The organism is Actinacidiphila cocklensis (genome assembly GCF_907177275.1).
Lineage (GTDB): Bacteria > Actinomycetota > Actinomycetes > Streptomycetales > Streptomycetaceae > Actinacidiphila > Actinacidiphila cocklensis.
The window spans coordinates 173,015-228,810 of the sequence record NZ_CAJSLV010000125.1 but is presented as its reverse complement, the minus strand read 5'-3'; the positions used below and the strand labels follow the sequence as shown (position 1 = coordinate 228,810).

The window sequence follows — 55,796 nt, the reverse complement described above, 5'->3', positions numbered from 1 at the left end:
CCGCAACTGGCGGGTCTACGCGGACCCGGCCGGGCACCCCTTCTGCCTCTGCGCCTGCTGAGACCGGTCAGCCGGCGGGCTGCACCATGACCGAAGGACCCCGCTTCACCCGGAGCACGACCGCCGCGGACTCCGCGTCGCGCAGCACCCGCACCGCGTTGTGCCAGGTCAGCTTGGCGAGGTCGGCATCCGACCAGCCGCGGCGCAGCAGCTCGGCGATCAGGTTCGGGTAGCCGGCCACGTCGGTCAGGCCGTCGGGCGTGAAGGCCGTGCCGTCGTAGTCGCCGCCGATACCGACGTGGTCGACGCCGGCCACCTCCCGCATGTGGTCGAGATGGTCGGCGACGGTCGCCGCGGTGGCGGCCGGGCGCGGGTGCTCCGCCTCGTACGCGCGCTGCACGGCCATCCCCGCGGGCGTGGTGTCCAGCGGGTGCAGGCCGTGCGCGCGCATGTTGGCGTCGGCCGCGGCGGTCCACTCGATGGCCGCCGGCAGGATGAACTTCGGGACGAAGGTGGCCATGGCCACGCCGCCGTTGGCGGGCAGCTGGGCGAGCACGTCGTCGGGGATGTTGCGCACGTGGTCGCAGACCGCGCGGGCCGAGGAGTGCGAGAAGAGCACCGGCGCCTCGGCCACCCGCAGGGCGGCGCGCATGGTGTCGGCGGAGACGTGCGAGAGGTCCACCAGCATGCCGAGCCGGTTCATCTCCCTGACGACCTCCTCGCCGAAGGCGGTCAGGCCGCCCGCGGCGGGCTCGTCGGTGGCCGAGTCCGCCCACGGGGTGTTGGTGTTGTGGGTGAGCGTCATGTAGCGCACACCGAGGGCGTGGAAGGCCCGCAGGACGGCCAGCGATCCGTCGATGCTGTGGCCGCCCTCGGCGCCCATCAGCGAGGCGATACGGCCTCTGCCGCGGGCTTCCTCGAGGTCGTCGGCGGTCAGCGCCAGCGCGAGGTCGTCCGGGTAGCGCTCGGTCATCCGGTGGACGACGTCGATCTGCTCCAGGGTCGCGGTGACCGCGTCGGCGCCGGACAGCTCCACCGACACGTAGACCGACCAGAACTGCCCGCCGACGCCGCCGGACCGCAGCCGCGGGATGTCGGTGTGCAGGCGGTCGCTCTGGTCGGCCGCGATGTCGAGCCGGTCGAGGTCGTAGGAGACCTGCTCGCGCAGCGCCCACGGCAGGTCGTTGTGCCCGTCGACGACGGGGTGGGCGGCGAGCAGGTCACGGGCGCGCGCGAGGAAGTCCATGCAGGCCAGCCTATGCGGCGGCGTGCACCGCAGAGGTGCGGACGGCGACGCCGCAGTACATTGCGACGCCGCCGTACATTGCCGAGCAGCGCGGGGCCTACTGGGCGAAGCCGAAGCCCGCCGCGCCGGTGACCTTGGCGCGCAGCCGCCGGCCCTTCTCCGTGGCCTGCTCGTTCAGCGACGCCTGGAAGTCCCGCATCCGCGCCTGCAGCTCCACGTCGTGCGCGGCCAGGATGCGGACCGCGAGCAGCCCCGCGTTGCGCGCCCCCGCCACCGAGACGGTGGCGACCGGCACACCGGCCGGCATCTGCACGATGGACAGCAGCGAGTCCATCCCGTCGAGGTACTTCAGCGGCACCGGTACCCCGATGACCGGCAGCGGGGTGACGGAGGCGAGCATGCCCGGCAGATGCGCGGCGCCGCCCGCGCCCGCGATGATCGCCTTGAGCCCGCGGTCGGCGGCCTGCTCGCCGTAGGCGATCATCTCGTGCGCCATGCGGTGCGCGGAGACGACGTCGACCTCGAAGGGGACGTCGAACTCCTGCAGCGCGTGGGCCGCGGCCTCCATCACCGGCCAGTCGGAGTCGGAGCCCATGACGATGCCGACCACGGCTGCGGTCGGCTCCCGCGCTTCACTCATCGATCGTCCCTCGCAGATAGTCGGCCGCGTGACGGGCGCGCTCGCGCACGTCGGGCAGGTCGTCGCCGTAGGTGGTGACATGGCCGACCTTGCGGCCGGGCTTCACGTCCTTGCCGTACATGTGGATCTTCAGCCCGGGGTCGCGGGCCATGCAGTGCAGGTAGCCGGCGTACATGTCGGGGTAGTCGCCGCCGAGCACGTTGGCCATCACCGTCCAGGGGGCGCGTGGCCGCGGGTCGCCGAGCGGCAGGTCGAGGACCGCGCGCAGGTGGTTGGCGAACTGCGAGGTGGCGGCGCCGTCCATCGTCCAGTGGCCGCTGTTGTGCGGGCGCATCGCCAGCTCGTTGACCAGGATGCGGCCGTCGGCGGTCTCGAACAGCTCGACGGCGAGGTGGCCGACCACGCCCAGCTCGGCGGCCACCGTCAGCGCGAGGCGCTGCGCCTGCGCGGAGAGCGCCTCGGACAGTCCGGGCGCGGGCGCGATCATCGTGTCGCACACCCCGTCGACCTGCACGGACTCCACCACCGGATAGGCCACCGCCTGGCCGTGCGGCGAGCGCACGACGTTGGCCGCCAGCTCCCGCACGAAGTCGACCTTCTCCTCGGCGAGCACAGGCACGCCGGCGCGGAAGGCGTCGGCCGCGTCCGCCTCGGCCCTGACGAACCACACGCCCTTGCCGTCGTAGCCGCCGCGCACGGTCTTCAGGACCAGCGGGTACCCCGCGGTCTCCGCGGCGAACCGGGTGACGTCCGCCGGGTCGGCGACGATCCGGTTGCGCGGGCAGGGGACGCCGATCTCGGCGAGCTTGGCCCGCATGACGCCCTTGTCCTGCGCGTGCACCAGGGCGTCGGGGCCCGGGCGCACCGCGACGCCGTCCGCCTCCAGGGCGCGCAGGTGCTCGGTCGGCACATGCTCGTGGTCGAAGGTGATCACGTCGCAGCCCTGTGCGAAGGCCCGCAGGGTGTCGAGATCGCGGTAGTCGCCGACGGTGACGTCCGCGGCGACCTGCGCGGCCGAGTCCTGTGCGGTGTCGCTGAGAATCCTGAACCTGATGCCGAGCGGGATGCCGGCCTCGTGGGTCATACGGGCGAGCTGGCCGCCGCCGACCATGCCGACTACAGGGAATGTCACGTTGTTTCCTGCCGGTGGTGCACGGGGGCGGGTCCCCCGCTGATGGCCCTACCAGGGTATAGGCCGCACGACCGCCCGAACGCCGGACGTCTCCACGGTGATCTCCCGGGGGCGGTTAGCATGAGGGACACCAAACCCTCGCCGGCGCCCCGCGCCACCGACCCACGATCCACGACCCCCCACAGACAGGGCCACGATGACCGGATTCACCGCCCTGCGCGGCAAGCTGGCCCTGATGTACCGCGAGATCGCGAAGTTCGGTGCGGTGGGCGGCGCCGGGGTCCTGGTCAACATCGGTGTCTTCAACCTGGTCCGGCACAACACCGGGCTGCAGACGGTACGCGCCAGCGTGCTGGCGACGCTGGTGTCCATCGCGTTCAACTACGTGGGGTTCCGCTACTTCACCTACCGGGACCGCGACAAGGCCGGCCGCACCAAGGAGCTGGGGCTCTTCCTGCTCTTCAGCTGCATCGGCCTGGTGATCGAGAACGGCGTGCTGTTCGTGGCCACGTACGGCTTCGACTGGGACAGCCAGCTGCAGAGCAACGTCTTCAAGTTCCTCGGCATCGGCATCGCGACGCTTTTCCGCTTCTGGTCCTACCGCACCTGGGTCTTCCGGGCGATCCCCGCGCGGGACGCGGTGGAGCAGGCCGAGTCGTTCCTGGCCGCCGACGACGGCGCGGACGCGGACGCCGCCGGCTCTGCCGAGGACCGTCGCAGGCGGCGGACGGCCGACGCCGACCGGCGCGGCTGACCACCAGCTCGCTCAGCTCACTCCGCTCGCTCAGCTGACGATGTCCTCGCGGGGCGGCGGCGGCTGCATCTCGCGGGCGAGGAAGAGCGCGAAGACCGGCGGGTGCTGCTGGAGCAGTTCCAGCCGCCCGCCGTCGGCCTCGGCGAGGTCGCGGGCGAGCGCCAGGCCCAGGCCGGTGGAGTTGCGGCCGCTGACCGTCCGCTCGAAGACCCGCGCACCCAGGTCGGGCGGCACCCCGCGGCCCTCGTCCGTCACCTCGACCACCGCCTGGTTGCCGGTCACCCGGGTGCGCAGGCCGACGGTGCCAGAGCCGTGCATCAGCGAGTTCTCGATCAGCGTGGCCAGCACTTGGGCGACCGCGCCCGGGGTGCCCACCGCCCGCAGCGCGGGGGTCCCGGAGCGCACGATGGCCCGCTTCTCGTTCTGATACGCCGGGCGCCACTCCTCGACCTGCTGCTTGATCACCTCGTCGAGGTCGAAGTAGACCGCGGAGCCGGTCCGCGGGTCGCGCGCGTTGGTCAGCAGCCGCTGCACCACGTCGGTCAGCCGCTCGACCTGGCCGAGCGCGATCGTCGCCTCCTCCTTGACCGTCTCCTGGTCGTCGGTGGCCACGATCTCCTCCAGCCGCATCGACAGCGCGGTCAGCGGGGTCCGCAGCTGGTGCGAGGCGTCGGAGGCGAGCCTGCGCTCCGCGGTGAGCATCCGCCCGATCCGCTCGGCGCTGGCGTCCAGAACGTCGGCGATCCGGTCCAGCTCGGGCACCCCGTAGCGGCGGTGCCGGGGGCGCGGGTCGCCGGAGCCGAGGCGCTCGGCGGTCGCGGCGAGGTCGCTGAGCGGGCTGGCCAGCCGCTTGGCCTGGCGTACGGCGAGGCCGACCGCGGCCAGCACGGCGAGCAGCGCGACGGCGAGGATCACCAGCAGATTGCGGCCGATCTCCTCGCTGACCGTGGAGCGCGGCTGCTCCACGGTGACGGACTCGCCGTGGTCGCCGCGCTGGGTGGAGGTGATGACCTTGCCCTTGGGAGGGCTGCCGAGGGTGACCTGCGGACGGCCCGGCACCCGCACCACGGCGTAGCGGTCGGCGGCGATCTGCCGGTCGAGCCCCTTGGCGTCGATGCTCTCACCGGCCAGGATGCGGTTCTCCACGATCCCGACCAGCCGCACCGCCTCGGACTCGACGCCGTCGCGCGCGCTGCTCTCGATGGTCCTGGTCTCCACGAAGACCAGGGACAGCCCGAAGACGGCGATGACGACGAGCACCACGGCCAGCGTGGAGGAGATCAGACGGCGGCGCACGGCGGTGGCGGGTCAGTTCTTCTCGAACCGGAAACCGACTCCGCGCACCGTGGAGATGTACCGCGGGTTGGCCGCGTCGTCGCCCAGCTTCTTGCGCAGCCAGGAGATGTGCATGTCCAGGGTCTTGGTGGACGACCACCAGGTGGTGTCCCACACCTCGCGCATCAGCTGCTCGCGGGTGACGACCCGGCCGGCGTCCCGTACCAGCACCCGCAGGAGGTCGAACTCCTTCGCGGTGAGCTGCAGTTCGTCGTCGCCCATCCAGGCGCGGTGCGACTCGACGTCGATCCGCACCCCGTGGGTGGACGGCTGCGCGGGCTCCGTGGTGCCGCGCCGCAGCAGGGCGCGGACCCGGGCCAGCAGTTCGGCCAGCCGGAAGGGCTTGGTCACGTAGTCGTCCGCGCCGGCGTCCAGGCCGACGACCGTGTCGACCTCGTCCGCGCGGGCGGTCAGCACCAGCACGGGGAAGGTGTGGCCCTCGGTGCGGATACGCCGGCACACGTCGAGGCCGTCCATCCCGGGCAGGCCCAGGTCGAGCACCACCAGGTCGACGGAACCCAGCAGCGCCGCCTCCAGCGCGGTGGGTCCGTCCTCGCGCACCTCGACCTCGTAGCCCTCGCGGCGCAGTGCGCGCGCGAGCGGTTCCGAGATGGATGCGTCGTCCTCGGCCAGAAGTACGCGGGTCATGGGCTTGATGGTAGTCCGGACCCCCGGGGTGCGAGGTGGTGGTACACCGCTGTCCGTTCACGCCCCCCGCGGCGGCCCCGCCGCAGCCCCGTGGCACCGGTGCGGCGGCCGCCGCACCGGCCGCCGGCGGTCAGGACAGCGGCCACGGGCGGGCGGTGGCGCCCAGCCTGTTCCAGGCGTTGATCACGGTGATCGCCCAGATCAGCTCGGCCAGTTCCCTGTCGTCGAACTGCGCGGCGGCGCGGGCGAAGACGTCGTCGCCGACGTGCCCGTCGGTGAGCCGGGTGACGGCCTCGGTCAGTTCGAGCGCCGCCCGCTCGCGTGCGGTGAAGAACGGCGTCTCGCGCCACACCGGCAGGGCGTAGAGGCGGCGTTCGCTCTCGCCGCCATCGCGGGCGTCCCGCGCGTGGGTGTCGACGCAGTAGGCGCAGCCGTTCAGCTGCGAGGCGCGGGCGCGGACCAGTTCGAGCAGCGGGGCTTCGAGGCTGACGTCCCGGGCGGCGGCGTCCAGCGCGTTCATGGCGCGGTTGACGTGCGGGACGAGGGTGTCCACGGCGAGGCGGACGGCGGGGACGACGAGGTCCTGGGCGGGGGCTGCGGGGGTGGTGACGGCGGTGGTCTCAGTGCTGGTCTCAGTGCTCATGCCAGTGAATCTACGGGCCGGGTGGATCGTGGGTAAGGTCCACTTTCATGGATGATTCCTGGCCCACTTCCGCGGACGGCGAGCACCGGGAGACCGGTGTGGACCTGCATCTCGACCTGCCGCCCGGCAGCTCCCACGGCCGCAGGGCAGGCCTTGAGCGGGCGCTGCGGGACGCCGTGCGCGACGGCCGGCTCGCCCCGGGCAGCCGGCTGCCGTCCAGCCGCAGGCTGGCCGCCGAGACCGGGCTGTCCCGCGGCACGGTCAAGGCCGCCTACGACCAGCTCACCGCCGAGGGCTACCTGACCGCCCGCCAGGGCTCGGGCACGGTGGTCGCCGCCCGCCCGCAGGGGCCGTCGTCCGCGGTACCCGGCAAGCCTGCCGGTACCCGGCCGCCACGCCACGACCTGCGGCCCGGCAGCCCCGACGTCACGTCTTTCCCCACCTCCGCCTGGCTGCGCGCCACCCGCCGCGCGCTGGCCGCCGTCCCGTCGGCGGCCTACGACTACGGCGACCCGCGCGGCAGCGTGGAACTGCGGTCGGCGCTGGCCGAATACCTCGGCAGGACCCGCGGGGTGGTCGCGGAGCCGGACCGGATCGTGGTCGTGTCCGGCTACGTGCAGGGCCTGGCGCTGCTGACGGGGGTGCTGGGCGGCTCGGGAGCCGGTCCTGACGGGCGCGGCGGACCCGTGGTCGGCATGGAGGACCCGGGGCTGCCCTTCCACCGCGAGGTGGTGCGGCGGGCCGGCGGCCGGGTCGTGCCCGTACCGGTCGACGAGCGGGGCGCGGGCGCGGACCTGCCGCGGATGGACGCGGTGGTGGTCACCCCGGCCCACCAGTACCCGACCGGCGTCACCCTCCACCCGGCCCGCCGCCACGCGCTGACCGCCTGGGCGCGGGCGAGCGGCGGCCTGGTGGTCGAGGACGACTACGACGGCGAGTTCCGCTACGACAGGCAGCCGGTGGGTGCCCTGCAGGGCACCGCGCCCGACCATGTCGTCTACCTCGGCACCGCGTCCAAGACGCTGGGTCCCGCGCTGCGGCTCGGCTGGATGGTGCTGCCGCCGCACCTGGTGCGACCGATCGCCGAGGCGAAGCTCTACAGCGACCACCACACCGGCACCGTGGGCCAGTTGACGCTCGCCGGGCTGATCGCCGACCACGCCTACGACCGGCACGTGCGCGCCGCCCGGCTGCGCTATCGGCGGCGCCGCGACCTGCTGGTCGACCGGCTGGCCGGCGCCGCGGTGGGCACCGGCGTGCGGGTGCGGGGCATCGCGGCCGGGCTGCACGCACTGGTGGGCCTGCCGCAGGGCGGCCCGGACGAGGCGGCGGTGCTGCGCCGGGCGGCCGCCGAGGACCTCGCCGTCGGCACCCTGGGCGCGCACTGGCACACCGCGGACGCCACCGGCCGTCCCCAGGGCCTGATCGTCGGCTACGGCACCCCGGGCGAGGGCGCCTACCCCGCGGCCCTCGCCGCGCTGGGTCGGGTGCTGCGCCCGTGAGCGGACCGGCCAGCGGACGGGCGAAGGCGCGGCATATTGCAGCGGACACGCGTGCGTACCGGGAAAGGCTCCGTGCATTGCCGCGTGCCCGGGGGCGTACCGCTGATCAGGAGGGTGCCGCCAGCTCTGCCCAGACCGTCTTGCCCGGCTGGTCGCCGCTGCGGATGACGCCCCAATCCAGGCACAGGCGCTGGACTATGAACATGCCGTGGCCGCCGGGGCGCCCGGCGCGGTGCGGGGTGCGGGGTGCGGGTTCACCGCCGCCGCCGTCGACCACTTCCAGGCGCAGCGACTTGGGGCTGCGGCGCAGCAGCAGTTCCTCGGGGCCACCGGCGTGCAGGCAGGCGTTGGTGACCAGTTCCGACACCACGAGCAGTACGTCCTCCGCTGCGGCCCTGCGGTCGTCGGTCGCAGCCGGCAACCAGCCCCAGTCGTGCAGCGCTTGGCGGGTGAAGTCCCTGGCCCGCGGCACTATGCCGCTCTCGCCGGTGAGCCGGAGCCGTCGCGTGAACTCCGCCTCACGGGATTCCGCCTCCGGCGCACCGGCGGAACCGCCTGTTCCCGGGCCACGGTCATCCGCGGCGGAGGGCCGGGTGGTGCTCATCTAGGCCTCACCTCACGGATGTACGACTGCGTCCGACCTACTTCTGCCCGAAGGATCTCCCGGAACACGTCCGGGCGACCACGAAACCCCGGGTGCCGCACGGCACCTTCCGCACCTTCTGCCCCCGTCCACATCCAGCTACTCCCGGAGTGCCTGGTCAAGTGAGTCGTGCACGGTGAAGACCGCCTCCGCGCCGGTGATCTCCAGCACCCGGGCGACGGTCGGCCGCATGGCGGCGAGGTGGACGGCGCCGCCCTCCGCCTCGGCACGCAGCCGCGCGCTCAGAAGGACGTTGAGACCCGTCGAGTCGCAGAACTCCAGCCGCGAGCAGTCGATCACGAGCCGGGTCGCGCCGGCGTCCATCGCCTCGCCGAGCGGCTCGCTCAACAGATCCGCGGTGTGATGGTCGAGCTCTCCCGCCGGAGTGAAAACCGCGGTCCGGCCATGCTGCTCGACCTCGACATGCAACCGGCCCAGACCGGCGGTGTCGACCGCTTCGCGGTCCATTCGCACTCCTTCGCCCTTCGTGACGACGCGATTCACGACCCTAACCGTTTCGCAGGTGCGGCGGTAGTCGTACCTGCGGCAGGAGAATGCGGGCGGACAGGGGCGTTCTCACACACGATGACGACATATACGCGGTGTGTGAACGAGCATTCGCGGCAAAACTCCCATGCCGTCCTCAGAACTTGCGACGCCCCCGCCAACAGGCGTAGGGGTGGAGATACGGCATAGGCACAGCCGACCGCCGCAATGAGAGGGAGGACCATATGGCACCCCGGCTCGGCCTGGATCACGACAACCATGTGCTGGAGCAGTTCGAGGCGCTTGAGGGGCTTCCGGAGATTCCCCCCTACGACGAGATCGGGCCGGTCGACGCACGTGCCCTGTCCAAGACCCTCTTCGCCCGCCTGCACGGGCTCGAGGAGGGCACCGGGGAGTACGCATACGTCCGCAACACGCTGGTCGAGCTCAACCTGGCCCTGGTGAAGTTCGCCGCGTCCCGGTTCCGCACCCGCAGCGAGCCGATGGAGGACATCATCCAGGTCGGCACGATCGGCCTGATCAAGGCGATCGACCGGTTCGAGCTGAGCCGCGGGGTCGAGTTCCCGACCTTCGCGATGCCGACGATCGTCGGTGAGATCAAGCGCTTCTTCCGCGACACCAGCTGGTCGGTGCGGGTGCCGCGGCGGCTGCAGGAGCTGCGGCTGGACCTGGCGAAGGCCGGCGACGAGCTGGCGCAGCAGCTGGACCGCACGCCGACCGTGCGCGAGCTGGCCGCGCGGCTGGACCTGCCGGAGGACGAGGTCATCGAGGGCATGGCGGCGAGCAACGCCTACACGGCCAGCTCGCTGGACGCCCAGCCCGCCGAGGACGACCCGGAGGGCGCCCTCGCGGACCGGATCGGCTACGAGGACCACGACCTCGAAGGCGTCGAGTACGTCGAGTCGCTCAAGCCCCTGATCGCCGGGCTGCCGCAGCGCGACCGGGCCATCCTGTCGCTGCGCTTCGTCGGCAACCTGACGCAGGCCGAGATCGGCGACGAGCTGGGCATCTCGCAGATGCACGTGTCGCGGCTGCTCACCAGGACGCTGTCACGGCTGCGCCGCGGGCTGCTGGTCGAGGAGTAGGCCGCTGTCCCTGCGCCACTCGCGCAGTACGCCGTCCTTCCACACCGCCGCCGCCAGGGGCACACCAGGGCGGTAGGCCAGGTGAACGTGGCTGGGCGCGTCGAGCAGCAGCAGGTCGGCGCGGGCGCCGGGGGCGATCCGGCCGATGTCCTGGCGGCGCAGGGCGCGCGCACCGCCGTGGGTGGCGGCGTGCACCGCTTCGTCGGGGGTCATGCCCATGTCGCGGACGGCGACGGCGACGCAGAACGGCATGGACGTGGTGAAGGACGAGCCGGGGTTGCAGTCGGTGGACAGCGCGACCGCGGCACCCGCGTCGAGCAGCCTGCGGGCGTCGGGGTAGCGGGCGCGGGTGGAGAACTCCGCGCCGGGCAGCAGCGTCGCCACGGTGGTGTCCGCGGCGCTCGCGAGCGCGTCGACGTCGGCGTCGGTCAGGTGGGTGCAGTGGTCGGCCGATGCGGCGCCCAGCTCGACGGCGAGCTGGACGCCGGGGCCGTGGCCGAGCTGGTTGGCGTGCACCCGCGGGGTCAGGCCGCGGGACATGCCCGCGGTGAGGACGGCGCGGGCCTGGTCGCCGTCGAAGGCGCCGCGTTCGCAGAAGACGTCGACCCAGCGCGCGTGCGGGGCGCAGGCGTCCAGCATCGCGCCGGTGACCAGGGCGACGTATCCCGCCGGGTCGCCGGCGAACTCGGGGGCGACGACGTGGGCGCCGAGGTAGGTGACCTCGTCGGTGTGCCGGGCGGCGATCTCCAGGGCGCGGGCCTCGTCGTGCACGGTGAGGCCGTAACCCGACTTGGTCTCCTGGGTGGTGGTGCCCTGCCGGAGCGCCTCGCCGAGGAAGCGGGTGAGGGTGGCGGCGATGTCCGCGTCGGTGGCGGCGCGGGTGGCGGCGACCGTGGTGCGGATGCCGCCCGCGGTGTACGGACGGCCGGACATCCTGGCGGCGAACTCGGCGCCGCGGTCGCCGGCGAAGAGCAGGTGGGAGTGGGAGTCGACGAAGCCGGGCAGCAGCGCGCGGCCGCCGGCGTCGAGGCGGTTGTCAGTGGCGGGTGCTTTCCTGGCATCACCGACCCAGGCGACGCGGTCGCCGTCGATGACGACGGCCGCGGCGCCGGGGATCAGCCCGAGGGGGTCGCGGCTGCCGCCGCCGGTTGCGGAGAGGGAGGGGTCGTTGGTGACCAGGCTGCCGATGTTGGTGATGACCGTGCTGGTCGCCTTGCCGGTCGCCTTGGCGGTCGTCGTCATCGCTCGTGCTTTCACTGGCCGGTACGGGGAGGACCGCTGGGGGGAGGTGCGGTCCTGGCGGGATCCCGCGGCCGTGGCCGGCCGCGGGGACGGGTCGGGGGTGCGGGTCAGCCGCGGAGGGCGCCGATCGCCTCGGCCAGCGCGGCCGGCACGTCCTGGACCAGCTGGTGCCGCCCGTCGCGGACGATGTGCCGGCCCGCCACCACGGTGTGCCGTACGTCGGCCGCGGTCGCCGCGAATACCGCGGTCTCGCCGGCCAGCCGGGGCGGCGGCCCCGCGGTCCTTACGGAGTCCAGCGCGACCGTGGTGAAGTCGGCGAGCGCGCCCGCCTCCAGCCGGCCCGCGTCGGGCCACCCGAGGCTCGCGTGGCCGTCCTCGGTGGCCGCACGCAGCAGCTGGGCCGCGGTCCAGTGGCCGCGGGTCCTGGCCCGCAGCCGCTCGTTCAGCTCCACCGCGCGCGCCTCCTCGAAGAGGTCGATCACGGCGTGGCTGTCGCTGCCCAGGCTCATCGGGCTGCCGGCGCGGCGCAGTTGCGGCGCGGGGCCGATGCCGTCGGCCAGGTCCCGTTCGGTGGTGGGGCACATGCACACGGTGCTGCCGCCGGCGCCGAGCAGGGCGATGTCGCCCGCGGTGAGGTGGGTGGCGTGCACGGCTGTCGTGTTGCGCCGCCAGAAGCCGGAGTCGGCCAGCAGCCGGGTCGGGGTGCGGCCGTGCAGCGCGAGGCAGGCGTCGTTCTCCGCGGTCTGCTCCGACAGGTGGACGTGGGTGGGCACCTCGGCGGTGCGCTCGGCGAAGGCCCGGAAGCCGTCGCGGTCGGAGAAGGCCCGTACCGAGTGCACGGCCGCGCCGACCTTCGCGTGGCCCTCGCCCTTGAGCTTGGACCAGCGGTCGTACCAGCGGTCGGCGGTGCCGTCGCCGAAGCGCAGCTGCGGCCCCTCCAGCGGGCGGTAGCCGGTGCGGGTGAAGCCGCCGTGCAGATAGGCGGTGTCCAGCAGCGTGATCCGGATGCCCGCCTCGCCGGCGGCGGCGATCAGGGCCTCGCCCATGGCGTTGGGATTGTCGTAGGGCGTGCCGTCGCCCTGGTGGTGCAGGTAGTGGAATTCGCCGACGCAGGTGATGCCGGCCAGCGCCATCTCGGCGTAGACGGCGCGGGCGAGAGTGAAGTAGCTGTCGGGCTCCAGCGCCCGCGCCACGTCGTACATGACGTCGCGCCAGCTCCAGAAGGACGTCGGCGCCGACAGGGCGCCTGGCGCCCGCCCGGCTCCGGCGCGCGAACCGGCGCCGGCTCCGGCTCCTGCGCCGATCTGCGCGGTGCCGCGCAGCGCCCGGTGGAATGCGTGGCTGTGGGCGTTGGCCAGGCCGGGCAGGGTCAGGCCGCGCAGCACCTCCGCGCCGGCGGGCGGGCGTTCGACTCCGGTGCGGACCTCGGCGATCCGGTCGTCGACCACGGTCAGGGCGATGCCGGGCTCGGGGTGTGTGCCGAGCCAGGCGTGTTCCAGCCAGTACGTCACCTGCACGCGAGACCTTCCAATACGTCGGCGAGCGCGGACACTCCGGCGAGACAGTCCTCCTCGGCCGCGCTTTCAGCCGGGGAGTGCGAGACGCCGGTCGGGTTGCGTACGAACAGCATGGCGGTCGGGACGGCCGCGGAGAGGATTCCGGCGTCGTGTCCCGCGCCGGTCGGCAGCACGGGGACCGGCACACCCGCTCCGAGCAGGGCCGCAAGCCGGTCACGCAGGTCGTGGGCGAACTCCACCACCGGGGTGAACGACTCGCGCACCACGCTCACCTCGACGCCGTCCCGGGCGCCGCGCTCCCTGGCCGCCTGCTCGATCGCGGCCACGACGCCGTCGAGCGTCTCCTCGTCCGCGGCCCGCGAGTCCAGCCAGCCGCGGACCTGCGAGGCGATGGCGTTGACGCCGTTCGGCTCCACCGCGACCTTGCCGAAGGTCGCCAGCGCGCCGGCCAGGCGGGCCTTCTTCCTGGCGGCGAGGACCGTGGTGGCGTAGGTCAGCATCGGGTCGCGGCGGTCCTCGATGCGGGTGGTGCCCGCGTGGTTGGCCTCACCGCGGAAGTCGAAGCGCCAGCGGCCGTGCGGCCAGATCGCCGAGGCGACGCCCACCGGCCGGTCCAGCAGGTCGAGCGCACGGCCCTGCTCGACGTGCAGCTCGACGAAGGCGCCGACGCGGGCCAGCCGTTCGGGGTCGGGGCCGATCGCGTCCGGGTCCTGCCCGGCCTTCTCCATGGCCTGCGCGAGGCTGACGCCGTCGGCGTCGACCAGCTTCCTGGCGTCCTGCGGGGCGAGGCCGCCCGCGGTCAGCCGGGACCCGACGCAGGCCAGTCCGAAGCGGGCGCCCTCCTCGTCCACGAAGTTGACGACGGCCAGCGGCCGCCGCGGCCGGGCGCCGCGGGCGCGCAGGTCGTCGAGGGCGGCGAAGGACGACACGACGCCGAGCGGCCCGTCGAAGGCGCCGCCGTCGGGGACGGAGTCCAGGTGGGAGCCGGTGACGACGGCGTCGCCCGCCGCGGGATCGCCCAGCCAGGCCCACTGGTTGCCGTTGCGGTCCGTCTCGTAGGCCAGTCCGCGGTCCTCTGCCTGGGCGCGGAACCACGCCCGGCAGTCCGCGTCCGCCGGCGTCCAGGCGTAGCGCCGGTAACCGCCGGAGCCGGTGTGCCGGCCGATCACGGCCAGCTCCCGCCACATCGCGGTGAACTCGGCGCCCGCGGCGGTGGACGTCACGAGGACTCCCGCATCGGGACCCGGACGTCGCGCTCGGCGGCGATCTCGGCGGCCCGGTCGTATCCGGCGTCGACATGGCGGATCACACCCATGCCCGGGTCGTTGGTGAGCACCCGGCGGATCTTCTCGGCCGCGAGGGCGGTGCCGTCGGCGACGGTGACCTGCCCGGCGTGGATGCTGCGGCCGATGCCGACGCCACCGCCGTGGTGGATCGACACCCAGGACGCGCCGGAGGCGACGTTGACCATGGCGTTGAGCAGCGGCCAGTCGGCGATGGCGTCGGAGCCGTCGAGCATGGCCTCGGTCTCGCGGTACGGGGAGGCGACCGAGCCGCAGTCGAGGTGGTCGCGGCCGATCACGAGGGGCGCCTTGAGCGTGCCGTCGGCGACCATCTCGTTGAAGCGCTCGCCCGCCCGATCGCGCTCCCCGTAGCCGAGCCAGCAGATACGGGCCGGCAGGCCCTGGAAGTGGACGCGCTCGCCGGCCAGCCTGATCCAGCGGGCCAGCGACTCGTTCTCCGGGAAGAGGTCGAGGATGGCCCGGTCGGTGCGGTGGATGTCGGCGGGGTCGCCGGACAGCGCGGCCCAGCGGAAGGGGCCCTTGCCCTCGCAGAACAGCGGGCGGATGTAGGCGGGGACGAAGCCGGGGAAGGCGAAGGCGCGCTCGTAGCCGGCGAGCTGGGCCTCGCCGCGGATGGAGTTGCCGTAGTCGAAGACCTCGGCGCCCGCGTCCTGGAAGCCGACCATCGCCTCGACGTGGCGGGCCATCGACTCGCGGGCGCGCTGGGTGAACTCGGCGGGCTTGGCAGCGGCGTAGTCGGCCATGTCGGCGTGCTCGACGCCGAGCGGGAGGTACGCCAGCGGGTCGTGGGCCGACGTCTGGTCGGTGACGATGTCGATGGGGGCCTGCATGGCCAGCAGCTGCGGGACCAGCTCGGCTGCGTTGCCGAGGATGCCGATGGACAGCGGGCGGCGGGCGTCGCGGGCCTCGGTCGCCAGCTGCAGCGCGTGGTCGAGGGAGTCGGCGCGCACATCGAGGTAGCGGTGCTCGATCCGGCGCTCGATGGCCCGCGGGTCGACGTCGACGCACAGCGCCACGCCGCCGTTCATGGTGACGGCGAGCGGCTGGGCGCCGCCCATGCCGCCCAGGCCCGCGGTGAGGGTGATGGTGCCGGCGAGGGAGCCGCCGAAACGCTTGGCGGCGACCGCGGCGAAGGTCTCGTAGGTGCCCTGCAGGATGCCCTGGGTGCCGATGTAGATCCAGGAACCCGCGGTCATCTGGCCGTACATCGTCAGGCCGAGTGCTTCGAGGCGGCGGAACTCCTCCCAGGTGGCCCAGTCGCCGACCAGGTTGGAGTTGGCGATCAGCACGCGGGGCGCCCACTCGTGGGTCTGCATGACGCCGACCGGGCGGCCGGACTGGACCAGCATCGTCTCGTCCTGCTTCAGGCCGCGCAGGGTGCGGACCATCGCGTCGAAGGAGTTCCAGTCGCGGGCGGCCTTGCCGGTGCCGCCGTAGACGACGAGTTTGTCGGGGTGCTCGGCCACCTCGGGGTCGAGGTTGTTCTGCAGCATGCGCAGCGCGGCTTCCTGCTGCCAGCCCAGGGTGCTCAGTTCCGTACCGCGCGGCGCGCGTACCGGCCTCGGTCCCGTCATCGGTGCGGCCTCCTCGTCATGGCATTGAATATTCACATCCTGACTAGATGAATAGCTCTAGTCAACAAGGCCCGCGCCCCTGCCGCCGGGGCGGTACGGGGCGACTGCGGTAGCGGTGCGGCGGGGCGGGATGGTGGGATGGCGTCCATGACGGACGAGGCGGCGGTACGCCGGCAGGACGCGCTGCGCTCAGCAGTGGACATCGGCCTGGTCAGCGAGGCAGAACCGGTCGTGGGACTGCTGGACGTCGCCGGCATCCGGCAGGCGGCGACCTCCCTGCGCGCGGCCTTCGCCACCCCCGGGGTCGCCGTCGAGCACACCTTCGCTGTGAAGGCCGCCTCCCTGGTGCCCGTCCTCGCGCTGCTCGGGCAGTACGGGCTCGGCGCCGAGGTGGCCAGCCCCGGTGAACTGGCCCTGGCCCGCGCCGCCGGCATCCCGCCGGAACGCACCGTGCTCGACTCCCCCGCCAAGACCACCGCGGAGCTGCGCGAGGCGCTGGCCCTCGGTATCGCGGTCAACGCCGACAACCCGCAGGAGATCGCCAGGATCGACGCCCTGCTGGCCGCGGGACCCTCCGCCTCCCCGATCGGGCTGCGGGTCAACCCGCAGGTCGGCGGCGGCAGCATCGACGCGATGAGCACCGCGACCGCCACCTCGAAGTTCGGTGTGGCGCTGCGCGACCCGGGCGCCGAGGAATGGGTGCTGCGCACCTACGCCGAGCGGCCCTGGCTGAACCGCCTGCACACCCACACCGGCTCCCAGGGTGTACCGCTACCGCTGATGGCCGCCGGCGTCCGGGCCGCCTATGACCTGGCGGAACGCATCAACGCAGCCGCGGGGCGCCGCCAGGTCACCGTCCTGGACATCGGCGGCGGCCTGCCCGTCAACTTCGGCTCGGACGCCATCACCCCGACCTTCGGCGACTACGCCGACCTGCTGCGCGCCGAGGTCCCCGGCCTCTTCGACGGGCGCTACGGCATCGTCACCGAGTTCGGCCGCGCCCTGCTCGCCAAGCACGGCACGATCCTGGCCCGGGTCGAGTACGCCAAGTCCGCCGGCGGGCGGGCGATCGCCGTCACCCACGCCGGTGCGCAGGTCGCCACCCGCACCGTCTTCGCCCCTGAGGCCTGGCCGCTGCGGGTCCTCGCCCTGGACCCCGCGGGCCGGCCCAAGGGAGGCGACCCGGTGGTCCAGGACGTCGCGGGACCCTGCTGCTTCGCCGGCGACCTCGTGGCCCGCGGCCGCGAACTGCCGCGGCTGGACTCCGGCGACCATGTCGCGCTGCTGGACACCGGCGCCTACTACTTCTCGACGCACTTCGCCTACAACTCGCTGCCCCGCCCGGCCGTCTGGGCCTACACCGCCGTGCCCGGCGCGGCCCCCGTCTTCGCCCCGGTCCGCCCGGCCCAGTCCACGGCCGACCTGCTGGCCGAGAGCGGCGCGGGCCTGCCCCCGCTCACCCCGTAGGCCCCCGGGTCGCGCATCCCGGGCCGGCGGCTCAGCCCCTGCGGCGGGCGCCGCCGGGCGCCGCGTCGCCGGCGGCTATGCCGGTGAGCTGGTAGGCGGCGGGGTCGCCGTCGGGGCGCACCCACAGCAGTGCGTCCTTGCCGCGCTCTATCCGGGCCAGCCGCAGCGACCTGGCGAGCAGCCCTGCGCCGATACCGCCCAGGAGCATGCCGCCCGCGCAGGGCAGCGCCGCCGAGGACGCGGCCGCGACGACGAAGGCCGCGGCCAGCCACCACCGCCGCCGCTGCGCCCAGGCCCGGGCGGTCACCTTGCGGTCCTGCAGGAAGACCGACTTCGCCGCCCTGGTCGCCGCCTCGGCCCGGGCGGTGTGCCGGCCGCCGCGTATCAGGAAGGCGGCCACCGCCGCGATGACGAAGAGCGCGGCACCGGCCATGACACCGATCCGCCGCCCGGTCGGGCTGAAGGTCACCGCCGTCCCCGGCACCGCCGCGACGACGCCCAGCCACCACAGCCAGGTCCCCGCCGTCCGTACCGCCACCGCCACCCGCGCCAATGTGTAGGCCTCGCGCACCATCGCGCCTCCTCCTCCGCCGCCGTGTCCACGCGCACGGCATCGCCTGACAGGTGCTCGGGAGGTTACTTCGGAATTCTCAGATTTTCGTTAAGACGTACGCAATCCGCCGGCCCCCGTTCAGCTGCCGGCGCCCGCCGTCAGCCGGCGCCGGTCGTGAGCTGCGGTCAGCCGCCGTGAGCCGCCGTTACTCCACGAAGACCCCGCGCGCCGCGGCCTGCGCGTCGAACTCCTCCAGCCGCGCCTGCGCCTCGGGCAGTTCGTCGCACATCGACTCCAGCAGCACCCGCCCGAGCAGCATCGGCGCGCACGCGGTGTCGAACGCCAGGCCCGTCCCGACCGCGGCCTGCAGCAGCAGGTCGCTGTGCGCGGCGACCGGCGCGAACGCGCTGTCAGCCACGGTGACCACGGTCAGCCCCGCCTCCCGCGCGAGGACCAGCGCGTCGATCACCTCCCGCGGATGCCGGGGCAGTGCGAAGCACAGCAGCGCGCTCGCCCCCGCCCGTGCCGCCGCGTCGATCCGGTCGGCGAGCATCGTGCCGCCCTCGTCCAGCAGCCGCACGTCCGGGTGCACCTTGGCCGCGAAGTACGCGAAGCCGCGGGCCTGCGCCCCGGCCGCCCGCAGCCCGAGCACCGGCAGCGGCACCGAGCCGGCGAGCACCGCACCGGCCCGGGCGACCGGCCCCGGATCGGCGAGCAGCGCCGCGAGATGCCGCAGGTTCTCGATCTCGGCGTGCACCGCTTGCTGGTACTCGTTGCAGCCCGCCACGTCCGGCGCCGCCGACACCGGCGCCACCTCGCGCAGATGCCTGCGCAGCGCCGGATAGCCGTCGAAGCCGAGCGCCACCGCGAAGCGGGTCACGGACGGCTGGCTGACGCCCGCGAGTTCGGCCACCTCCACGCTGGACAGGAAGGGCGCGTCGGCGGCCCTGCGCACCAGGCAGTGCGCGATCCTGCGCTGGGTGGGGGTCAGCCGGTGCGCCTCGAAGAGCTTCAGCAGCCGGCCCGCGGCGCCGCCGGCCGCCCCCGCGGTCCCGTGCTCGCCCCCGGCCGCGTTACTCATCGCCGTCCATCCCTGACCCCGTCCACCGGCACTTATTCACTCGCCCAAGACTCTGCATGACCGTATGCAGTTCGGCAAGAGCCGGGACCGCGCCCGTCGGCGTCACAGCAGCAGCGCTGCCAGGCCCTGCACCCCGGGCAGCACCCGCGCACCCGCGCACTGCCAGTAGGGCTGGCCGGCCTGGGCGTGCACCCCGTACACCGCCGTCGCCTCGAGCAGCACCGCGAGCGCGCCGGGCACGGATATGACCAGGGCGAGGCTGCCCTGCCAGCAGTCCACGCCTCGCCGGCCCTCCCGCCGCGCCGTCCTGAACAGCAGCCCGCACACCCCCAGTCCGGCCGCACCGCACACCAGTGCCGCATACGCGAGGGCGAACAGCGGCCAGGGCACAGCCAGTTGATGGCACAGCTCATCCGCGCGATTGCCCCGCCGGTCCTCCAGCAGCGCCGCGCCGACCAGCAGCAGCACGCCCAGCAGCACCAGGCCCGGCACCGCCAGCACCCGCCGGCGCCACTCGGGCGCCGGCGGCGGCCGCCACACCCGCACCGCCGCTCCCCCTGCTTCCCCGCCCGCGTCCGCCCCGCCCGCGTCCGCCCCGCCCGCGTCCGCCCCGCCACCTCGCTCATGCCCGCCCCCACTCTCCCCGGTTCCCCCGTCGACCGGCCCGCCACCCGGGCCGCCGGTCACTCACTGCTGTCTCAGCGTAACCGAAAGGACCGGACAGGTGATCGACACCTGTCCGGCCCTGTGGATAACTCGGCTACCGCCGAAGAACCCGCAGCTCAGCGCTACCGGGACTTGTCCAGCTCCGGGTCGCGCACACCATCGGTTCCGCCCGGCCCGCCGGCACCGCCCGGGACCCCCGCCCCGGCCACCGCGGGCTCGGCGGCCCGGTCGGCATGTCCGGGCCACCACGCTGCGTGACCGATCAGGGCGGTGAGGCTCGGCGTGAAGAACATCGCCATCACGAAGGCCGCCATCACGATGCCGAAGGCGACCGCGAAGCCCATCTGGGTCAGGAAGGCGTTGCCCGACAGCATCAGCGTGCCGAAGGTCGCCGCCAGGATCAGACCCGCGGCGCCGATCGTCGGACCCGCGTGCCGCAGCGCCATGTTGGCCGCCTCCCGCGGGCTGCGGCCCTCCTGGGCCTCTTCCCTGAGCCGCGCGATCATCAGGATGTTGTAGTCCGTGCCGATCGCGACCACGAACAGATACATGATGATCGGCAGCAGGAAGATCAGCCCGTCGCCGCGGCCGAAGATCAGCACGGTCGTGCCGAGGGTCGCGCCGAAGCCGAGGCCGACCGACGCGATCAGGTACCAGGGCGCCACCACGCTGCGCAGCAGCAGGCCCAGGATGAGCATGATGAGCACCGCGGCCACCGGGAAGACGGTGCGGTAGTCGTGGTTGACGGCGGCGTTGATGTCCTTGAAGACCGACGAGGCACCGCCGACGAAGGCCTCGCTGCCGGGCGGCGCGTTCTCGTGCGCGACCGTCCTGACGCCGCCGACCGCCTTGATGGCCTGGTCGCTGGCGGACTCGTACTTGAGCGTCACGGTGAAGTTGGCGGTGGTGCCCGCCTTGTTCAGGTCCGTCTTCTTGTCGAAGCTGACGTCCGCGACGCCGTCCGCCCCGCGCAACTTGTCGGCGTACGCGGTGAAGTCGGCGGTCAGCGGCTTGCCGCCGGTGCTGGTGAGGTAGACGTTGGTCGGCTCAGCGGCTCCCGCGGAGTACGCCTTGGCCAGGGTGTCCTGGACGACCATCGACTCCTTGGTCTTGGGGATCGAGCCGGACGCCAGGTCGTAGGACGCCTTGTAGCCGAGGGTGCCCAGGGCGAGCAGCACCATCACCAGGCCGGAGACGATCGCGACCATGCCGGACCTGCGGCCGACGAGCTTGCCGATGGCGGCGAAGCGGGTGCCGCTGGGCTCCTGGTGCCACTTCTTGCCGGGCCAGAACAGGGCGCGCGGCGGGATCACCGAGCAGATCGCCGGGAAGAGCGTCAGACCGGCCACCAGGGTGACGGCGACCAGGATGGCCAGCGCCGGGCCGAGCTGGGTGAGGAAGCCGAGGGTGGACAGTGCCAGCGCGCAGAAGGCGATGATGACCGCGCCGGCTGCCGAGGCGATGGCCTCGCCCACCCGGGTGACGCTGTTGATCATCGCTTCCTTGGGCTCGTCGCCCGCCCGCAGCCGTTCTCGGTAGCGGAACATCAGGAAGAGGAAGTAGTCGGTGCCGACACCGAGCACCACCACGATCAGCAGCGCGGAGATCGAGCTGTTGGCCTGGAGTCCGAAGACCTTGGTCGCGTCGGCGATCAGCGCGTTGGAGACCGTGAAGACCACGCCGAGCAGCAGGATCAGCGGCATCACGGCGATCAGCGGGGACCTGAAGATGATCGACAGCGTGATGATGATGATCAGCAGTGAGCCGATGAGCGCGACGGCGTCCGAGGTCTTGCCCGCGTCCTGCTGGTCCAGGTTCTGCGCGGCCTGGCCGCCGACCTGCACCTTCAGTGCGGTGCCCTTGGCCAGTGCGGTGGAGTCGTCGCGCAGCGCCTTGGCGGCGTCGGCCTGCTTCGGCTGGCCCTGCGACTTCTTGTCCATCTGGACCAGCGCGGTCTCGAACTTGCCGTCCTTGGACAGCGAGCCGTCGACGACCTTCTGGACCTCTTCGATCTTCTTCTGGCCGAGTTCCTGGGTGATCCTGGTGATGTCGGCCTTGTCGGTCGCCGTCAGCTTGCCCTGGTCGGCGCGCTGGTAGAGCACGATCGCCGACGGGGTGAAGGCCGAAGGGAAGGCCTTCTCCTGCAGGTTCATGGCCTTGATCGACTCATAGCTGCTGGGCAGGAAGCTGCTCTCGTCACTGTTGGACGGCAGGCTGGGCGCCGTCGCGATGATCGCGACGGCCGCGATCACCCACGCGACGATGGTCCATACGGGATGGCGGACGACTGTGCGTCCGATGCGGTGGAACATGCGGTGCTGCCTCCATGGCAGGACGTATCACCGCCACCCTTCGGAGCGGGACCGGGGTATCGGCGACCCGGGCGGCCTGGGTAGGCCGCCCGGTTGGTGCGGGCATCGTTGTCTGGGGCAACAGCTTACTTGCCGCCCGGCTAGCGGCAACCACAGGGTCGGGCGGCTGCGGCCATCCGGAGCGGCCCGTCCGCGCAGGCCCGTTCCCCTACCCCTATCCCGGTCAGACGGGCGGCAGCAACCGCTTTTGCGGCTTGCCCATGGCATTGCGCGGCAGCTCAGCGAGGAATCGGACGGTGCGCGGCCGCTTGTGCACGGACAGCTGGGCGGCCACGAAGTCCGTCAACTCGGCGGCGGTGACACCGTCGGCGACCACATAGGCGACGATCTCCTGCCCCAGGTCGGGATGCGGTGCGCCGACGACGGCCGCCTCTCGTACCGCCGGATGGCCGAGCAGGGCGTTCTCCACCTCTCCCGCGCCGATGCGGTATCCGCCCGACTTGATCAAGTCGGTCGACGCCCGGCCGACGATCCGGTGGGTGCCGTCCGGCTCGACCGACGCGATGTCGCCGGTACGGAACCAGCCGTCCGCGGTGTACGACGCCGCTGTCGCCTCCGGCCGCCCCAGATAGCCGCCGAAGAGGGTGGGGCCTTGGACCTGGAGCTCGCCGACGCCGTCGACGGGGTCGGCGATCCGGGTGGCGATCCCGGGCAGCGCGCTGCCGACCGCACCCGGCCTGCGCTCGCCAGCGGCCCGCGCGCTCACCGTGATCAGTGTCTCCGTCATGCCGTAGCGCTCCACCGGCTCGTGGCCGGTCAGCGCGCGCAGGTCGCGGAAGACCGGCGCGGGCAGCGGCGCGCTGCCCGACACCAGCAGCCTGGCGCCGGACAGCGCCCTTGCCGCCACCTCGTCGCGCGCCACCCGGTGCCAGACCGTGGGCACCCCGAAGTAGAGGCTGCCGCCCGCCGCCGCGTATGCCTGCGGGGAGGGCCTGCCGGTGTGCACCAGGCGGCTGCCGGTGCGCAGCGCGCCCAGGACGCCCAGCACCAGGCCGTGCACATGGAAGAGCGGAAGTCCGTGGACCAGGGTGTCGTCCGCGGTCCATTGCCACGCCTGCGCCAGTGCGTCGAGGTCGGCCGCGATCGCCGCACGCGAGATCAGCACGCCCTTGGGTGGCCCGGTGGTGCCCGACGTGTAGAGGACCAGCGCCGCATCCCTGTACGGCGTCCCGTCCGTACGCCCCTGCGCCGCCTCCTCGTTCGGCGCGGCAATGTGCGCGGACGCCGGGAAGTCCGCGCGCTCGGCGAAGTCCACCGGCACGACCTGTGCGCCGGAGTCCCGCAGGATGTGCTCGTTCTCCGCGGGTCCCGCGTCCGGCGCCAGCGGCACCACCGGCACCCCGGCGAGCAGCCCGCCGACCACGGCGGCCACCGTCTCCAGCGACGCCGTCGCCCTGACCGCGAAGGCCTCGGCCCCCGCCACCCGCCGGGCGACCGCACCTGCCGCGCCCAGCAGGTCCTCGTAGCTGCAGGTCCGCCCGTCGACGGTCACCGCGTCCGCCCGGTCGGCCGCTCCGTGGAGGGCGGTCAGCAGCGGTACGTCGGCCATGGCGGGGTCCTCCTCCGGGACGGCTGACCCCCGGGGAAGTCGGGGGCTAACCCCAGTGTCGCCCACGGTGCCCGGTCTCTACGGTGGGCGTATGGACGCCCGCGACCCGGAACTCAGCAAAGAACTCTCCGCCACCTTGCAGGCCCGCAAGGATCTCGGAGCGGAGTACGAGTCTGAACTCATCGACTCGTTCATCGAGAAGGTGACAGACCGCGTGGACAGCCGTGTCGAGCAGCGGGTGCGCCGCGAACTCGCGCAGCAGCAGACGTCGTTCGCCCGCGCCGACCGCCGCCCGATCGGCCCGCCGCAGCCCAGTGCCCGTTTCGCCCGCTACGGTTTCGCCGGCTTCACGATGGTCCTGGCGATCCCGCTGTCGGCCATCGGCGCGGCGAACGCCGGCACTGCGGGGCTGTTCATCAGCTGGGCGGGCATCGTCGGGGTGAATCTCGCCCAGGGGCTCACCAACGCCTGGTCGAAGTCCCGGCAGGACGAGGACTGACGCGGCAGCGCGCAGAAGTTGATCGCGGGGACCGCCGCACCCCCGGAGCGAGTCCGGAGGGCGGGACGACGGCGGTCCCCGCGAGGGACGCGGGCCGGTTCAGGACCTGGCTTGCGCGTCCGGGTCACCATGGAGTCCGGGAGCCGCTCCGGAGGTCCTTGGCGCCGTGTGCGTGCCGTCCGGGCCGGTGATCACCTGCCCTTTCGACATCACCCAATCTGCCGGACGCGTGTTAAGCCCGTGCTGCGCGTACGTGTCGCGGGTGTACCAGTTCCGCGAATCCCCGCCGCTCCGGCGCAGGCCGGAACGGCAGGGGGCTGCCGAGCGGCCCGCCTCAGGACCCGCTGTGGGTGGCCAGGAAGGCCAGCAGGTCCTGGCGGCTGACGACACCGGTCGGCTTGCCCTCGACGAGCACGACCGCCGCGTCGGCACCCTCCAGGACGGTCATCAGGTCGGCGACCGGCTCGCCGGAGCCGACCTGCGGCAGCGGCGGGCACAGGTGCTTGTCCAGCGGGTCGTCCAGGGTGGCGCGCTTGGAGAACAGCGCGTGCAGCAGGTCCCGCTCGACGATCGAGCCGATCACCTCGGCCGCCATCACGTCGGGGTGCCCCGCGCCCGGCTTGACCACCGGCATCTGCGACACGCCGTACTCGCGCAGCACCTCGATGGCCTGCCCGACCGTCTCGTCCGGGTGCATGTGGACCAGGTTCGGCATGCCGCCGTCCTTGTGCGCCAGGACGTCGGCGACGCGCGCCTCGCCCTCGCCGTCGTCGAGGAAGCCGTGCGAGCTCATCCACACGTCGCTGAAGATCTTCGACAGGTAGCCGCGGCCGCTGTCCGGCAGCAGGACGACGACCACGTCGTCGGGGCCGAGCCGTTCCGCGACCTTCAGGGCCGCCACGACCGCCATCCCGCACGAGCCGCCGACCAGCAGGCCCTCCTCGCGCGCCAGCCGCCGGGTCATCTGGAAGGAGTCCTTGTCGGAGACCGCCACGATCTCGTCGGCGACGTCCCGGTCGTAGGCGGTCGGCCAGAAGTCCTCGCCGACGCCCTCGACCAGATACGGCCGGCCGGAGCCGCCGCTGTAGACCGAGCCCTCCGGGTCGGCGCCGACGACCTGCACCCGGCCCTCGCTGACGTCCTTGAGGTAGCGGCCGGTGCCGGAGATGGTGCCGCCGGTGCCGACGCCCGCCACGAAGTGGGTGATCCGCCCGTCGGTCTGCTGCCACAACTCGGGTCCGGTGGACTCGTAGTGCGACTGGGGGTTGTTGGGGTTGCTGTACTGGTCGGGCTTCCAGGCGTTCGGCGTCTCGTGCACCAGGCGGTCGGACACGTTGTAGTACGAGTCCGGGTGCTCGGGGTCGACGGCCGTCGGGCAGACGACGACCTCGGCGCCGTACGCCCGCAGGACGTTGATCTTGTCCGTGGAGACCTTGTCGGGGCAGACGAAGATGCAGTGGTAGCCCTTGCGCTGGGCGACCATGGCCAGGCCCACGCCGGTGTTGCCCGAGGTGGGCTCGACAATGGTGCCGCCCGGCTTCAGCTCCCCGCTGCGTTCCGCGGCCTCGATCATCCGCAGGGCGATCCGGTCCTTCACCGAACCGCCGGGATTGAAGTATTCGACCTTGGCCAGGACGGTCGCCTGGATGCCCGCGGTCACACTGTTGAGCCTCACCAGCGGGGTGTTGCCGACGAGGCTGATCATCGAGTCGTGAAACTGCACCGTAGTGTCTCCGGGTTCTCCGTGATGGTGGGACCAGCCTAGGTGCTGCACACGAAGCGGAGCGAAACGTGGACGTTGCGGACACCGTTGACGTTGCCCAGGGTGTTCTTCGGGGCAACAGGTTCTAGTACCGGCTAGTACACGGAGGTGAGCGGGCTCGATGTCGAGGGCGAGGGTGGCACGGCGGATCGCGACCGCGGCGGCGTTCGGCGGGGGCGGGATCAGCCTGCTGAGCGGGGCCGCGGTCGGCCTGGTGCTGGCGGAGGTACGGCTGGCCAAGCGGGTGGTCGGCGGCTCGGCCGACGTACCGCCGCGAGCCGACGGGCGGTACGGGTCGGCGTTCGCGCACCGCACGGGGGAACCGCCGCTGCGGCTGGCCTTCATCGGGGACTCCATCGCCGCGGGACAGGGCGTGCACCGGGCCAGGGAGACCCCCGGCGCCCTGCTCGCCTCGGGCCTGGCGGCGGTCGCGGAGCGGCCGGTGAAGCTGGTCAACGTCGCGCTGCCGGGCGCCCAGTCCGACGACCTGCCCCGCCAGGTGGCCCTGGTGCTCGACCCGGCGGCGCCGCCGCCCGACGTGGCGGTGATCATGATCGGCGCCAACGACGTCACCCACCGGATGCCGCCCGCGACCTCGGTGCGGCTGCTGTCCGACGCGGTACGCCGGCTGCGCGCGGCCGGGGTGGAGGTGATCGTCGGCACCTGCCCGGATCTGGGCTCGGTCGAGCCGGTCTACCAGCCGCTGCGCTGGCTGGCCCGCCGGATGAGCCGGCAGCTGGCCGCGGCGCAGACCATCGCGGTGGTGGGCGTGGGCGGCCGTACGGTCTCGCTCGGCGACCTGCTGGGTCCCGAGTTCGAGGCCAGGCCGCGCGAGCTGTTCGGCCCGGACAACTACCACCCCTCCACCGAGGGCTACGCGACGGCCGCCATGGCCGTCCTGCCGACACTGTGCGCCGCGATGGGCGTGTGGCCGCTGTCCGACGAGCGGCCCGACGTACGGCGCGGCGAGGGCTTCCTGCCGGTCGCCCAGGCGGCGGCCGAGGCGGCCGCGGAAGGCGGCACCGAGGTCACCGCGGCGCGGGACGCGGCGTCGGGGCCGCGCGGGCGCTGGGTGCTCATCAAGCGGCGCAGGAGGCGGCTGGTGGAGGAGGAGCAGCCCGAGCAGGACGCCGGGGACACCGGGGGCACCGCCTCCGACGAGGAGAGCGCAGCGGACCGGTCCGCGTAGCTCCCGCCCACGCGGGGTACGGGCGTAGCATCGGCGGGTAAGCAAGCGCTCAGAAAGTAGCCCGCATCACAGCGTCCGGCTGGTGACTCGCTGCGATACGTGCGGGTAACTTTCCAGAGGGTCCGCGGTCGGACACCAGGCGTGCCGGCTGCCGGCGCAGCCGCAGCGCCGGGGGACCGCCGCAGGACTCGAGCACCACGCACCAAGCACCACGCCCGCACGCAGCTCGCCGAGGAGTGTCGCGATGCCCGAAGCCGTCATCGTCTCAGCCGCCCGTTCGCCCATCGGTCGCGCCTTCAAGGGGTCGCTCAAGGACCTGCGACCGGACGACCTGGCCGCCACGATCATCAGCACGGCGCTCGCCAAGGTGCCGCAGCTCGACCCGCACGACATCGACGACCTGATGCTGGGCTGCGGCCTGCCGGGCGGCGAGCAGGGCTTCAACCTGGGCCGGATCGTCGCGGTGCAGATGGGCATGGACCACCTGCCCGGCTGTACCGTCACCCGCTACTGCTCCTCGTCCCTGCAGACCACGCGGATGGCGCTGCACGCCATCAAGGCGGGCGAGGGCGACGTCTTCGTCTCGGCGGGCGTCGAGATGGTGTCGCGCTTCGTCAAGGGCAACTCCGACAGCCTGCCCGACACGATGAACCCGGTTTTCGGCGACGCCATCGCGCGCACGGCGGCGCGGGCCGAGCAGAGCGGGGCCGACTGGCACGACCCGCGCGAGGACGGCCTGCTGCCCGACGCGTACATCGCGATGGGGCAGACGGCTGAGAACCTGGCAGCGTTCAAGGGCATCACCCGCCAGGAGCAGGACGAGTTCGGCGTGCGGTCGCAGAACCTGGCCGAGAAGGCGCTCGGGAACGGCTTCTGGGAGCGCGAGATCACGCCCGTGACGCTGCCTGACGGCACCGTGGTGGCCACGGACGACGGCCCGCGGCCAGGAGTGACCCTGGAGGGCGTCCAGGGCCTCAAGCCGGTCTTCAGGCCCGACGGCACCGTGACCGCGGGCAACTGCTGCCCCCTCAACGACGGGGCGGCCGCGCTGGTGATCATGTCCGACACCAAGGCGCGGGAGCTGGGCATCACCCCGCTGGCCCGGGTGGTCTCCACCGGCGTGTCCGGGCTGTCCCCCGAGATCATGGGCTACGGACCGGTCGAGGCCTCGCAGCAGGCGCTGCGCCGGGCCGGGATGTCGATCGGCGACATCGACCTGGTCGAGATCAACGAGGCCTTCGCGGCACAGGTCATCCCGTCCTACCGCGACCTGGGCATCGACCTGGACCGGCTGAACGTCAACGGCGGCGCCATCGCGGTCGGCCACCCGTTCGGCATGACCGGCGCGCGCATCACCGGGACCCTCGTCAACAGCCTGCAGTTCCACGACAAGCAGTTCGGGCTGGAGACCATGTGCGTCGGCGGCGGCCAGGGCATGGCCATGGTGATCGAGCGGCTTTCGTGACACTCCGCCGCCGGCCGACTCCGTAACGCAGAGTTGTGACGTAAGTCGCAACCAAATCGCCCCCGGGATGTGATTTTTCCCGGGGGCGGCGCATTGTTGCAGGTCAGACCCTCCACACAAAAACAGGACAGCATCCCAGACCTACCCAACTCATGACTTTCCGCACTGCGGAGGCCACGGGTTTACCGGCACAGTGATGTGAGGGGGAAGTTTCGCCCGCCGTTCAGGTGGGCATTGCTCGGGTCGCGTCAGTCGGGAGAACGTCAGTGAGTGCCAACTTCACCGTCCTGCTGGTCGCCGCGGGTTTCGCCGTGGCGGCGGGTTCCGCCGCTCTGCTCTCCGCCCGTGGCGTGCGCCGCGAGCTGTCGGCGCTGCGCCAGGATCTGGCCGGCCTGTGCCTGCCGGAGCAGCGCGCGTCGGCCGGCGACATCAGGGCCGCGGTGGCCGACGCCCTCGCCGACGAGCGGGAGCGTGAACTCGCCGAGGCCCGCGCCTTCTGGGCCGAGCAGGAGGCCCGCGAGACCGCGGGCGACACCCCGCTCTTCCGTGGCGGGCTCTACGGCACCGGCGCGGACTCCGCGATGACCGGCGCCGACTACGAGGTCCCGCCCGTGCTCCCCTTCCTGCCCCGGCAGGCCGACTTCGCCGGGCTCGACGCCGCCTACGACGCCGCGCTCGAAGCCGACGCCGCGGACGCCCCCGAGGCGACGCTGCCCGCGCCCGGCATGATCCCGCACCCGTCGGGACCGGACTACGCGCCCTCCCCGGTCGTGGCCTCGCAGGACCAGACCGCGGAGCGGCTGGCCGACCTCGCCGACGCCAGGGTGCCGCTGTCCGACGTCCGCCCGGGTCCGCTCGGCACGCTCGACGTCTACGTCTTCGCCGACGGCACCACGCTGTGCATGACCCCGGGGCACCGGGAGACCGCGCTGCGGCTGTGCGACGCCCTGGATCGCGGCGATGTACCGGTGCTGCGCGGCGGCTCCGCAATAGCCGGCGCCTATGCGCTGACGTTCGCCTTCGGCGAGGAGAGCGTCTACGTGCTCGCCGACCGCGTCGTCGCCTCGCTGTAGTGCCCTGCCGCCGCCGCTAGTCGACGGCTCTGGCCGCCCGGGCCACCCGCTCGCGCGCCTCGGCCAGCAGCTCGCGGTGCTCGGGGAGCGCCGCTGCGGCGATCAGCTCCCGCCCGGCCAGGGCGAGCTGGTCGCCCACCACGAAGACACCGTCGTCGGGCATCACGAACGGCTCACGCCCGGGGAATTCCAGCAGCTGCGCCTCGCGGTCGAGCCAGCGCGCCAGTTCACGGCCCGTCGCCGCGGCGCCCGCCTGGAGCCTGCGCTGCGGAAGTGCCCGCAGCCGCCCCGCGAGCCGCTCCACGGCGGCGTTCAGATCGCCGCGCGGGTCCTGCTGCGGCTGGGCGTTCTGGTCGGTGCGCTCCGGCATGACGCGACCCTATCGGGGTACGGGAGTCAGCCTCGCACCCATATCCGCACGTCCGAGATGGTTGCCAAGCAACGACCTCTCGGGCACGGTGGGGTGACCGGACCACATACCGGAGGCGCCGATGTCCCAAACGCATTTCTCCGAGGAAACCCACCGGAATCTGATCGACCGCATCCCGCACTGCACAGGCCGCGAGGTCAGCGACTGGCTGTCCGCCCTCGCCGACGGGCCGTCGTTCTTCCGCTTCGACGAGAAGGTCAGCTGGCTCCGTTCGGAGCACGACCTCTCCTACGGCCACGCGAAAGCCCTCGTCCACGAGTACGACCTGCGGCGGGCCGCGCGCAATCTGCTCTGACCCCGACCCCACACCACACCACGCCGGCGGGCTGCCGGGAAGCGGCGCTTCCCGGCAGCCCGCCGAGCCGCGCCGCCCGCCGGGCGGCGCACCCGGTCAGTCGCGCAGGATCGCGATCAGCCGCAACAGCTCCAGATAGATCCACACCAGGGACAGGGTCAGCCCGAAGGCCGCCACCCAGGACTCCTGGCGCGGGGCGCCGACCCTGATGCCGTCCTCGACCTGCTTGTGGTCGGCGCGGTCCTCGGCTGGGTCGCGCTGCCCGACAACTACGGCTGGGCAGTCGGCGCTGCGCTGATCGCGTTCGTGCTCGCCATGATCCAGACCGTCAAGAGCCGGCCCGTACCCGCGCTGATCCTCGGTTACGCGCTCTTCGAGGGTGTCTTCCTCGGGGTGCTCAGCCGGCTGTACAACCAGGCGTGGCAAGGAGCCCCGGTCCAGGCGGTCCTGGGCACCATGGCGATCTTCGCCGGCATGCTGATCGCCTACCGGGCGCGGATCATCAGGGTCACCGCCCGCTACCAGCGGATCGGCCTGGCGGTCGCCGTCGGCTTCGTGCTGGCGCTGCTGGTCAACCTGCTCTTCGCCGCCTTCGGCAGCGCCGACGGCCTGGGACTGCGCACCGGTCCGCTCGGCATCGTCTTCTGCCTGCTCGGGATCGCGCTGGGTGCCTTCTTCCTGTCCCTGGACTTTGTGTCATCGCGGTGCGCGAGACGACACTGTCGATCGTCATCAGGCCGGTCTGCGCGGCTCCGGCGGGCGCCGTGTACGCCTGCTCCACACCCTCGGCGGTGAGGGGCTGCAGCCGGTCGTACGGGTTGCGCGGGGGCTGGGCGTACGGGGTGCCGCCCCGGGCGCCGCGGGCACCCTGCGCCTCGAAGCCCGCGTAGTCGTTGGCCGGGGCGAAGCCCCGCCCGGAGAGGACGGGGTTGCTGCTCCTCATGTCACTCCTCCATGGCCGCGTCCTGCAGCTCTCCGTCAAGGGTAATGGGTTGGCAAAAAGCCGCCTGACCTCCAGAAATCGATCTTCCCCGGATGCCGGCCGGCACGCACCCCGTGGCGATATGCCCTCATGTGCACCCCTGCCCCCGCGCCACGCCCGGCGCAATAGACGGTGGACGGCGGAGCTCCGGCGCGGTATCACTGAAGAGTGCAGACGAACACGCGTTCGAACACCAGGGAGCAGGCCATGCCACGCCCCGACCACACCCGCGCCCTGCACGCGGCCCTGCTGACCGCGGCCCGCGGTCTGCCCGTCATCCCGCTGTCCCGTACGAAGCTGCCCGCCGTCCGCTCCCCGCACCGCGACGAGCCGCGGTCCGCGGCAATGTGCCGCGGCGAGTGCGGCAGCCCGGGGCACGGCGTGTACGACGCGACCACCGACCCGGCCCGCATCCGCGCACTCTTCGCCATCGCCCCTTGGGCCACCGGCTACGGGGTCGCCTGCGGGCGCGGGCCGCTGCATCTGATCGGCATCGACCTCGACGTCAAGCACGGCACCGACGGGATCGGCGCGCTGCACGCACTGGCCGAGGTGCGCCGCTTCACCCTGCCCGACACGGTCACCGTGCTCACTCCCAGCGGCGGCCGCCACCTGTGGCTGACGGCGCCCGGCCCGGTGCCCAACTCGGCGGGCAGGCTCGCCCCCGGCATCGACGTACGCGGCGAGGGCGGTTACGTGGTCGGCCCGGGCTCGCGCACGGTGGCCGGCCGCTACCTGCTCGCCCCCGGCACCGCCGACCGCCCGCTTGCCGCGGCACCCCCGGAACTGCTGCGGCTCGCCGCTCCCCCGCCGTCGCCGTACGAGCGGCAGCCCCGGCATGCGGCAGGGCCGCGCCATCCCGCCGAGAAGCGGGCCGCGGCCCTGGTGCGGTTCGTCCTGGACTCGCACGAAGGAGAGCGCAACGGGCGGCTGTTCTGGGCCGCCTGCCGGGCCTACGACGCCGGCCTGGGCGACGCGCTCGCACCGGCCCTGGTCACGGCCGCGGTGCACACCGGGCTGAGCGAGCGCGAGGCCGCCGCCACCGTGGCGTCGGCAGGACGGCTGCGGGCCGCCCCGCACACGTGATGCGGGGCGGCAGGCACCGGCCCGTGCGACGCCCTCAGGCGCCGCCGGGCGCCGTCAGGCGAGCACGCGCTGGTGCAGCGCGGTGACCGCCTTGCGCGCAGAGCTGAACGCCCCGTGCTGCCAGGCGTCCATGTAGCTGAGCCAGTCGCCGGCGAAGTAGACGCGGCCGGTCGGCTCGTTGAGCGGCTTGTACCTGGCGTGGTCGGGGCCGCCGGGCGTGCTGTGCCACGCGGCCTCCTGGTAGGGGAACTGGCGCCAGTGGTGGGAGAAGGACGTGGCCAGTTCGCTGCGGTACTTCTCCCCGTAGATCTTGACGCCCGCCGCCACGGCACGCGCCTCGCGCTCCTGGGGGGTGAGCGGGGCGTAGGAGTCCGCGCGGGAGCCGGTGTTGTAGTAGCCGATGAGCAGACCGCGCTCGCCGTGGAAGCCGTAGGAGGGGTGCCAGATGTGGGTGACGTCGAGGTCGGTCTCGGTGATGCCGCCGTAGATCCGGTGGTCGGTCTCCCACCAGCGGGAGCGGTATTCCAGGCCGATCTTGGCGGCCGAGGAGGGGGTGATCGCCTGCAGTGCCGACTGGACGTCGGAGCCGAGGTTGTGCGGGACCTTGGCGAGGATGTTCGGCGGCATGGCGGCCACGCAGTAGTCCGCGTCGAGGACCCTCGTACGCCCGCCCTGGGTGTAGGTCACGCTGACGCCGTGCGCCTGGTCGGTGATCCGGGTGACGGCGCAGCCGGTGCGCACCTTGTGCGTCCCGATCGCCCCGGCGAGCGCGTGCGGTATGCGGTCCATGCCGCCGACCGGCTGGAACATCAGCATGGCCTGGTCGAATTCGAACTCGAAGGAGAAATACCGGCCGACTCCGGAGGCGAAGATGTCCGACGCGCTCGGCACGTCGCCGTTCACGACGCCGGGAGCGCCGGCGGCGGCCGGCCAGACCGAATAGCCGCGTCGTGAACTGCCGGTGTAATCGAGGGTATTGCCGAGGTCCCCGTAGTCCTTGAGGAATTCCATCAGGCGTTCCCGGTCGGCCGCGGTGAGTGCCTGGTCCAGCGCGCCCTGGTCGGAGGCCTTGGCCAGGAGTTCGGTCACGTAGCCGAAGACGTCGGCCTTGGCCGCGCGGTAGCGCATCGGCGCGGTCATGCCGGCCGACTCGTTGTAGAGGTAGGTGTCCGCGTTGACGTTGGTGAAGACCTCGATGGGTACGCCGAGTTCGCGGCAGTAGTCCAGGGTGATCATCCACTGGGCGATCCGCGCGGGTCCCGCATTCATGTACTGGCCGTCGGAGAACCGCGCGGTCTGGTGGTTGCCGTACAGGTCGGTGGTGCTGTCGCCGCCCCTGACGGTGAAGTTGCGGCCGCCGGGACGGTCGCGCGCCTCCAGAATGGTGCAGTCGTAGCCCGCCTTGCCGAGTTCGTAGGCGGTGGTCAGGCCGGCGATACCGCCGCCGAGCACGACCACCTTCGCGGCGGCCCTCCCGGTGAGGGTGAAGTCGCCCTTGCGCGGGGCGCGGAAGGCCGCGTCGCGGGACGCGGCCGCCGCCGTGGGGGTGAGGCCGAGCGCCCCCATCGTGGCGAGCATGGCGCCCGCCCCGCCCGTCGCGCCGACGGCACGCAGGAAGGCACGTCGATTGAACTGGGTCATCTGTCATGTCCCCTTTCGCTACTGGCGGAGGGGACTTTCGCAGCGCGGCGTTACGCATGATCGTTCGCCACATGACGCCGAGGTAAGGGGAACCTCCGCCCAGCACCCGCTACCGGGCTCGGCAGCCCCCGCGTCGGGGGCCGCGCGGCCGGCCGCGAACGGCCGGCCGCCATGCCGGGACACCACGCGTCATTCGACGCCGTGCGGTGTGGAGCGGTGTGGAGCGTGTGGTGCGGCAAAGCCGGTACTGCCACGGTGTGCCCGCGTCACCCGGCGTTCGGGGGCGCTTTGCGCCCTTTCCCGCCCTTCTCGCGGACCAGCCACCCTGGGGTGAGTGCCCGGAGCCGGACTTGAACCGGCACGCCCGCTATGGGGCAGCGAGGTTTAAGCTCGCCGTGTCTGCGTTCCACCATCCGGGCCGGCGGGGCGCAGAGAAAAGCGTATCGGGGACGGCGCGTCCGAACAGGGCGCCTCTGTTGTCATGTTGTCTTATTTTAGGGGTCGCTGACGTCACATCAGCGGCCCCTTTGGACAAGTCCGGCTGCCCAGGACGTCAACACCGCGTCCACAGTTGCCCCGCACAAGTGACGCGAAATCGCTCCCCCAACCACGACAAACGCACCGAGGCGGCCGGTGCGGTGGCGCGTCCTGGACCTGTCCTAGGAAAGCCAGCCGCTGCGGGTCGGCGGCATGCCGGATGCCCCGTCCGTGTCCGTGCGTACGGCGAGCACCTGGTTGACGCCGATCCGGTTGCGCTCGAAGGACAGCGCCGACGCGGCCATGTACAGCTGCCAGACCCTGGCCCTGCCGGCGGTGGTCGCCCGCGCGGCCTCGTCCCAGTGCGCCTCCAGGTTGCCCACCCAGGCCCGCAGGGTGCGCGCGTAGTGCTCGCGCAGCGCCTCCACGTCCCGCACCTCGAAGCCGGCCTCCTCCAGCCGGGCGACGGTCGCGCCGACCGGGGCGAGCTCGCCGTCCGGGAAGACGTAGCGGTCGATGAACTCGTCGACGCGGTACGCCTCCTCGTCGCGCATCGGCCGCCGGGCGATCTGGTGGTTGAGCAGCCGGCCACCGGGCCGCAGCAGGGTGTGCAGCGTACGTGCGTACTCCAGATACCGCTCGCTGCCGACGTGCTCGGCCATGCCGATGGACGAGATCGCGTCATACGGGCCGTCGGGGACGTCGCGGTAGTCCTGCACCCTGATGTCCACCTTGCCGGTCAGCCCGGCCTCCGCGACGCGCCTGCGGGCGAAGGCGGCCTGCTCGACGGACAGGGTGATCCCGGTGGCCTGGACGCCGTAGTGCTCGGCGGCGTGCAGCACCATCGAGCCCCAGCCGCAGCCGACGTCCAGCAGTCGCTGCCCCTCGTGCAGGCTCAGCTTGCGGCAGACCAGGTCGAGCTTGGCATATTGCGCCGCCTCGAGCGTGCTGTCCTTCTCGGGCCACACGGCGCAGGAGTACACCATGCTCGGGCCGAGCACCAGCGCGTAGAAGTCGTTGCCCACGTCGTAGTGATGGGCGATGGCCGCCTTGTCACGGCGCTTGGTGTGGGCGATGCCGCTGCGTCTGCGCACTTCCTCCGGCGGCGGGGCGGGCGGCAGCCCGGGGCCTGCCAGCACCAGGGCCTCGCGGGCGAGGCGGTAGCTGCCGGGGTCGCGCAGCAGGTCCGCGAGGCGGCGGACGAACCGCACCGCGCCGCCCGCGGTCGCGGGTTCCGGCTCGCCCCGCTCCCACAGCACCCCGGACAGCCGGTCGAGCGCGTCGTAGAGGTCGCCGTCCACGGCGAGGTCGCCGGCCACCCAACCGCGGGTCAGGCCCAGTTCACCGGGCCGCCACAGGAGCCGGCGCAGGGCGCGGCGCCGGTGGAAGACCAGGACAGGTGCGCCGGACGGCCCGGCCTCACTGCCGTCCCAGGCGCGCACCCGCAGCGGGAACGGTCTGGAGAGGGCGTGTTCGGCGAGTTCGAAGATGCGATGAGCCGCGTCAGCCATGTTTCTGAGCGTACGACCGAAAACCGTCGTTGACCCGCACATCTACGTTGCGGATACACGCACTTCGCCCGGACGGCGGTTGCCTCCCGGCGCCGGAACGCCGTAAGGGCGCCCGCACCACGGATGGCGGGCGCCCTTACGGCGTCGTACAGGGGGCGGCGCGTGCCGCCCGCGGCATCAGGCCGCGCCGGCCTTCTCGGTCTCGGCGGCCTTCGGCTGCTGGACGACGGCCGGAGCCGGCGCCGGGCGGGCGGCCTCGTAGAACTCCTCGCGGGGGTTCTCGATGGCGCCGAGCGAGACGACCTCGCGCTTGAGGAACATCCCCAGGGTCCAGTCCGCGAAGACCCGGATCTTGCGGTTCCAGGTCGGCACCGCCATACCGTGGTAGCCGCGGTGCATGTACCAGGCGAGCCGGCCCTTGACCTTGATCCTGGCCTTGCCGACCACGATCATCGCGACGCCCTTGTGCAGGCCGAGCCCGGCGACCGCGCCCTTGTTCGCGTGCTTGTACTCCTGCTGCGGGAAGCCGCGGAGCCCGGAGATCACGTTGTCGCCGAGCACCTTGGCCTGGCGCAGCGCGTGCTGGGCGTTCGGCGGGCACCAGGCGCCCTCGCCCGCGGCGAGGTCGGGGATCTGGGCGTTGTCGCCCGCGGCCCAGATGTAGTCGGTGCCGCGCACCTGCAGCGTCGGGGCGGTGTCCACGTGGCCGCGCGGGCCGAGCGGCAGGCCGAACTTCGCCAGCGCCGGGTTCGGCTTGACGCCCGCGGTCCACACGATGGTGGAGGCGTCGACCTCCAGGCCGTTGGCGAGCACCACGTGCTTGTCCACGCAGGACTTCATCGAGGTGCTGAGGTAGACCTCGATACCGCGCTCCTGGAGGTGCTCCAGGCCCCACTTGCCCAGCTGCGGGCCGACCTCGGGAAGGATCTTGTCCGCGGCGTCGACCAGGATGAAGCGCATGTCCTCGCGCTTCACGTTCGGGTAGTACTTGGCGGCGTCCCGCGCCATGTCCTCGACCTCGCCGATGGTCTCCGCACCCGCGAAGCCACCGCCGACGAAGACGAAGGTCAGCGCCTTGCGGCGGATGTCCTCGTCGGTCGTGGAGTCGGCCTTGTCCAGCTGCTCCAGCACGTGGTTGCGCAGGCCGATCGCCTCCTCGACACCCTTCATGCCGATGCCGTTCTCGGCCAGGCCGGGGATCGGGAAGGTCCGGGAGACCGCGCCGAGCGCCATCACCAGGTAGTCGAAGGGAAGCTGATAGGACTCGCCGACCAGCGGCTCGACCGTGGCGACCTTGCGGTCCTGGTCGATGTCGACGACCCGCCCGGTCAGCACCTCGGCCCCGGGCAGCACACGCCGCAGCGGGACGACGACGTGACGCGGGGAGATGCTGCCTGCTGCCGTCTCGGGAAGGAAGGGCTGGTACGTCATGTACGAGCGCGGGTCGACGACCGTGACGGTCGCCTCGCCGTACCGCATCTTCTTCATGATGCGACGCGCCGCGTACAGGCCGACGTAACCGCCGCCTACTACGAGGATCCGTGGACGCTCCGTGGTGCTCATGCATCGAGTATCCAGCACCCTCAGGGGGGTACCTCGTGAGCCCCTTCACAAGGGTCTGGACACCCTGTGCTACCCTGCGCGGTTTCGCGACCAGGCACGACGTGAACCGTATCCGTCACGCAGCGCCCGGCACCCTTGCACCGGGCGCTGAGCAGCGCGGATCGTACGGCGTTCAACGGGCGGCGGGGTCCCCGTCACACCGCTGAAACACAGCACGGCCAAGGATTCTGCGGGTCCCGTCGGGACCAAGCCTGGGAAAAATGGGCCGCAGAGCGGGAACTTCATGTGAAGAGTTTCACAAAGCTTTTTCCGCGGACCCGTCGGCCGCAGCGAAGGCGATGCCGTCGAGGATGTCGTGCTCGCTCACCACGACCTCCTCCGCACCGGTCCGCTCCATGATCCGCAGCAGCACCAGGGCGCCCGCGCCGATCACGTCGACCCGCCCCTCGTGGATGACCGGGACGGCCGCGCGCTCGGCATGGGTGGCCGCCAAAAGCCGCTCGGTGACGGCTCTGACCTGGGCGAGGCTGATCCGGGCGTGGTGAATTGCCACGGGGTCGTACGCGGTCAGGCCCAGCGCGACGGCGGCGACCGTGGTGACCGAGCCGGCCAGGCCGACGAGTGTGCGGGCGCGGTCCATCGCCACGGTTTCCGACGCCTCGGCAAGGGCCGCGTCGATGTCGGCGGTCATCGCGGCGACGATCTCCGGCGTCGGCGGGTCCACCGGCCCGTCGTCCCGCACGATGTGACGCTCCGTCATCCTGACGCAGCCGACGTCGACCGACCGCGCCGCCGTCACCGTGTCGGAGCCGAGCACGAACTCGGTGGACCCGCCGCCGATGTCGACCACCAGATACGGCGTCAGCAGACCGTGCTCGCCGGTCAGTTCACGGGTGGCGCCGGTGAAGGACAGCGCCGCCTCCTGGTCGCCGGTGATCACCACCGGCTCGACGCCCAGCAGGTCCACCACGCCGCGCACGAAGTCGTCGCGGTTCTCCGCGTCGCGCGACGCGGACGTGGCCACGAAGCGGACCCGGGACGCCGGGACGCCGTACTCCCTGATCACCTCGGCGTATTCGCGGCAGGCCGCGAAGGTGCGCTCCAACGCCTCGGGCGCCAGCCGTCCGGTGCGGTCCACGCCCTGGCCGAGCCGGACGATCCGCATCCGCCGGTCCAGGTCCTTCAGGCTGCCGGTCGCCGGGTCAACGTCGGCGACCAGCAGCCTGATCGAGTTGGTGCCGCAGTCGATCGCGGCGACCCGGGTCGTCATGAGGTCTCCTCCGCCGGGCCGGACCCTGCGCTCCCGCCGGCGCCCGCGGCGTCCTGCTGCAGCGGCACGCACGGCCCCTTGGCCCACCAGTCGGGCAGCATCGCCAGCGCCTCGTCGCCCAGCGGGTTGACGCCGGGACCGGCGGCCAGGGCGTGGCCGACCAGCACGTGCAGGCACTTCACCCGGTCGGGCATGCCGCCCGCGCTGGGGAAGCCGTCGAGCACGTCGATGGCGTCCCGGCGGGCGATGTAGTCCTCGTGGGCGGCGCGGTAGGCCACGGCCAGTTCCGGGTCCTCGGCCAGGCGCGCGGTCATGTCCTTCATCACCCCGTCGGCCTCCAGCGTGCCGATCGCCGAGGCGGCCCGCGGACACGTCAGGTAGTACAGCGTCGGGAAGGGCGTGCCGTCCTCCAGCCGGGGCTGGGTCTCGACCACGTCGGGATTGCCGCAGGGGCAGCGGTGCGCGACCGCGCGCAGGCCCCGCGGCGGGCGGCCGAGCTGCGCCTTGACGGCGGCGGCGTCCGCGGGGGTGGCGGGGGCGGAAGGGTGCTGGGAGGGGTTCATGTGCCGTTCTGTGTCTCGTGGCCGTCTCCGGCCGTCTCATGGCCGGCCCGGGCGTCAGCGCCGTGGCGGTGCGGCGGCGTCGGCATGGTCCAGGCCGTCCCACAGGTTCGCGTACCAGGGGCGGTGGGCTGCCGCCTCCGCCTGCCCGCTGCTGTCCCCCGGGCTGCCCGCGCTCTTGTGCGCCGCGCCCGACGTGCCGGCGGTCGGCGTGGCACGTGCCACTGAGTAGCCGTCCTCACCGGGCATCACGTAGTGCAGCTGCCGGCGGGCCTGGGTACGGACGTACTCGGGGTCCTGCCAGCGGGCCTTCTGCTCGCGCAGCTCGTCGACCTTCTGCCGGGCCTGCTGCGCCTCGCGGCGCTGGTCGGCGATGTCGGCGCGCTGCGCAATGTACTGCCGCATCGGATAGGCGAGGGCGATCACCAGCGAGCAGAGCACCAGCGCGAGCAGCGCGGCCCGCCCGGTGAGCTTGTTGCGGCGGGCCGGGCGCCGGGAGGCGGCGGCACGGTAGACCCGTGCGTGCGCCTCCTGCCCAATGGCCTTGAGCCTGGCCGCGGTGGAGAACCGGTCGGACCCCACGCCGTCGCTCCCCTCGTACGTTCCACGGGACATACGTGCGTCCCACGGAACGAACATACTGCCCCGCCTGTCCGTACGCCGGTACGTCCCCGCCCGCGGTACAGAACCGGGTGCGGGGACGTACGGACGCGCAGGCGGCCCCCTGCGGTTGCCGGCGGTGCCGCGGACCGCCCTGCTGTGTCAGCCCTTGAAGCGCGGGAAGGCGCTGCGGCCGGCGTAAACGGCCGCGTCGTCGAGGATCTCCTCGATGCGCAGCAGCTGGTTGTACTTGGCGACACGCTCGGAGCGGGCCGGGGCGCCGGTCTTGATCTGGCCGCAGTTGGTGGCGACGGCCAGGTCGGCGATGGTGACGTCCTCGGTCTCGCCGGAGCGGTGCGACATCATGCACTTGTAGCCGTTGCGCTGGGCCAGCTCGACCGCGTCCAGGGTCTCGGTCAGCGAGCCGATCTGGTTGACCTTCACCAGCAGCGCGTTGGCCGTGGCGTTGTCGATGCCCTTCTGCAGGCGCTCCGGGTTGGTGACGAAGAGGTCGTCGCCGACGATCTGCACCTTGCCGCCGAGCTTGTCGGTCAGCACCTTCCAGCCGGACCAGTCGTCCTCGAACAGCGGGTCCTCGATGGAGACCAGCGGGTAGGCGCCGACCAGTTCCTCGTAGTACTCGGTCATCTCCGCGGCCGAACGCTGCTTGCCCTCGAACTCGTACTTGCCGTCCTTGTAGAACTCGGAGGCGGCCACGTCCAGGGCGAGCGCGATGTCCTGGCCGGGGGTGTAGCCGGCCTGCTTGATCGCCTCGATGATCAGGTCGAGCGCGTCGCGGTTGGAGCCGAGATTCGGCGCGAAACCACCCTCGTCGCCCAGACCCGTGGACAGGCCGCGGGTCTTGAGCACGCCCTTGAGGGTGTGGTAGACCTCGGCGCCCCAGCGCAGCGCCTCGGAGAAGGACTCCGCACCGATCGGCGCGATCATGAACTCCTGGATGTCGACGTTGGAGTCGGCGTGCGACCCGCCGTTGAGGATGTTCATCATCGGGACCGGCAGCACGTGCGCGTTCGGGCCGCCGAGGTAGCGGAACAGCGGGAGGTCGGAGGCCTCGGAGGCGGCGTGCGCGACCGCGAGCGACACGCCGAGGATGGCGTTGGCGCCGAGCGAGGACTTGTCGGGGGTGGCGTCCAGGTCGAACATCGCCTGGTCGATCAGCCGCTGCTCGGTGGCGTCGTAGCCGACCAGCTCCGGGCCGATCTGCTCGATGACGGCGAGGACGGCCTTCTCGACGCCCTTGCCCTGGTAGCGGTTCTTGTCGCCGTCGCGGAGTTCGAGGGCCTCGAAGGCGCCGGTGGAAGCGCCGGACGGAACTGCGGCGCGGCCCGTGCTGCCGTCATCGAGGCCGACCTCGACCTCGACGGTGGGGTTGCCTCGCGAGTCGAGGATTTCCCGGGCTACGACGACGTCGATGGACGGCACGTTGTCTCCTTCAGATGATGTCTTCTCGTCTTTTCCGGGACGAGCCTAACCGCCTCGGGCGCCCGTACCGGTTCCCGGCCCGGCCCCTGAGACGGAAAACCGGCCGGGCACGCGGCGCCCGGGGGCGTGCCGCGTATCCGACCGGTCGGTGAGGTTTCCGCCGGGCGGTCAGCCGAGGTGCAGGTGCTGGCCCGGGTAGATCAGGTTGGCGTCCTTGACGCTGTCCTTGTTGAGCTCGAAGAGCTTGTGCCAGCCGCCCGCCACGTGGTGGCTCTTGGCGATGCCCGACAGGGTGTCGCCGGAGACGACGGTGTAGTCGCCCTTGCGGCCGGTGTGCCGCTGCCAGTCGGAGGCGGAGTGCTTGGCCGGCTTGGCGGTGCTCTTGGCCGGGGTGCTCTTCGCCGGGGTGGCGGCCTTGGCCGGCGTGGAGGTGCTTGCCGAGGAGGAGCCGCCCGGGTTGATTTCGGGAGCCGGGCCGCCCGCGGTCAGGCCGCCGGCCGCCGCGCAGGACCAGGCGCCCGGACCCTGCAGGGCGAGCAGCTTCTCGGCTATCGCGATCTGCTGGTCCTTGGTGGCCAGGTCGGCGCGGGAGGCGTACTGCAGGCCGCCGGCCGCTTCCCAGCTGGACTGCGAGAACTGCAGGCCGCCGTAGTAGCCGTTGCCGGTGTTGATCGACCAGTTGCCACCGGACTCGCACTGGGCGACGGCGTCCCAGGTGGCCACGGAAGCGGCCGAGGAGGACGTGGCGCCGATCAGCGGTACGGCGATGGCGGTACCGGCAACACCGGCAAACGTGGCGAATCGGACCATCTTCGAGGCACGACGGTGCTTACCCATATGTGTGTCCCTCACCGACGCCTACGAGGTCAGCTGTCGGGTTCGGACGTGAGTTGCCCGGCCGGCACCGCGATACGGACGCGGATGCCCGGCTTCACCCCGAGCCGGACCGGTGGCGTACTCCTCGCAGCGGCGTGCTGTCCGTGCTGCGCGGCGTAATGCCTCTGGTCCGGCGGAAGACCGTGGGTCCCCCGCTCCTGCCTGCGGCGCTTTCGCGTCGACTGTGCCCGTCGGGCGCGGCGGCAGGACTCGGCGTTCCGCTCCGGCGGGGCCCGCTGTGGCGAGCGCTTAGACGTTAAGCACACCGGACCCCGTTGAACAAACACTCGCGTTTCGGGCGCCAACTGCCGTCCGCGATTCGGGGAGTGGGAGAACCCGCAGGTCGGACGGCCGCATTTCAGCAGGGAGCGAGCGGCCGGTCACAGCTTCGGGGAGAGCCTTGTCACATCGCCGCGCGGCCGGGAAATACCCTACGCCCGATTTGTCACCGGGCGTGCGTGGCACGGCTGTTCGCCGTTCCGGCGGCCGCGGCTCAGCCGAGGTCGAGGATCTGTCCAGGTTTGATGAGGTTTGGATTGTCGCCGATCACTTGCTGGTTGGCGTCGTAGAGGCGGTGCCAGCCGCCCGTGACGTCAAGATCGGCCGCGATCCCGGACAGCGAGTCACCCGAGTCCACCTTGTACGTACCCGGGTCCGTAACGGCGCTCGTGTCCGTATTGCCGGTGTTGCCTTGGTCGTTGGCATCCGGGGCTTTCGCGGTGAGCCCGGTGGTTTCGGTACGGGTCGCCCGGTCGGCCGCCGCCAGCGCCTCGTCGGTGGGGCTGTACGGGCGTGCGTGGCGGCCGCTGCCCTCGGCGGGGGTGCTGGGGGTCGTCGGGGCCGCCGGGATGGCGGGAGCGGTGCTGCCAGTGGGCGTGCCGGGGTCGGCAGGGGTGGGCGTCGCCGTGCCCGTCGGGGGGGCGGTCGGCGTACCGGAAGCCGGCGGCGCGGTCGTCGGCGCCGTGGGGTCGGTGGGGGCGGGCGTGGCCGTGGGGTCGGTGGGCGTGGGCGTCGGGGTGGCTGCGGGTGCGCCGGTGTCCGCAGGAGTGGTCGGCGCCGGTGTGGCGGTGGCGGTACTGCCGGGGTCCGCGTCCGGCTTCCCGGTGTCCTTCGCCACCGCCCTGCCCGGCTCGCAGCCCGGCCAGGCGTCGGGTCCGAGGTCGGCGAGGATCTTCTCGGCCACGGCTATCTGCTGCGCCCTGGAGGCCAGGTCGGGCAGCGGTGCGTAGACCGTGCCGCCGTACTGGCGCCAGGTGTCCTCGGTGATGGCGAGTCCGCCGAAGAAGCCGTTGTGGGTGTTCGCGTTCCACAGGCCGCCGGTCTCGCACATCGCGACCTTGTCCCAGGGGCCGGCGTCCCCGGCGTGCGCGGCACCCGCGCCCAGCAGTGGCAGCGCGAGGCCTGCGCCGGTCGCCGCGACCGTCACCATGGCCGCGGGGGCCTGGCGGGGGCGTCGGTGCCTGCCGTTCCCTGACGAGAGCATGCGGTCGCCTTTCTTCACAGCCTTACGCGCCCGCGCGGCCCGCCGTCACCGGCAAGTGCCGCGCACCGTGGGGAGCGGCGCGTCCCGCGAGCCGTGCGTGCCTCGCGTTGACCGCAGAACGTAGCGGTGTTGGCCTGGGGATCACAAGTCGATGTAGCGCTCGTCACGTCGGGGTCACGGCCCTGACGTCTCGTCAGTTCAGGTGCGCCGCCTCGGGCGTGAAGGCCACCGGCAGGGTCCGCAGCCCGCGCATGATCAGGCCGCCGCGCCAGCGCAGGTCGGCGGGATCGGCGGCGAGCCGCAGGTCCGGCAGCCGGGTGAGCAGTGTCGCCAGCGCGGTCCTGGCCTCCAGCCGGGCCAGCGGGGCGCCGAGGCAGTAGTGGATGCCGTGTCCGTATCCCAGATGCGGATTGTCGGCCCTTGCGAGGTATACGGCGTCGGGCGCGGTGAAACGCGCGGGATCGCGGTCGGCGGCGGCAAGAACCACCAGGACCGGGTCGCCCGCCGTGATCGGCTGCCCGCCGATGGCCAGCTGCGTCGTCGCGTAGCGCCAGGTCGCCAGCTCCACCGGGCCGTCGTGGCGGAGCAGTTCCTCGACGGCGGTCTCCAGCAGGGCGCTCTCGCCGCGGGCCAGGGAGGCCTGCAGTTCGGCACGCGGTCCTGGATGGGTCAGCAGGGTGTGCATGCCGTTGCCGATCAGGTTGACCGTCGTCTCGAAGCCGGCGAAGAGCAGGATGAAGGCCATGGCGGCGGCCTCGTTCTCGGTCAGGTGCTCGCCGTGGTCGCTCGCCCTGATCAGGCCGGAGATCAGGTCGTCGGGCGCGCCGTCGTCCGCATCCCCGGCGGGGCTCGCGGCCAGTTCCGCGCGCTTGCGGTGGATCAGCTCGACCAGATACGCGCGCATCCGCTTGACCGAGCGCGCCACGCCGCCGCGCGGACCGCCGCCGTGCCGGATCATCATCCCGGCCCAGTCCCTGAAGTCGTCCTGGTCCTCGGCCGGCACCCCCAGCAGGTCGCAGATCGCGTAGATCGGCAGCGGGAAGGCGAACTCGTGGATCAGGTCCGCCTCGCCGCGGGCCGCGAAGCCGTCCACGAAACGGTCCGTCAGCTGCTGCACCCGCGGCCCGAAGAGGGCGACCCGGCGCGGGGTGAACGCCTTGGACACCAGGCGGCGCAGCCTGGTGTGGTCGGGCGGGTCGATGTTGAGCAGATGCGTCATCAGGTCGGCGCTGCGCTCCCCCGGGATGCCGGTCTTCCCCCGCGCGCCGGGCGACTCCGCGTGATGCACCGGATTCTTGCTCAGCCGCGGGTCCGCCAGCGCCTCCCGGGCGTCCGCGTACCGGGTGACGAGCCAGGCCTCGACGCCACTGGGCAGCGTCGTGCGGTGCACCGGGGCGTGCTCGCGCAGCCAGGCGTAGGCCGGGTAGGGGTCGGTGGCGAACTCCCAGGTGAACAGCTCGGGCATGGCGGCGCGGTCGGTCATCCCCCGACGGTACGTGAACCGGCCTACCGCTCCGGCTCGTCGTGCCCGTCCGCCTCCCCGGCCCCGACCTCCGCCTCGCGTATGGCCGCGCGGTAGCGGCGTGCCGCGTGCCGCAGCGCCGCCTCGGGGTCGATGCCCGCCGACTGGGCCGCGGCGGCCTCGGCCAGCAGGTGGTCGCCCAGCGCCGCCTCGTCGTCGTAGAGCGGGGCGGGCGGGGTGACCGGCAGCGGCAGCCCCGCGTCTCTCGCGCGGCCGGCCAGCTTGGCGGCGAGCGCCAGCGCGGGGGACGCCATCGGGATGCCGTCGGTGACCGAGTCGCGGGACTTCTCGACGCCCTTGAGCCGTATCCAGTTCGCCCGCACCTGCTCGGGGGTCTCCGCCACCTCGTCGCCGAAGATGTGCGGGTGCCGGTGGACCAGCTTGGCGACCAGCCCCGCGGCCACGTCGTCGATCCCGAACGGCTCGTCCGGGTCGTCCTCGGCGATCACCGCGTGGAAGACCACCTGGAGCAGGACGTCCCCCAACTCCTCGCGCACCGCCTCCCGGTCGCCCTCCTCGATCGCCTCGACCAGCTCGTACATCTCCTCGATGCCGTACTTCGCCAGGTCCTCGTGGGTGCGCAGGCTGCTCCACGGGCACTCGGCCCTGATCCGGTCCATCACCTGCACCAGGTCGAGCAGCCGCGCGCCCGGCAGGTCGTACGACCCCGGCAGCAGTTCCAGGTCGGGCATCGCGACCCGCCCCGAGCCGCCGAGCCTGGCCAGCTCGTCGGTGACCGCCCGGTCGCCCTCGCCGCCGCCCGCGGGCAGATACACCACCGTGCGGCCGCCGGCCGTCGCCTCGGCCAGCTCCCGGCCGGTGGGCGCCGCCACGTCGACGGCGACGCCGGCCTCCCGCAGGAACGAAAGCTGCGGGTGGCCGGGGTCCGCGCACAGCACCAGGTCGGCTTCGCGCAGCGTCTGCCAGGCCGGCCAGGACAGCTGGCCGGGCGCGACCCGGTGGCTGGTGGTGAGCAGGATCAGCCGGCCGGGGCCGTCCGCGGTGTCGTCGAGATCGTTCACACCTCGAACGTACCGCGAGGGTCCGACAGGCGCGTCACGCCGCCGGCGCGACCGCGCTCGGGGTCCTGGTGACAACCCACGGGTCGGTGGCGGCGCCGATGATCGCCTTCTTCGAGTCCCAGACGCCGTAGCGCGGGTTGATCTTCACGCCCAGCTTGTCCGCGGTCTTGGAGATCGCGTTGACGATCGCGGTCTGCCCGCCGTCGCTGCCCGGCTGGAAGCCCAGGCTCATGATCAGCTTGCCGACAAGCGCGTTGGTGCGGAAGAAGCTGTCGGCGCCGGACGGCACGATGTCGTACTGCTGCAGCAGGGCCGCGTCCAGCGCCTGCTCGCTACCGCCGAACTGCTGCAGCGCGGCCGCCTTCTGCTGCTCCACCTCGCTGTCGCTGACCGTCACCCCGGCGTCGGAGGCGGCCCGTTCGATGACGGTGTTCTGCACCAGCATGCTCAGCGTCTGGGCCGACAGCTTGCCGCTCGCCGAGACCAGTTGGGCGGCCTGCGGGGAGGCGGCCTGCGCCGCCCGTACCTCGTTGACCTTGTCCTGGAGCGAGGACACGGTGATCCGCTGGCCTCCGACCACGGCCGCGGCACCTGGCTGCGCCGGTCCCGACCCGCACGCGGTGAGGGCGGGCGATGCCAGCAGCAGCGCGGCTGCGGCGATCGAGACGGCGGTGCGGCGGCGGACCATGGGTGCCTCCCGGCAGGGAACAAGCCTCACGATGCTGATGTGATGATCGAGCACGAGGATATTGATCCAGGGCCGCCGATATCCAGCACTACGGCCAACAGGATCCGCACAGCTGCCGCGCGGCTGCGTCCCGGCGCGATGTACCGGGGGTTCTGCGGACGGGGGATCAGCCGGCCGGCAGCGGCTCCGAGGGGCAGCCGTTGAGCACCTTGCGCATCGCGTCGCGCTCCGCCGAGGTCACCCACACGCTGTACTTCTTCTTCACCGCCACCTGTCGCGCCACATAGTGGCAGCGGAAGGCGGAGTTCGGCGGCAGCCAGGTCGAGGTGTCGCCGTCGCTCTTGCGGCGGTTGGTGGAGGAGTCGACGGCGAGCAGGTTGAGCGGGTCGTTCGCGAAGTCCTCGCGCTTGTCGTCAGTCCACTGCGCCGCGCCCTTCTGCCAGGCGTCGGACAGGGCGACGGCGTGGTCGATGTCGACCTTGCTGGCGCCGCGGGTGTAAGTGATCTGCGTGCCGGTGTATGGGTCGGCGAGGACGCCCGAGGTGACGATGCACTTCTTGGCGCCGTCGCGGTAGGACGTCTTGCGCAGGTCGCGCTTGAGTATGTCGTCGCGCGTGTCGCAGTGGTTGTGGTCGGTGTCCGCCCATGCGGGGCCGAAGCGGTCCCGCGAGTAACCGGTCTTCGGCGCCCGGCCCTTCACCGTCAGTGCGTCGACCGCGGCAAGGGCGCTGCCCTTTGCGCCGACCTTGCCGCTGGGAGCGCCCGCGCCGGGGGGCGTGGCGCTGCTGGTGCCCGCGCCGACTGTCGGGTCCTTGCAGCCCGCCAGGGAGCCGCCCAGGGCGACGGCGAGGGCCGCCGCGCAGACCAGGGTGCGGGCGGTCCCGGTGTTCTTGTGCGCCAACTGCGCCATCTGTGCCTCTCAAGGGTCGTACGGGTGTCCCGGGTCCTGGCCGGGTCGGTACTGGTGCGGGTCGGGCCGGCCGGGTGCGGCGACCGGTACGACGAGCGGAAGAACGGTTCGTCAGTTTCCTTCCCCCAACGGCGGAGACTACGGCCCCCACCTCGGCACGCCTGCCGCCGGCTGCGGCGACCGGACCAATCCCGGCGTGCCGCGGTCGGGACCCGCCTGAGTCGTCGTCAAGCTGTTAACGCCCCGAACCGGGGCGAAACGGTCGGTCCGTGGCGTATCGCGGGGCGGCCGACGCGAAGGGAGGACCCGCGCATGGACGGTGACAGGGACAGTGCGGAGGCCGTACTGCCGGCCCAGGAGTCCGGGCCGCGGGACATTGCCCCGCCCGTGCGGGTCCACCCGGCGGCGGCCACCACGGCACCCGTTGCGGCGGCCGGCCGGCGGTGGCGCCTGCCGGCCCGCCTCGACCCGTGGCTGCTCGCCACGGGCTTCCTCGCCCTCTACGCGGCGCTTTCGCTGTCGCGTTACCGCCGGATGGAGACGATGTCCTGGGACCTGGGCATCTTCGAGCAGGCCGTACGCGGCTACGCCCATCTGCACGCCCCCGTCGCCGATCTGAAGGGGCCGGGCTTCGACGTGCTCGGCGACCACTTCAGCCCGATCATCGCGCTGATCGCGCCCCTCTACCGGCTCTTCCCCACGTCCGCGACGCTGCTGGTGGCGCAGGCACTGCTGTTCGCGCTCTCGGTCGTGCCCGTGACGGGCGCCGCGGCGCGGCTGCTCGGCCGCGGCCGCGGGCTGGCGGTCGGGGCCGCGTACGGGCTGTCCTGGGGTGTGCAGCGCGCGGTCGACTTCGACTTCCACGAGATCGCCTTCGCCGTGCCGCTGCTGGCGTTCTCGCTGGCCGCGGTACTGCGGCGGCGCTGGCGGACGGCGATGGGGTGGGCGGTTTCCCTGGTGCTGGTCAAGGAGGACATGGGCGCGGCGATCGTGATGATCGGCGCGGTGGTGTGGCTGCGGGCCGGGCACGACACGGTGCGCGGCACGAAAGGCGGCGGCTACGTACGCACCTGGGCGCTCGGCCTCGCCGCCTTCGGCGCCGTCGCGTCGGCCTGGGAGGTCAGCTGGCTCATCCCGGCCTTCCACGGCCCCGGCTACGACGCGCTGAACCACATCAACGGCGACGGAACGCTCACCTCCCACGTCCCGCCGGCCACCGCGCTGCGCACGGTGCTGTGGATCCTGCTGCCGGCCGGCGGGCTGCTCGCGCTGCGCTCGCCGCTGCTGCTCGTCGTGCTGCCGACGCTGGGCTGGCGCTTCCTGTCGTACTACCCGGAGAACTGGGGCACCGCCTGGCACTACAACGCCGTCCTGATGCCGGTGGTCTTCCTCGCGGCGGTGGACTGCGCCGCCGTGATCGGCGCCCCGGGACGCGGCCGCCGGGGGCCGGCGTGGCTGCGCTCGTGGGTCCGCGCGCTGCCGGCCATGATGCTGGGCGCCGCCCTCGCCCTGTGCACCCAGCTTCCGGTGGCCGGGCTGACCCACCGGGACGCCTACCGGGTCGACGGTCCCACCCGGGCGGCCAAGAAGGCGCTCGCCGAGATCCCCGACGGGGCGACGGTGGAGGCGAACGTCGGCCCGCTCAGCCGCCTCGTGCGGCGGACCACCGTCTACTGGGTCGGCCAGACCGGCGGCCTGGCGCCGGACTACCTGGCCTTCGAGAACCGCTCCGGGTGGCTGCAGGACCCGGCCGGCTACGCCCTGCAACTGCACCCCGAGGCCCGCTACTCGCTGGTCGCCGACGCCGGCGGCTACCTGGTGCTGCGCCGCGAGTGACCCCGCCGCCCGCGGCTACCCCTGGACCTGGCCGAGCCAGGCGAGCGTCCTGCGGATCTCGGCGGGGAAGGGGTGGTGCGGGCCGTGCACACGGCCCGCGTCGTAGAGGAGCCGGGTCAGGACGTCGCGCGCTGCGGCCCGGTCGCCGATGGACAGCAGCAGATGGGCGGTCCTGCGGCGGATGTCCAGCGGTGTGCCGGGGCTGGTGACGGCGTACTGCTCGAAGTACGGGAGCAGGACCCGGTATTCGGCAAGCGCGGCCCTGGGCTCGCCGAGGTGCTCCAGGCACTGCGCCGCCTCGTAGCGGAACTGCAGCGCCTGGCGGTCGGCGCCGCCGTACTGCGAGGCGAACTCGTCCGACAGCCGCCGCAGTTCGGGTAGCGCCCTGCGGTACTGCCCGTCCTCCATCAGCGTCGCCGCATACTGCTTGCGCAGGGCGCGCAGGACCGGGGAGTGCTCGCCGTGCTTCTCGGCCGCGGCCGGGATGATGCCGCCGAGCAGGTCGACGGCCTGGGTGATCCGGCCCGCGTCGAGCAGCCGCTTGACCTCGTCGACGGCCATCGCCAGGTCTGCCCCCTTCGGCGCGTGCGCCGGCGGCGGAGGCGGCGGCGCGGGCACGGCGGGGGCCGGTGCCGCGGCCTGGTCGGGCCAGGGCGCCTGCGGCCGCAGGAAGGGCCGCGTCGGGTCGAGCGGTCCTGGCGCCCGGTGGGCGGACCCCGGCGGCGGCAGCAGCGCGGCCAGTTCGCGGTAGACGTCCTGCGCGCCGGCGGGACGGTGCTGCGGGTCCTTGGCGAGCAGCCGCAGCACCAGGGACTCCAACGGCTCCGGCACCTCGGGACGCAGTTGGCGCAGTGGCACGGGGGCCTCGTACAGATGACGGTGCAGCACCCCCAGCGCGGTGGTGCCCGCGAACGGCACGTTGCCGCTGAGCAGTTCGTGCAGCAGTATCCCGAGCGCGTACAGGTCCGTGCGGGGGCCGACCGCGCCGCCCATCGCCTGCTCCGGCGCCATGTACGCCGGGCTGCCGATCGGCGAACCGGTGTGGGTCAGCCGGGTCGTGTCGGTGTCCATCACGGACGCGACCCCGAGGTCGAGCACGGTGAGCGTGCCGTCCGGACGGATCATCACATTGCGCGGCTTGAGGTCGCGGTGGACGATCGGCACCGCGTGGACCGCGGACAGCACCGCGCACAGCTGCGCGGCCACCGCCACGGCCCACGTCCACGGATACGGCTCGTGCTCGGCGAGATGGTCGCCGAGGTCGGCGCCCTCCACGTACTGCATCACCAGATAGAGCTCGTCGCCGTCCGCCCCCGCGTCATGGACGGTCACCAGGCCCGGGTGGTCGACCTGGGCGGTCACCCGGCACTCCCGCTCGAACCGCTGGCGCAGCTCGCCGGCCTCGTCCCCGCCGGCGACCTTGTCGGGCCGCAGCAGCTTCACCGCGACCCGACGGTCCAGCCGCCGGTCGTACGCCGTCCACACCTGACCCATGCCGCCCTGGCCGATGACGGTGGCCAGTTCGTACCGGCCGGCGATGAGCCGACCGATCACCGGCCCTCCTCCTTGCGGAGGTAGTCGCTCAACTCGTCCAGCTCCGCCCGCACCTGGTCCATCCGCTGCACCGGCGGCTGGGCCGGCGCCGAGGTCTGCGCGGGCATGGGCGTGGGTACGGGTGTCGGCATCGGGGTCTGCGAGGGCATCGGCGGCCGGGTCTGCATGGGCGCGGGCCGGGGTATCCCGCCGTGCGCAGGGCCCGGGTGCACCGGCCCGGGCATCGGGCCGTAGCCCGTCGCGTACGGATTCGGCGGGTAGCCGGTCGGCATCGCGTACCCGGCCGGCGGGGTGTCCTTGCGCCTGATGTCCATGACCAGGTAGTAGGCGGGGGTCCCGAACATGCACACCAGCACGGTCAGCGTTCCCGCGTTGGACTGCCAGCTGTCGGTGTTGTCGTGGGCCATCCCGACCAGGGTGTAGCCGACGATGATCGTGACGATGTCCAGGACCATCAGCGCCCAGTCCAGCGGGTTCCGCCGCACGATGGCCAGCCGCAGCAGTGAACCCCAGGCGAGGAAGCCGAGCGACAGCACCGGCAGGGCGGTGAAGAGCACGCGCAGCCAGATCACGCCCGCGCGACCGGCGGGGCGGGGCTGCGGCGGGGCGATGCCGGGGCCGTACATCTGGTGCTCCTGGTCGTCGAAGCGGATGGCTAGTCGAGAGCGTATCGGCCGCAACAGACAGGCGGCGCCGCTTCCGCGACGGCCTGTGGATAACTACCCGGGCCGCACCGTGCCGTCGGTCAGCCCGTCGTAGAGGCCCTGCACGAGCTGGTCGCCGAGCTGGGTCGCCTGACGCAGCGTCTCCTCGAAGGCGGCCAGGGTACGGAAGCGCTCGCCGTACCGCCGCTGGTCGGCCAGCGGCAGCCGCGGCACCTGGAGGCGGCGCACGTCGAGCCGGGTGGACGTCGAGGCGAAGCTGCTGGCCTGGCGGTTGTTGGCGGTGCCGCGCAGGAAGCCGGCCAGGAACCACGGGTCGAGTGCGGTGGTGTCCGGCCGCAGCAGGTACACGTTGCGGCCCAGCGCCGCACCCGCCGAGGCGCCGTCCACCACCCGGGCCACCGCGCCGCCGCCGAGGACCGGCACCACCACGTCGCCCTCCTCGACGAGCACCGGCTCCTCGACGCCGCCGTCCGGCCGCCCGGGCGGCAGCAGTCCCGTCGGCTCGCCGCCGACGACCACGTCGTGCTCGGTCAGCACGGCGTGGGCGGCCGCCGAGCCGTCGGCCCGGGCGGTGCCACCGCCGCCCGCCCGCATCAGCAGGGCGCCGGCCCTGGCGAGTTCGCCCACCGTCGTGGTGGGCCAGCGTGCGGGCTCACCGGCCGCCGGCGGGGCGGGGGCTGTCTCCGCGGTGCGCCGCAGGGTCATCGCCAGCCGGTCCCGTACGGACTCCAGCGCGGCGGCGCCGCCTTCCGCGGCCGGCGGCGGAAGGTGCCGCGCGGGCGTCACGTCCACGTCGTCGTCGAGCAGTTCGATGACCGGCAGCGTGCGGTTGACCCCCGGGCGGTCGGGCACCGACCCGTGCCGGTCGAAGGCGGCCCACACGTCGAGGACCGCCGCGCTGACGGCGTACCAGGGCGCCCTCTCCGCGCCGTGCCCCGGTATTCCGGCCGCGTCGAAGACCAGCAGTTCGCCCGGGGGCCGCCCGTCGGGGTCCGGCTTGCGCAGCACCCACAGATGGAGCGGAAGTCCGTGCGGCGGCGCCGCGCCCGCGGGCAGCGCCACGACCGCGCGCAGCGCTCCGCGGCGCAGCAGGTCGGCGCGGACCCGGCGGCCGGAGCGCCGGGACGCGGCTGCGGGCGGCATGAGCATCACGACGGTGCCGCCGTCGCGCACATGGGCCAGCGAGTGCTGCAGCCAGGCCAGTTCCGATTCGGTGCGTGCCGGGAAGCCGTACTCCCAGCGCGGGTCGTAGCCCAGCTCGTCGTGGCCCCAGTTGCGGTCGTTGAAGGGCGGGTGGCAGAGCACGGTGTCGACGACCAGCTCGCGGTAGGCGTCCTCGCGCAGGCTGTCCCCCGACCTGACCCTGACCCGGACGGCCGGGTCGGTGGCCATCGCGAGCCGCAGCGCGGTGAGCGCCGCCAGCTCGGGGTCGATCTCCTGCGCGTGCAGGGACCCGGTGGCCGAGGAGGCACGCAGCAGTGCCCCGCTGCCGCAGGCGGGGTCTAGCACGCGGCCGGGCCGTTCGCCGGCGAGCGCGGCCATCAGCTCGGCCGGCCCCTGCGGAGTGAGGGTGAACTGCCGCGGGTTGGCGTCCAGATAACGGCCGAAGAGGAACTCGTAGGTCTGGGCGGGGCCGGTGTCCTCGGCGAACTTCGCGGTCGTGCGCAGCAGCGGTACGGCGTCGTCGAGGCTGTCGGGGAGCCGCACCGGGTGCTCGGGGCCGAATCGTGCGGCCAGGGCCGTCTCCATCTCGGCCGGCAGCCGGGCGGCGAACTCCTCGTCGGTGGCCGCGCTGTAGCTAACGGATATGGCGGGGTCGCCCTGCATGAGCATCAGCAGGGAGCCCGCGACGCGCAGGGCGGCGGGCACGCCGTCGGGATGGCTGTCGGCCCGCTGCCACAGCCTTTCGCGCAGCGGCACGGAGGGGAGCTTGCCCTGCTGCTGGAGCCAGCGCTCGACAGCGGTCAGCTCGTAGGTGGGACTGGTGTCGGACCCGCCGACGGGCTTGGGGAAGTCGTCGTGGCGCCGGCGCCAGTTGCTGACGGCGGCCCTGCCGACACCGGCCAGCCTGGCGATTCCCGCCGCTGTCACCTCACTCGCGTGCTCGGGCACGGTCCTCTCCTTCCCCGGGTTCGTCCGCGGCGCCTGTGCGCGTGCTGGCGAGCATACCCAGACCCGGTGCGCGGACCCCTTCACGACGTGAACATCACTCGTTCGAGTTTTGCTGTTGACTCGGTTCACAGTTGGATGCTGTCATGGTGACAACGGTTCACAGGGCCATCGAGGCCCGCCGACCACTGGGGGGAATTCCCATGTCCACGATGTCTCTCGTCCGGCTCGCCGCCGCCGGCACCGTCGCCGCCGTCCTCGCGATCGGCACGGCGGCCTGCGGTCCCGCGGACGACTCCGCCTCCTCGTCCGGCTCCTCCGGCACGGCCGCCGGCAGCACCGCACCGTCCGCATCCGCGCCCGCCTCCGCGCCCGCAAAGAAGAAGGAGGACAAGCCGGCGGTCAAGGCGGCCTTCAAGGGGGACGGCACCTTCCAGGTCGGCACCGACGTCCAGCCCGGCACCTACAAGACCAGCGGGAACGACGACGGCATGTGCTACTGGGAGCGGGCCAAGGACGCCAAGGACGACACCGACTCGATCCTGGCCAACGACACGGTCGCCGGCAGCAGCTACGTGACGATCAAGCCGACGGACAAGATCTTCACCTCGACGGACTGCAAGGACTGGTATCCGGCCGGGGCGGACAAGCCCGCCGCACCGAAGACGTCGATGGGCGACGGCATGTACAAGGTGGGCACGGACATAGCCGCCGGCACGTACAAGGCCAAGGGCGGGGAGGCCTGCTACTGGGAGCGCACCAAGGACGCGCTGCACGACCTGGACTCGATCCTGGCGAACGACAACGTCACCGGCCAGGCCGTGGTCACCATCACCGCCAAGGACGCCTACTTCAAGACGGGCGACTGCGGCACGTGGACCAAGACCGGCTGAGCGGGCGGCGGAAAGGGCCGGGCGGGCGAGCATGCGAGCAGGCTCGTCCGTCCCATGGGTCCCGCGCGGACAGCGTCGTCCCGTATCTTTTCCCGCAGACCCCGACCCCGCTTCCTCGGGAGGACGACGATGGACAGGGCCGAGGCCGTCATACCGCACAAGAGCGGCGAGGCCGCGCCAGGCACCGCCTCGCCGGGCCCCTCCGGCCTCGCGGGGGTGCGGGAGCGGTTCGCGGCGGCACGACTGGACCCCTATCTGCTGGCGGTGGCCTTCTTCGTCGCCTACGTCCTGCTGTCGATGGTCCGCTACCGGCGGATGCTGACGATGTCGTGGGACCTGGGCATCTTCGAGCAGGCCGTGAAGGGCTACGCGCACCTGCACGCGCCGACAACCCAGTTGAAGGGTCCCGGCTTCAACGCGCTCGGCGACCACTTCAGCCCGGTCACCGCGCTGATAGCACCCTTCTACCGGGTCTTCCCGACACCCGCGACGCTGCTGGTGGCGCAGGCGCTGCTGTTCGCGCTGTCGGTGGTACCGGTCACCCGGGGCGCCGGGTTGCTGCTGGGACGGGGGCGCGGGCTGGCGGTCGGCGCGGCCTACGGGCTGTCGTGGGGCCTGCAGCGGGCGGTCGACTTCGACTTCCACGAGATCGCCTTCGCCATGCCGCTGCTGGCCTTCTCGCTGGAGGCGGTGGTCCGCAAGCGCTGGGCCGCGGCGATGTGGTGGGCGCTGCCGCTGGTGCTGGTCAAGGAGGACCTGGGCGTCACGGCGGCGACGATCGGCGCCATCGTCTGGTGGCGCACCCGGGAGAGCGGGGCGCAGGGGGCGTCCGTCCCGGCGCAGGCGACGGCGCCGGACGAGGAGCAGCAGGACGGCGCGGCCGCGGGCGACGCGGCCGGGCCGGACGGGGCCGGGCAGGCCGGCACAGCGGA

Annotated in this window: 50 protein-coding genes, 1 tRNA gene, 1 pseudogene and 1 riboswitch (2 of these 53 running past the window's edge); of the genes and pseudogenes, 15 read left to right on the top strand and 37 right to left on the bottom strand. The window is 72.7% G+C overall.

The window, feature by feature from the left end:
• Positions 1-61, top strand: partial view of a VOC family protein gene (locus NFU81_RS40355; RefSeq protein ID WP_251502260.1) — the final stretch only. 308 nt of this gene lie to the left of the window's left edge; the window shows 61 of its 369 coding nt (coding positions 309-369); its start codon lies beyond the left edge, outside the window; its stop codon occupies positions 59-61.
• 6 nt (positions 62-67) lie between these two features.
• Here NFU81_RS40355 and NFU81_RS40350 read toward each other — a convergent pair whose 3' ends face one another.
• From NFU81_RS40350 to NFU81_RS40340, 3 genes are all read right to left on the bottom strand, one after another.
• On the bottom strand, positions 68-1,246 hold the full coding sequence (locus tag NFU81_RS40350) for a dipeptidase (protein ID WP_251502259.1): 1,179 nt from the start codon (positions 1,244-1,246) through the stop codon (positions 68-70).
• Between the two features lie 97 nt (positions 1,247-1,343).
• Positions 1,344-1,886 (bottom strand): 5-(carboxyamino)imidazole ribonucleotide mutase, encoded by a 543-nt coding sequence (gene purE, locus NFU81_RS40345; RefSeq protein ID WP_251502257.1) that lies wholly within the window; start codon positions 1,884-1,886, stop codon positions 1,344-1,346.
• Positions 1,879-3,018, bottom strand: a complete 1,140-nt coding sequence (locus NFU81_RS40340) for a 5-(carboxyamino)imidazole ribonucleotide synthase (protein WP_251502255.1) — start codon at positions 3,016-3,018, stop codon at positions 1,879-1,881. Before NFU81_RS40340 ends, purE begins: the two co-directional genes overlap by 8 nt.
• Positions 3,019-3,214: 196 nt before the next feature.
• Here NFU81_RS40340 and NFU81_RS40335 point away from each other — a divergent pair, with 196 nt between their 5' ends.
• A complete protein-coding gene (locus NFU81_RS40335) occupies positions 3,215-3,772 on the top strand; it encodes a GtrA family protein (RefSeq protein ID WP_251502253.1) in 558 nt (185 codons plus the stop codon).
• A gap of 30 nt (positions 3,773-3,802) precedes the next feature.
• Here NFU81_RS40335 and NFU81_RS40330 read toward each other — a convergent pair whose 3' ends face one another.
• The 3 genes from NFU81_RS40330 to NFU81_RS40320 form a co-directional block, all read right to left on the bottom strand.
• Complete coding sequence (locus tag NFU81_RS40330) at positions 3,803-5,068, bottom strand: ATP-binding protein (RefSeq protein WP_251502251.1); 1,266 nt, start codon at positions 5,066-5,068, stop codon at positions 3,803-3,805.
• A gap of 12 nt (positions 5,069-5,080) precedes the next feature.
• Positions 5,081-5,755 (bottom strand): response regulator transcription factor, encoded by a 675-nt coding sequence (locus tag NFU81_RS40325; protein ID WP_073497961.1) that lies wholly within the window; start codon positions 5,753-5,755, stop codon positions 5,081-5,083.
• 130 nt (positions 5,756-5,885) lie between these two features.
• Complete coding sequence (locus NFU81_RS40320) at positions 5,886-6,398, bottom strand: carboxymuconolactone decarboxylase family protein (protein ID WP_251502249.1); 513 nt, start codon at positions 6,396-6,398, stop codon at positions 5,886-5,888.
• 47 nt (positions 6,399-6,445) lie between these two features.
• Between NFU81_RS40320 and pdxR the strand changes: the two genes are divergently transcribed.
• A complete protein-coding gene (gene pdxR, locus NFU81_RS40315) occupies positions 6,446-7,900 on the top strand; it encodes a MocR-like pyridoxine biosynthesis transcription factor PdxR (protein ID WP_251502247.1) in 1,455 nt (484 codons plus the stop codon).
• A gap of 106 nt (positions 7,901-8,006) precedes the next feature.
• Here the strand turns inward: pdxR and NFU81_RS40310 are convergent, their stop codons facing one another.
• Together NFU81_RS40310 and NFU81_RS40305 are read right to left on the bottom strand one after the other, a co-directional pair.
• On the bottom strand, positions 8,007-8,504 hold the full coding sequence (locus tag NFU81_RS40310) for an ATP-binding protein (protein WP_251502245.1): 498 nt from the start codon (positions 8,502-8,504) through the stop codon (positions 8,007-8,009).
• Positions 8,505-8,642: 138 nt separating this feature from the next.
• Complete coding sequence (locus NFU81_RS40305; RefSeq protein WP_251502242.1) at positions 8,643-9,011, bottom strand: STAS domain-containing protein; 369 nt, start codon at positions 9,009-9,011, stop codon at positions 8,643-8,645.
• Positions 9,012-9,274: 263 nt separating this feature from the next.
• On the opposite strand from NFU81_RS40305, the gene NFU81_RS40300 reads away from it, so the two are divergent.
• On the top strand, positions 9,275-10,135 hold the full coding sequence (locus NFU81_RS40300) for an RNA polymerase sigma factor SigF (RefSeq protein ID WP_251502240.1): 861 nt from the start codon (positions 9,275-9,277) through the stop codon (positions 10,133-10,135).
• Here NFU81_RS40300 and hutI read toward each other — a convergent pair.
• The 4 genes from hutI to hutU all read right to left on the bottom strand — a co-directional run bounded on the left by hutI (position 10,100) and on the right by hutU (position 15,772).
• Positions 10,100-11,377 carry an imidazolonepropionase gene (hutI, locus tag NFU81_RS40295; RefSeq protein ID WP_251502239.1) on the bottom strand — a complete coding sequence of 426 codons (1,278 nt, stop codon included), beginning with the start codon at positions 11,375-11,377 and terminating at the stop codon, positions 10,100-10,102. The genes NFU81_RS40300 and hutI overlap by 36 nt on opposite strands.
• 107 nt (positions 11,378-11,484) lie before the next feature.
• Positions 11,485-12,894, bottom strand: a complete 1,410-nt coding sequence (locus NFU81_RS40290) for a formimidoylglutamate deiminase (RefSeq protein WP_251502237.1) — start codon at positions 12,892-12,894, stop codon at positions 11,485-11,487.
• Complete coding sequence (locus NFU81_RS40285; protein ID WP_251502288.1) at positions 12,885-14,081, bottom strand: allantoate amidohydrolase; 1,197 nt, start codon at positions 14,079-14,081, stop codon at positions 12,885-12,887. Before NFU81_RS40285 ends, NFU81_RS40290 begins: the two co-directional genes overlap by 10 nt.
• Positions 14,082-14,113: 32 nt before the next feature.
• The gene (gene hutU / locus NFU81_RS40280; RefSeq protein ID WP_251502235.1) at positions 14,114-15,772 is read right to left on the bottom strand and encodes a urocanate hydratase; all 1,659 of its coding nucleotides are present in this window, start codon (positions 15,770-15,772) and stop codon (positions 14,114-14,116) included.
• A gap of 147 nt (positions 15,773-15,919) precedes the next feature.
• On the opposite strand from hutU, the gene NFU81_RS40275 reads away from it, so the two are divergent.
• On the top strand, positions 15,920-17,239 hold the full coding sequence (locus NFU81_RS40275) for a type III PLP-dependent enzyme domain-containing protein (RefSeq protein WP_251502287.1): 1,320 nt from the start codon (positions 15,920-15,922) through the stop codon (positions 17,237-17,239).
• Positions 17,240-17,270: 31 nt separating this feature from the next.
• Here the strand turns inward: NFU81_RS40275 and NFU81_RS40270 are convergent, their stop codons facing one another.
• The 5 genes from NFU81_RS40270 to NFU81_RS40250 form a co-directional block, all read right to left on the bottom strand.
• Positions 17,271-17,813: a hypothetical protein gene (locus NFU81_RS40270; protein ID WP_251502233.1), complete on the bottom strand. Its 543-nt coding sequence runs from the start codon at positions 17,811-17,813 to the stop codon at positions 17,271-17,273.
• A gap of 184 nt (positions 17,814-17,997) precedes the next feature.
• Complete coding sequence (locus tag NFU81_RS40265) at positions 17,998-18,873, bottom strand: MurR/RpiR family transcriptional regulator (RefSeq protein ID WP_251502231.1); 876 nt, start codon at positions 18,871-18,873, stop codon at positions 17,998-18,000.
• A gap of 102 nt (positions 18,874-18,975) precedes the next feature.
• The gene (locus tag NFU81_RS40260) at positions 18,976-19,419 is read right to left on the bottom strand and encodes a hypothetical protein (RefSeq protein WP_251502229.1); all 444 of its coding nucleotides are present in this window, start codon (positions 19,417-19,419) and stop codon (positions 18,976-18,978) included.
• 242 nt (positions 19,420-19,661) lie between these two features.
• Positions 19,662-21,851 carry an MMPL family transporter gene (locus NFU81_RS40255; protein WP_251502227.1) on the bottom strand — a complete coding sequence of 730 codons (2,190 nt, stop codon included), beginning with the start codon at positions 21,849-21,851 and terminating at the stop codon, positions 19,662-19,664.
• Between the two features lie 223 nt (positions 21,852-22,074).
• Positions 22,075-23,460, bottom strand: coding sequence for an AMP-binding protein (locus NFU81_RS40250; RefSeq protein WP_251502225.1), 1,386 nt, complete (start codon positions 23,458-23,460; stop codon positions 22,075-22,077).
• Positions 23,461-23,551: 91 nt separating this feature from the next.
• Here NFU81_RS40250 and NFU81_RS40245 point away from each other — a divergent pair, with 91 nt between their 5' ends.
• Positions 23,552-23,959, top strand: coding sequence for a hypothetical protein (locus NFU81_RS40245; RefSeq protein ID WP_251502223.1), 408 nt, complete (start codon positions 23,552-23,554; stop codon positions 23,957-23,959).
• Positions 23,960-24,293: 334 nt separating this feature from the next.
• On the opposite strand, the gene NFU81_RS40240 is transcribed toward NFU81_RS40245, so the two are convergent.
• The gene (locus NFU81_RS40240) at positions 24,294-25,682 is read right to left on the bottom strand and encodes a cystathionine beta-synthase (protein ID WP_251502221.1); all 1,389 of its coding nucleotides are present in this window, start codon (positions 25,680-25,682) and stop codon (positions 24,294-24,296) included.
• A 160-nt stretch (positions 25,683-25,842) separates the two neighbouring features.
• Here NFU81_RS40240 and NFU81_RS40235 point away from each other — a divergent pair, with 160 nt between their 5' ends.
• The 3 genes from NFU81_RS40235 (at position 25,843) to NFU81_RS40225 (ending at position 29,448) form a co-directional block, all read left to right on the top strand.
• The gene (locus NFU81_RS40235; protein ID WP_251502219.1) at positions 25,843-26,910 is read left to right on the top strand and encodes an SGNH/GDSL hydrolase family protein; all 1,068 of its coding nucleotides are present in this window, start codon (positions 25,843-25,845) and stop codon (positions 26,908-26,910) included.
• A 244-nt stretch (positions 26,911-27,154) separates the two neighbouring features.
• The gene (locus tag NFU81_RS40230) at positions 27,155-28,375 is read left to right on the top strand and encodes an acetyl-CoA C-acetyltransferase (protein WP_251502217.1); all 1,221 of its coding nucleotides are present in this window, start codon (positions 27,155-27,157) and stop codon (positions 28,373-28,375) included.
• A 266-nt stretch (positions 28,376-28,641) separates the two neighbouring features.
• Complete coding sequence (locus NFU81_RS40225) at positions 28,642-29,448, top strand: hypothetical protein (RefSeq protein WP_251502215.1); 807 nt, start codon at positions 28,642-28,644, stop codon at positions 29,446-29,448.
• Positions 29,449-29,464: 16 nt separating this feature from the next.
• Here NFU81_RS40225 and NFU81_RS40220 read toward each other — a convergent pair whose 3' ends face one another.
• On the bottom strand, positions 29,465-29,818 hold the full coding sequence (locus tag NFU81_RS40220) for a hypothetical protein (RefSeq protein WP_251502213.1): 354 nt from the start codon (positions 29,816-29,818) through the stop codon (positions 29,465-29,467).
• A gap of 121 nt (positions 29,819-29,939) precedes the next feature.
• On the opposite strand from NFU81_RS40220, the gene NFU81_RS40215 reads away from it, so the two are divergent.
• Positions 29,940-30,173, top strand: coding sequence for a DUF4287 domain-containing protein (locus NFU81_RS40215; protein ID WP_251502211.1), 234 nt, complete (start codon positions 29,940-29,942; stop codon positions 30,171-30,173).
• Positions 30,174-30,269: 96 nt separating this feature from the next.
• On the opposite strand, the pseudogene NFU81_RS40210 reads toward NFU81_RS40215, so the two are convergent.
• Positions 30,270-30,407 (bottom strand): annotated as a pseudogene (locus tag NFU81_RS40210) (Bax inhibitor-1/YccA family membrane protein); the annotation flags it as partial.
• Here NFU81_RS40210 and NFU81_RS40205 point away from each other — a divergent pair.
• Both NFU81_RS40205 and NFU81_RS40200 read left to right on the top strand, forming a co-directional pair.
• The gene (locus tag NFU81_RS40205) at positions 30,402-30,968 is read left to right on the top strand and encodes a Bax inhibitor-1/YccA family protein (RefSeq protein ID WP_422665403.1); all 567 of its coding nucleotides are present in this window, start codon (positions 30,402-30,404) and stop codon (positions 30,966-30,968) included. The pseudogene NFU81_RS40210 and the gene NFU81_RS40205 sit on opposite strands and share 6 nt — an antisense overlap.
• A 394-nt stretch (positions 30,969-31,362) precedes the next feature.
• A complete protein-coding gene (locus NFU81_RS40200; RefSeq protein ID WP_251502209.1) occupies positions 31,363-32,241 on the top strand; it encodes a bifunctional DNA primase/polymerase in 879 nt (292 codons plus the stop codon).
• Positions 32,242-32,295: 54 nt separating this feature from the next.
• On the opposite strand, the gene NFU81_RS40195 is transcribed toward NFU81_RS40200, so the two are convergent.
• The 14 genes from NFU81_RS40195 to NFU81_RS40125 form a co-directional block, all read right to left on the bottom strand.
• Positions 32,296-33,819, bottom strand: coding sequence for a flavin monoamine oxidase family protein (locus tag NFU81_RS40195; RefSeq protein ID WP_251502286.1), 1,524 nt, complete (start codon positions 33,817-33,819; stop codon positions 32,296-32,298).
• A gap of 398 nt (positions 33,820-34,217) precedes the next feature.
• Positions 34,218-34,301 (bottom strand) — tRNA-Leu (locus NFU81_RS40190).
• Positions 34,302-34,541: 240 nt separating this feature from the next.
• A complete protein-coding gene (locus NFU81_RS40185; RefSeq protein WP_251502208.1) occupies positions 34,542-35,870 on the bottom strand; it encodes an SAM-dependent methyltransferase in 1,329 nt (442 codons plus the stop codon).
• 177 nt (positions 35,871-36,047) lie between these two features.
• Complete coding sequence (locus tag NFU81_RS40180; protein ID WP_251502206.1) at positions 36,048-37,433, bottom strand: NAD(P)/FAD-dependent oxidoreductase; 1,386 nt, start codon at positions 37,431-37,433, stop codon at positions 36,048-36,050.
• A gap of 295 nt (positions 37,434-37,728) precedes the next feature.
• The gene (locus tag NFU81_RS40175) at positions 37,729-38,703 is read right to left on the bottom strand and encodes a Ppx/GppA phosphatase family protein (protein WP_251502204.1); all 975 of its coding nucleotides are present in this window, start codon (positions 38,701-38,703) and stop codon (positions 37,729-37,731) included.
• Positions 38,700-39,266, bottom strand: a complete 567-nt coding sequence (locus NFU81_RS40170) for a DUF501 domain-containing protein (protein ID WP_251502202.1) — start codon at positions 39,264-39,266, stop codon at positions 38,700-38,702. The genes NFU81_RS40175 and NFU81_RS40170 overlap by 4 nt, the downstream gene beginning before the upstream one ends.
• Positions 39,267-39,320: 54 nt before the next feature.
• A complete protein-coding gene (locus NFU81_RS40165; RefSeq protein ID WP_251502201.1) occupies positions 39,321-39,878 on the bottom strand; it encodes an FtsB family cell division protein in 558 nt (185 codons plus the stop codon).
• A 147-nt stretch (positions 39,879-40,025) separates the two neighbouring features.
• Positions 40,026-41,306, bottom strand: coding sequence for a phosphopyruvate hydratase (eno, locus tag NFU81_RS40160; protein ID WP_251502199.1), 1,281 nt, complete (start codon positions 41,304-41,306; stop codon positions 40,026-40,028).
• Positions 41,307-41,474: 168 nt separating this feature from the next.
• Positions 41,475-42,143, bottom strand: coding sequence for a transglycosylase family protein (locus NFU81_RS40155; RefSeq protein ID WP_251502197.1), 669 nt, complete (start codon positions 42,141-42,143; stop codon positions 41,475-41,477).
• 3 nt (positions 42,144-42,146) lie between these two features.
• Positions 42,147-42,309: riboswitch (cyclic di-AMP (ydaO/yuaA leader) on the bottom strand.
• Between the two features lie 366 nt (positions 42,310-42,675).
• On the bottom strand, positions 42,676-43,665 hold the full coding sequence (locus NFU81_RS40940; RefSeq protein WP_274037029.1) for a transglycosylase family protein: 990 nt from the start codon (positions 43,663-43,665) through the stop codon (positions 42,676-42,678).
• A 193-nt stretch (positions 43,666-43,858) separates the two neighbouring features.
• Positions 43,859-45,148 carry a cytochrome P450 family protein gene (locus NFU81_RS40140; RefSeq protein ID WP_251502195.1) on the bottom strand — a complete coding sequence of 430 codons (1,290 nt, stop codon included), beginning with the start codon at positions 45,146-45,148 and terminating at the stop codon, positions 43,859-43,861.
• Between the two features lie 23 nt (positions 45,149-45,171).
• Positions 45,172-46,209 carry a nucleoside triphosphate pyrophosphohydrolase gene (locus NFU81_RS40135; protein WP_251502193.1) on the bottom strand — a complete coding sequence of 346 codons (1,038 nt, stop codon included), beginning with the start codon at positions 46,207-46,209 and terminating at the stop codon, positions 45,172-45,174.
• 34 nt (positions 46,210-46,243) lie between these two features.
• The gene (locus NFU81_RS40130; protein WP_251502192.1) at positions 46,244-46,897 is read right to left on the bottom strand and encodes a SurA N-terminal domain-containing protein; all 654 of its coding nucleotides are present in this window, start codon (positions 46,895-46,897) and stop codon (positions 46,244-46,246) included.
• Positions 46,898-47,063: 166 nt separating this feature from the next.
• A complete protein-coding gene (locus NFU81_RS40125) occupies positions 47,064-47,807 on the bottom strand; it encodes an HNH endonuclease family protein (RefSeq protein WP_251502190.1) in 744 nt (247 codons plus the stop codon).
• 312 nt (positions 47,808-48,119) lie between these two features.
• On the opposite strand from NFU81_RS40125, the gene NFU81_RS40120 reads away from it, so the two are divergent.
• Positions 48,120-49,643, top strand: a complete 1,524-nt coding sequence (locus NFU81_RS40120) for a DUF2079 domain-containing protein (protein ID WP_251502188.1) — start codon at positions 48,120-48,122, stop codon at positions 49,641-49,643.
• A gap of 15 nt (positions 49,644-49,658) precedes the next feature.
• Here NFU81_RS40120 and NFU81_RS40115 read toward each other — a convergent pair whose 3' ends face one another.
• From NFU81_RS40115 to NFU81_RS40105, 3 genes are all read right to left on the bottom strand, one after another.
• Positions 49,659-51,197 (bottom strand): serine/threonine-protein kinase, encoded by a 1,539-nt coding sequence (locus NFU81_RS40115; protein ID WP_274037032.1) that lies wholly within the window; start codon positions 51,195-51,197, stop codon positions 49,659-49,661.
• Positions 51,194-51,823, bottom strand: a complete 630-nt coding sequence (locus NFU81_RS40110; protein WP_251502186.1) for a hypothetical protein — start codon at positions 51,821-51,823, stop codon at positions 51,194-51,196. The genes NFU81_RS40115 and NFU81_RS40110 overlap by 4 nt, the downstream gene beginning before the upstream one ends.
• A gap of 93 nt (positions 51,824-51,916) precedes the next feature.
• The gene (locus tag NFU81_RS40105) at positions 51,917-53,974 is read right to left on the bottom strand and encodes an N-6 DNA methylase (protein ID WP_251502185.1); all 2,058 of its coding nucleotides are present in this window, start codon (positions 53,972-53,974) and stop codon (positions 51,917-51,919) included.
• Between the two features lie 200 nt (positions 53,975-54,174).
• Here NFU81_RS40105 and NFU81_RS40100 point away from each other — a divergent pair, with 200 nt between their 5' ends.
• Positions 54,175-54,864 (top strand): Rv1352/Rv1906c domain-containing protein, encoded by a 690-nt coding sequence (locus NFU81_RS40100; RefSeq protein WP_251502183.1) that lies wholly within the window; start codon positions 54,175-54,177, stop codon positions 54,862-54,864.
• 129 nt (positions 54,865-54,993) lie between these two features.
• Positions 54,994-55,796 carry the 5' portion of a DUF2079 domain-containing protein gene (locus tag NFU81_RS40095; RefSeq protein ID WP_251502181.1) on the top strand. Its footprint extends 802 nt past the window's final position, so the window shows 803 of its 1,605 coding nt (coding positions 1-803); its start codon is at positions 54,994-54,996; its stop codon lies beyond the right edge, outside the window.

Excerpts from the sequence above, each read along its gene's own strand:
- NFU81_RS40275 (WP_251502287.1), top strand. The coding sequence starts at position 15,920 with ATGACGGACGAGGCGGCGGTACGCCGGCAGGACGCGCTGCGCTCAGCA.
- NFU81_RS40140 (WP_251502195.1), bottom strand. The coding sequence starts at position 45,148 with ATGACCGACCGCGCCGCCATGCCCGAGCTGTTCACCTGGGAGTTCGCC.
- NFU81_RS40305 (WP_251502242.1), bottom strand. The coding sequence starts at position 9,011 with ATGGACCGCGAAGCGGTCGACACCGCCGGTCTGGGCCGGTTGCATGTC.
- NFU81_RS40245 (WP_251502223.1), top strand. The coding sequence starts at position 23,552 with ATGGACGCCCGCGACCCGGAACTCAGCAAAGAACTCTCCGCCACCTTG.
- NFU81_RS40120 (WP_251502188.1), top strand. The coding sequence starts at position 48,120 with ATGGACGGTGACAGGGACAGTGCGGAGGCCGTACTGCCGGCCCAGGAG.
- NFU81_RS40940 (WP_274037029.1), bottom strand. The coding sequence starts at position 43,665 with ATGCTCTCGTCAGGGAACGGCAGGCACCGACGCCCCCGCCAGGCCCCC.
- NFU81_RS40175 (WP_251502204.1), bottom strand. The coding sequence starts at position 38,703 with ATGACGACCCGGGTCGCCGCGATCGACTGCGGCACCAACTCGATCAGG.
- purE (WP_251502257.1), bottom strand. The coding sequence starts at position 1,886 with ATGAGTGAAGCGCGGGAGCCGACCGCAGCCGTGGTCGGCATCGTCATG.
- NFU81_RS40200 (WP_251502209.1), top strand. The coding sequence starts at position 31,363 with ATGCCACGCCCCGACCACACCCGCGCCCTGCACGCGGCCCTGCTGACC.
- NFU81_RS40180 (WP_251502206.1), bottom strand. The coding sequence starts at position 37,433 with ATGAGCACCACGGAGCGTCCACGGATCCTCGTAGTAGGCGGCGGTTAC.
- NFU81_RS40100 (WP_251502183.1), top strand. The coding sequence starts at position 54,175 with ATGTCCACGATGTCTCTCGTCCGGCTCGCCGCCGCCGGCACCGTCGCC.
- NFU81_RS40335 (WP_251502253.1), top strand. The coding sequence starts at position 3,215 with ATGACCGGATTCACCGCCCTGCGCGGCAAGCTGGCCCTGATGTACCGC.
- NFU81_RS40250 (WP_251502225.1), bottom strand. The coding sequence starts at position 23,460 with ATGGCCGACGTACCGCTGCTGACCGCCCTCCACGGAGCGGCCGACCGG.
- NFU81_RS40170 (WP_251502202.1), bottom strand. The coding sequence starts at position 39,266 with ATGAACCCCTCCCAGCACCCTTCCGCCCCCGCCACCCCCGCGGACGCC.
- NFU81_RS40230 (WP_251502217.1), top strand. The coding sequence starts at position 27,155 with ATGCCCGAAGCCGTCATCGTCTCAGCCGCCCGTTCGCCCATCGGTCGC.
- pdxR (WP_251502247.1), top strand. The coding sequence starts at position 6,446 with ATGGATGATTCCTGGCCCACTTCCGCGGACGGCGAGCACCGGGAGACC.
- NFU81_RS40215 (WP_251502211.1), top strand. The coding sequence starts at position 29,940 with ATGTCCCAAACGCATTTCTCCGAGGAAACCCACCGGAATCTGATCGAC.
- NFU81_RS40155 (WP_251502197.1), bottom strand. The coding sequence starts at position 42,143 with ATGGGTAAGCACCGTCGTGCCTCGAAGATGGTCCGATTCGCCACGTTT.
- NFU81_RS40130 (WP_251502192.1), bottom strand. The coding sequence starts at position 46,897 with ATGGTCCGCCGCCGCACCGCCGTCTCGATCGCCGCAGCCGCGCTGCTG.
- NFU81_RS40265 (WP_251502231.1), bottom strand. The coding sequence starts at position 18,873 with ATGAGTAACGCGGCCGGGGGCGAGCACGGGACCGCGGGGGCGGCCGGC.
- hutU (WP_251502235.1), bottom strand. The coding sequence starts at position 15,772 with ATGACGGGACCGAGGCCGGTACGCGCGCCGCGCGGTACGGAACTGAGC.
- NFU81_RS40270 (WP_251502233.1), bottom strand. The coding sequence starts at position 17,813 with ATGGTGCGCGAGGCCTACACATTGGCGCGGGTGGCGGTGGCGGTACGG.
- NFU81_RS40110 (WP_251502186.1), bottom strand. The coding sequence starts at position 51,823 with ATGTACGGCCCCGGCATCGCCCCGCCGCAGCCCCGCCCCGCCGGTCGC.
- hutI (WP_251502239.1), bottom strand. The coding sequence starts at position 11,377 with ATGACGACGACCGCCAAGGCGACCGGCAAGGCGACCAGCACGGTCATC.
- NFU81_RS40195 (WP_251502286.1), bottom strand. The coding sequence starts at position 33,819 with ATGCTCGCCACGATGGGGGCGCTCGGCCTCACCCCCACGGCGGCGGCC.
- NFU81_RS40325 (WP_073497961.1), bottom strand. The coding sequence starts at position 5,755 with ATGACCCGCGTACTTCTGGCCGAGGACGACGCATCCATCTCGGAACCG.
- NFU81_RS40235 (WP_251502219.1), top strand. The coding sequence starts at position 25,843 with ATGTCGAGGGCGAGGGTGGCACGGCGGATCGCGACCGCGGCGGCGTTC.
- NFU81_RS40300 (WP_251502240.1), top strand. The coding sequence starts at position 9,275 with ATGGCACCCCGGCTCGGCCTGGATCACGACAACCATGTGCTGGAGCAG.
- NFU81_RS40220 (WP_251502213.1), bottom strand. The coding sequence starts at position 29,818 with ATGCCGGAGCGCACCGACCAGAACGCCCAGCCGCAGCAGGACCCGCGC.
- NFU81_RS40310 (WP_251502245.1), bottom strand. The coding sequence starts at position 8,504 with ATGAGCACCACCCGGCCCTCCGCCGCGGATGACCGTGGCCCGGGAACA.
- NFU81_RS40350 (WP_251502259.1), bottom strand. The coding sequence starts at position 1,246 with ATGGACTTCCTCGCGCGCGCCCGTGACCTGCTCGCCGCCCACCCCGTC.
- NFU81_RS40185 (WP_251502208.1), bottom strand. The coding sequence starts at position 35,870 with ATGGCTGACGCGGCTCATCGCATCTTCGAACTCGCCGAACACGCCCTC.
- NFU81_RS40125 (WP_251502190.1), bottom strand. The coding sequence starts at position 47,807 with ATGGCGCAGTTGGCGCACAAGAACACCGGGACCGCCCGCACCCTGGTC.
- NFU81_RS40165 (WP_251502201.1), bottom strand. The coding sequence starts at position 39,878 with ATGTCCCGTGGAACGTACGAGGGGAGCGACGGCGTGGGGTCCGACCGG.
- NFU81_RS40285 (WP_251502288.1), bottom strand. The coding sequence starts at position 14,081 with ATGTGGCGGGAGCTGGCCGTGATCGGCCGGCACACCGGCTCCGGCGGT.
- NFU81_RS40255 (WP_251502227.1), bottom strand. The coding sequence starts at position 21,851 with ATGTTCCACCGCATCGGACGCACAGTCGTCCGCCATCCCGTATGGACC.
- NFU81_RS40320 (WP_251502249.1), bottom strand. The coding sequence starts at position 6,398 with ATGAGCACTGAGACCAGCACTGAGACCACCGCCGTCACCACCCCCGCA.